We start from the raw sequence: 55,044 nt of genomic DNA on the forward strand, positions 1-55,044 counted from the left end.
CCCTCCGCAAGAGGAAGGACGCGGAACTGGACGACGAAACGGCTGCCGCGATCGAGGACACGTCCGACAATCCGGAAGTGGCCGTCGCCAAGAAGGACACGAGTAACGCGTTGCGGAACTGCCTGACCGCACTTTCGCCAGAACATCGGGAGATCGTCGATCTCGTCTACTACCACGAGAAGTCCGTGGAAGAAGTGGCCGAAATCGTGGGCATCCCGGAGAATACAGTAAAAACGCGCCTGTTTTACGCGCGGAAAAAATTAGCCGAACTGCTGAAGGCAGCCGGCGTAGAGCGAGGTTGGCCATGACTGCCGCAAGCAAGCAAACCGCCGATCGGGAGCCTACGGAGCTCGAGGCTCTGTTGCCGTTCCATGCGGCGGGCACGCTCAACCTGCGTGACGCCCGCCGCGTCGATGAGGCACTCGCCAGCGATCCCGATCTGGCGCGCCAATACGCAGCGATCCAGGACGAATATGCCGAAACGATTTTGCTGAACGAGAGCCTTGGTGCGCCGTCGTCGCGGGCGATGCAGAAGCTGTTCGCCGCCATCGACGCCGAGCCTGCGCGCAAGAGCGTGTCATTTAATCCGCTGATGCGGGCTGTCGGGTTCTTCTCCAGTTTGTCACCGCGCACGCTGGCTTATGCAGGTGTCGCTGGTGCGGTGCTGGTTCTGTTGCAGGCGGGTGTGATTGGAACCGTGCTGGTCAAGGATCGTGCGGGCGGCAATTTCCAGACGGCCGCGTTCCCGGCTCAGTCGACCGCGGGCACGTTTGGCCTGATCCGCTTCGCGCCGGACGCCAAGGCCGACGACATCGCCCAGTTGCTGAACAACTACAACGCGTCCATCGTTTCCGGTCCCAAGGCTGGCATGTTCCGCGTCCAGTTCGGCGACAAAGCGCTGTCAAAGCAGGACGCGGCGCAGCTTATGACACGGTTGCAGGCCGAAAAGATCATCAGCATGGTGGTGAGTGCTGACTAGTCCTTGATCCCGCGCCCGATGAGTATCGGGTCATCGGCTTGGCGGCAACGCCGCGATAGAGCTTGAGGGACATCACCTGCGCGCCGCGCTGGCGCTGCCATGGATTCGCGAGGACGTCAGATGATCGAGACAGGCCAGGGCAAACGATCTTTCATCCGGACGAAAAGCCGGATGCGGCCGTTGCGGTCAATTGCTCTGATCGCGGCGGTGGTGACGCTGGCAACGCCGCAGGCATTTGCGCAGTACAGCGGCATGAGCATGCGCACCGGGCCCAGCATGAATGTGGGGCCGCGCATCAACATCAATCCGACGATACGTTACTCGCCGAACATTCAATACGACGGATACAGCGATCCAGGGCCGCGTCCGCGCGTCATGCGGAATCTGGATCAGGGTGGGCCGGAGGACATTTCACCCCGTAAACGCCCCGGCAAGGCGAAGTCCACGCCTGCTGCTATCGACAATACCTACGTCGCGAAGGAAGTGCTGATCGAGATCGCGGGCAACCCGACCGATGCGCAGGCCGACGACATCGCGCGGCGCCATCGCCTGACGCGTGTTCAGTCCCAGAGTTTCGCGCTGACCGACAGCACGTTCTTTCGCTGGCGGATACCGGACGGACGCTCGGTCGATGCCGTGGTACGCGAACTGGTCGCCGGCGGCAACGTCAAGGCGGCACAGCGAAACAACATCTTCAAGCTGCAACAGAATGCAACGCCGGCAGCCGCCAGACCCGAGGGCGATCCCATGCAGTATGCACTCGCCAAGATGCGGCTGCCCGAGGCACACGCGCTCTCGGTCGGTGCGGACGTCACAATTGCCGTGATCGATTCAGGAATCGACGTCACCCATCCTGAACTGGCGGGTGTCATCACCGGCACGTTCGACGCGCTCAACAATGGCGAAGGACCGCACCCCCACGGCACCAGCATCGCGGGCGTCATCGCCGCACATGCGCGCCTGATGGGAACGGCGCCGTCCTCACATCTGCTGGCGATCCGGGCGTTCGGTGACAAGAAGAGCGGTGCTGAAAGCACCTCGTTTCTGATCCTCAAGAGCCTCGACTATGCGCTCGCGAAGAATGCGCGGATCATCAACATGAGCTTTGCCGGTCCGCACGATCCCGCCATGGAGCGCGGTCTTGCCGCTGCCGCGGCCAAGGGCATCGTTCTGGTGGCTGCTGCCGGCAACGCCGGCGCGAAGTCTCCGCCGCTCTATCCGGCAGCCGATCGCAACGTGATCGCGGTGACAGCCATCGACCAGTCCGACAAGCTCTTTGCCCAATCGAATCGTGGCAGTTATGTCGCCATCTCGGCACCCGGCGTGGATATCCTGTCGCCGGCACCCGACGGCAAATATCAGATGTCGTCCGGCACCTCGCTGTCCGCCGCTTATGTCAGCGGCGTGGCGGCATTGATGATCGCGCGCAATCCCGGGATTTCTTCTGCCGATGTCCGCGCCACATTGATATCGACCGCGCGCGACCTCGGACCCAAGGGCCGCGACGATCAGTTCGGAGCAGGGCAGGCCGATGCTTTCAGCGCAGTTTCGGCGGTCGCCCCGGCTCCGATGGCTGCGGCATCCGATAACGGCGACAAGCGCTGACGATCCCGCCGGATGTGAACCCGCCGCATCCTTCCTGCGACCAACTGCCGGCGACGAATTCCTCGTTTCCTGCAACTGAATGGCGCGGGCGCCCATCCACCCTCGGCCGCGTGCCGTCGCCGGCAGGGTCGCGGTAGTCGCTTCGGGCCGCGATCAGGCTGCCGGTGCGTTAATGCTTGCGTGTTCGTGAATTGTGCAAACGCCTGTCACGAAAGTTGCATGTATGTGTGGCACGGGTTGCGCTATCTGTTTCTCGTTGTTTCGGTGCTGCGTGAGTCGTGGCGTTGCTTGATGTTTGTTCAGAAGTGATTTTTAGAACTTTCCGGATTCGAAATGACCAATCCTGGCGACGCCCAGCAGGGGCGAAGTGTTGTGACACGCTGGCGTATGCTCGCTGAGCGAAGGCTCAATTATCTGGTCGAACTTTATGAAACCGGGCGCTGGAAGGCCTATTACAGCGAGACAGAGTTTCTGAAAGTCGTTCAGGAGGCCCGTGCGGCGCTGAAAACGTGGGAGCAGCTTGCGCCTCTCGATCCTGTTCAGGACAAGCCGGTGGAAGTGGCAATCGCGCAGGCTGTAAATTCAGCCATTCCCCCGTCGCCTTTCGCAGACATGTCGTCAGCGCACAGCGTTAACGCCAAGGACAATCTGCGCAAAGCGTGAGGCTCCGTCTGCGCCGAGATCGGTTGTGACCGCCTTTGCATGATCGAGTCCGACGATCGCGCCGCCTCTCGATCCTGAGATCAGGTTGTTGCTGACCAGCGCGGTGCTGGCTCCCGGCACCACCGAGACGCCGATGCCGACAAAGGCGTTGCGCAGCACGTTGCCGGTAATGGTCACGTCGCGGAGGTACTTGCCCCAGCCGGCCATGATTCCGAATGAGGGCGCATTCTCGATGACGTTGCCGGTCACCGCGGCGTCCGCCTCCACCACGATGCCAATCCCGGCGTCGTCATCGGGCGCGGTGCCGATCGGGCGCTTCGGCAGGATATTCCGGATGACGTTGCCGTGGACGGTCGCGATGCGGCCGCCCTCGTTGAAATTCGCGACCGACACGCCGACCGCGCAGATATCGACGGTATTGTTGGCGATCACCGCGCCTTCGAACGCGAACTCCGAATAAAGCGCGACTTCGCGGACATTGCTGACGCTGTTGCCGGTGATCTGGATGTTCGAAGCGGAGTTGCCACGCACGGCGGAATAATCGCAGTTGCGGATGCGATTGCCGCTGACAATGACATTGCCGGCACGAAAGGCGTTGACGGCGTTGCCGTGCTGGCCGGAGCCGCCGGGGCCGGCCTTGATATCATCGATGCGGTTGTTGACGACGATCGTGCCGTCATCGCCGATCGTATGGCGAAGGATTTCGATGCCGTTGTCGGACGCGTCCTGGATCGTGTTTTGTGCAACGAGCAGCCCCAGCGCATCGAACGAGGTGAACGCCGTATTCGCGGTCTTGCGGATAGTGTTGCCGCTGACTTCGCCCGCGATGCTTTCAAACCAGATGCCGTATCCGCCGCTGCCGACGATGTCGCAGTCCTGCACGCGGACATCGAGGCCGTTCTGGAAATGCACAAGTCCACGCCGGTCGGCCAGTTTGATGCCGGCGCCGTCAAGCGTGAGGCCGGTGAGGGTGATGCCGCTCGCACCCTCGCTGCCGATGAGCGATGCGCCGCCAGTAAACTTGAGAACGGTCGCGCCACGTATGCCGACGAGCTGGCCGCCATTCGGCACTCTCAAGGCGCCGGTACGATAGATGCCCGGCGGCAGCGCCAATGGCATCTGCGCATTGGCTGCTGCATCGATAGCGCGCTGAAGTGTTTTTGTTTGATCGTCGGGACTGTTTGGCCGCACGCCGTACTGAGTCGCGTCACGCCCCAGTGTGGAGATCAGCGGAGCCGCGCGCGCAGGATCAGGCGTTGCCGCCAGCGCACCTGCCGCCGCGCCGGCGGCAGTGGCGTTGATGAGACTGCGGCGATTGATGTCCATGCGATGCTCGGCCTGACAGCGTCCCAGGTTCACCTGAACGCACAGTAAGACCTAATGCAGGAATGCAGCGAACGATGCCCGCCCGCGCGAATTTGCCCGCGATTGTCGGTAGTAGGGTTAATGGAATGGAGCCGCGGGAGCGATCAGATCGGCTTGTTGTGCGGCGTAAACAGGCGGCCTTTCTCGACTACGACCACAACGAGAAGCGCGACGACCGAACTCAGTACCCCACCCACCGCGAGGGGGACCAGAGTGCCGTTATAGGTCTGCCCGATCGCCGTCCCCACCCCGATTCCGATCAGGGTTGTGATCGATCCGAACAGGGATGAGGCCGTTCCGGCGATATGTCCCTGAGGCTCCATCGCAAGTGCGGAGAAATTGGAGAACATCAATCCGAACGAGAACAGGCTGGCGGTGGACAGGACCATGAACAGAGGCAGGGACAGCCATCCGGCGAGTGCCGCAACCAGCATCACAATGGCAACGGCCAATTGGCCGACGAGGGCGCTGTGCGAGATCATGCGCATGCCGTAGCGGCCGACGATACGCGAATTGAGGAAACCGGCAACGGCGATACCGATCGCGATAGCGGCAAACGCCAGCGGAAAATAGTGACCGAGCCCGTAGATACCCGTGAAGATCTGCTGCGACGACAGAACGTAGCCGAACAGAATTCCCTGTATGCTGCCGGCAGCCAGTGCGTAGCCGAAGGTTTGCCGGTTCGTCAGGGTCTGAAGGAAATTCTTCGCCACCTCGCGGGGAGCGAGCGATTTGCGCTCGGTGAGCGGCAACGTCTCCGGCACGCGGATGACAATCCAGCTCAGCGTGAGCAGGCCGTAAATCAGCAGGACGATGAAAATGCCATGCCATTCAGCGAGCAGCATGATGGCCTGGCCGAATGACGGGGCGATCACCGGAACCGAAATGAAGATCATCATCGCAAGCGACATCACGCTCGCCATCCTGCGGCCGCTGTAGCAGTCCCGCACGATGGAGGTGGCGATCACGCGCGAGGCGGAGGTGCCGAGACCCTGCAACGCGCGCGCGAGCAGCAGCGTTTCAAATGACGGCGCGACGATCGCGAGCAGACTGGCGATGCCATAGACGATCAGACCGCCGAGCAGGATCGGTCGCCGTCCGAAACGGTCCGACAGCGGGCCCATGATGAACTGCCCGGCGCCGAAGCCGGTCAGGAACACCGACAGGACTGCCTGGGCGTGGTTGACGTTGCTGAGGTGAAATGCCGACGACACGTTCGGCAGCGCCGGGAGCATCAGGTCCAGGGCGAGCGGGTTGAGCGCCATGATCGCGGCCACGATGGCGACGAACTCGCGAAAGCCCATGGGGCGATGGGTCGATGAAACCCAGGCATTGGCGCTGGTATCGGTCATGAAGCGTGTCTCGCGAGGCTGAGACAACAGCTTACGGAGCGATATTGCGCCGCACAACTTAGCTTCCGGTATGGCTGCCAGACGGATTTGCGGTCAAAAACCCGGCTGCTTGATGTCGCGCCAGACGTGCCATTTCCATCAGCATGGCTTCGCCTGCATCGACCAGGTGCTCAAACGTCATCCGGCCCGGCGCGTGGCGCTCGGTGGAACTTCGAGGCACAAGCGGAACATGGACGAAGTTCGCGAGGCGAGGGCCGCCCTCAACATGGGTCGCCTCGATCGCCCGCCAGCTTAGATAATTGCAGAGATAATATCCTGCGCTCAGAGAGGGGCGGGCGTCCACGCCTGTCAGTTGCGCCGCGCGCTGCAGACGGTGCGTGTGCGGTCCGAAGCGCCGTGTGGAATCTGAATTCGCCACGATGGTGCGGCTTCGTACCTCCGAGTGTTCGGCATCGGGCCATATCTGAGTGACGGTGTTGTGCGCGCGGGTTTCGAGGCGGAGGAACGGCGTGCGCGTCGCAAGCCCGAACATCAGAAGCGCATCGGGGCGATGCGTTTCAATCAGTACCGGAAGCTGCCGATCCACCGCGCTGTAGGTTACCGGGAAGACATGTCCGATCCGCTCGATGCCGTCGAACATGGGGCGGCGCAGGCGAAGCAGCCGCTCGACAAGTTTTTCGGTCGGATTGTAGGGGGCGCCCGGAAAGGGGCGAAAGCCGGTGATCAGGATACGCGGCTTCGCGCCCATCATCGCTCCAGCAGCGCTGTAATTGTATCCGCAGCGACTGCGGGCGTCATGCGGCCGTTGGCCACTGCGGCTTCGGTTTGCTTGACCTTGGCGCGGATGACGGGGTCGGAGCGTAGCCGCGCGTGGAGCCGATCCTCGAGGATGGTATACATCCATTTCACCTGCTGTTGCCGCCGCCGTGTCTCGAAGTCGCCGCATGCGATCATGGCCGTCCGATGCGCGAGAATTTTCTCCCACAGCGCCTCGATCCCGTCGCCTGTCAGTGCGGAATAGGTGAGGACCGGCGGAAACCAGTGTTCCGAGCGCGGCGCGAGAATGTGAAGCGCGGCGTTGTATTCGGCAGCGGCCGCTTTCGCGCGCTTGAGATTGTCACCATCGGCCTTGTTGACGGCGATCATGTCGGCTAGCTCGACAAGGCCCTTCTTGATGCCCTGCAATTCGTCGCCAGCGCCCGGCAACATCAGCGCCAGGAAGAAATCCGTCATGTCGCAGACGGCGGTTTCCGATTGTCCGATTCCGACGGTTTCCACCAGCACCACGTCGAATCCGGCGGCTTCGCAGAGCAGCATCGCTTCGCGCGTTTTTGCGGCGACACCGCCGAGCGTGCCCGATGACGGGGAAGGGCGAATGAAGGCATTGTCTTCGGCGGAGAGCCGCGCCATCCGCGTCTTGTCGCCGAGGATCGAGCCGCCGGTGCGCGCCGATGAGGGATCGACCGCCAGCACTGCCACCTTGTGGCCCTTGGCAATCAGCGCCATTCCGAGCGCATCGATGGTGGTGGATTTGCCGACGCCCGGCGAGCCGGTGATGCCGACACGCATCGCGCTGCCTGTCAGCGGCAGCAATTCCTGAACCAGATCGCGCGCCTGCGCCTGATGGTCGGCGCGGCGGCTTTCGATCAGCGTGATCGCGCGTGCCAGTGCAGCGCGGTCACCGGAGCGAAGGCCATCGGCGAGATGGAGCGAGGCTTTCGGGGAAGCTGTCACCGGGGCCATACGCGGTGTTGTTTCAATCGCCGCTCACTCCGCCGCTTCGCTGGAATGCCCGAGCCGCACGTTGAGCTTGCGGATCAGTTCCTCGGCGGCGTCCGCGATGACCGTGCCGGGCGGGAAGATCGCCTCGGCGCCAGCCTTGTAAAGGGCATCGTAGTCCTGCGGCGGGATCACGCCGCCGACGATGATCATGATGTCTTCGCGGCCGCGCTTCTTGAGCGCTTCCTTCAACTCCGGAACGGCTGTGAGGTGGGCCGCGGCGAGCGACGACAAGCCGAGCATGTGAACGTCGTTTTCGACTGCTTGCCGCGCCGCCTCGTCGGCGGTGGCGAACAGCGGCCCGATGTCGACGTCGAAGCCGACGTCAGCGAAGGCCGACGCGATGACCTTCTGTCCGCGATCGTGACCGTCCTGACCGATTTTCGCGACCAGAATGCGCGGGCGGCGGCCTTCCGCATCCTCGAAGGCATCGATAAGAGCCTGCAATTTTTCGACCCGGTCCGACATGGTGGCGGCCTCGCGTTTGTAAACGCCGGTGATGGATTTGATTTCGGCACGGTGACGACCGAACACCTTTTCCATCGCATCGGAAATTTCGCCGACCGTGGCCTTGGCGCGCGCCGCGTCGATGGCCAGCGCGAGCAGGTTGCCGTTGCCTTCGCCCGCGCTGCGGGTCAGCGCTGCAAGCGCTGCATCGACGTCTGCTTGTTTCCGCTCGGAGCGGAGACGCGCCAGCTTGTCGATCTGCAGGCGGCGCACGGTGGAATTCTCGACCTTGAGAACGTCGATCGGTGCTTCATTTTCAGGCTTGTATTTGTTGACGCCGATCACGGCCTGCTTCCCTGCGTCGATGCGCGCCTGGGTTTTGGCCGAGGCCTCCTCGATCCGCAGTTTCGGCACACCGGCCTCAATGGCCTTCGCCATGCCGCCGAGTTCCTCGACTTCCTGAATATGCGCCCAGGCCTTGGCGGCGAGGTCGTGCGTGAGCCGCTCGACATAATAGGAGCCGCCCCACGGGTCGATGATCCGCGTGATGCCGCTTTCCTGTTGCAGGAACAATTGCGTGTTGCGGGCAATGCGTGCGGAGAAATCTGTCGGCAGCGCCAGCGCCTCGTCGAGCGCGTTGGTGTGCAGCGACTGGGTATGACCCTGCGTTGCGGCCATCGCCTCGATGTTGGTGCGAACCACGTTGTTGAACACATCCTGCGCGGTCAGCGACCAGCCGGATGTCTGGCAATGGGTGCGCAGCGACAGCGAGCGCGGATCCTTCGGATTGAACGGCTTCAGCAGCTTGGCCCACAGCAGCCGAGCCGCGCGCATCTTGGCGACTTCCATGAAGAAGTTCATGCCGATGGCCCAGAAGAACGACAGTCGGGGGGCGAAGCGATCGACATCGAGGCCGGCGGCCAATCCGGCGCGGAGATATTCGACGCCATCGGCGAGCGTGTAGGCGAGTTCGAGATCCTGCGTCGCGCCGGCTTCCTGCATGTGGTAGCCGGAAATCGAAATCGAGTTGTACTTCGGCATCTTCTGCGACGTGTATGCGAAGATATCCGAGATGATTCGCATCGAGGGAGCCGGCGGATAGATGTAGGTGTTGCGCACCATGAATTCTTTGAGAATGTCGTTCTGGATGGTGCCCGACAGTTTCTCCGGCGGCACGCCCTGTTCCTCGGCGGCAGCCACGAACAGCGCGAGGATCGGCAGCACCGCGCCGTTCATGGTCATCGACACGCTCATCTGGTCGAGCGGGATGCCTGCGAACAGCGTACGCATGTCGTAGATGGAGTCGATGGCGACGCCCGCCATGCCGACGTCGCCGGAAACGCGCGGATGGTCGGAGTCATAGCCGCGGTGGGTGGCGAGATCGAACGCGACCGAAAGGCCCTTCTGGCCGGCTGCGAGGTTGCGGCGATAGAAGGCGTTGGAATCTTCCGCCGTCGAGAAGCCTGCGTACTGGCGCACGGTCCATGGCTGATTGACATACATGGTCGGGTAGGGGCCGCGCAGGAATGGCGCGATGCCGGGCCATGTGTCGAGGAAATCGATGCCGTTGAGATCGGCTTCGCTGTAGCTCGGTTTGACGAGAAGACCCTCGGGCGTGAGCCACGGCTGCGCGTTGCTTTCGCTGCCCTTCACGGCCGCGGGCTCGAATGCAACGTCTGCGAAGTTCGGTATGCGGGTCATTCTGCTGTCTCAAGTTTTGCGCGATCAGAGCGTTGATGCGCAGCTCACGTATTATGGTCCGGATGCTGATAGCTGACAATGCTGCCCGTCTCGGCAGAACCCCATGATTCGGCTGTCGTTTTACCCGGCAGGTTGTGCAGATGGGCGACCCAGGCGAGCTTCGATTCAATGCCGATCTGATAGGTCGGAATCACGCGATCCGGGCGATCGAAAGCGCCGGTCAGAAGCTCGATCACCGAGCCGTTCAGCTTGCGATAGCTCAGCGGTGTTCCACAGGCCTTGCAAAAATCACGTTCAGCTATCGATGACGAGCGAAACGTCCCTGGCATACCGCGCGCCCACGCGAAGTCGCCATGGGGGATTTCAACGAAACAGGCGAATGGTCCGGCCACAGCCTTCTGGCACATCCGGCAATGGCAGACGCTGATCCGCCCCGGATTGCTGTACGACGCAAAGCGCACCGCGCCACATTGGCAACCGCCGGTCAGAACAGGAACTCGTTCCTTCATGGCTTCACCCAATTCGTTCGTAGGCCGCCCTGAGCGTTGCGAGGGCGTCGCCTCCCGCAAAGATGAAATCGCCGACGCCCGCAGCGCGTAGGGGGGCTTCGAGTTCGCCGGGCCGGCCTGCCAGATAGATATGCTTTGCGCCGGCGTCGTGAAGAGCTTTCGCTGCTGCCTCGGCATGCGCGGCATAGACCTTGTCGGACGAGCAGAGGCAGACGAGCGCTGCGCCCGACGACTTGAAAGCCGCAGCGAGCGCCGCCGGATCGGAGAAGCCTTCGGTATCGATGGCCTCGATGCCGCCGGTCTCGAAAAAGCTTTTCGCGAAGGTCGCCCGCGCAGTGAAATCGGCAGCGGTGCCGAGATTGGCCAGAAACACCTTCGGGCGCTTGCCGGTCTTCAACATCTGATCGGAGCGATCGCGCAGCGCCTCGAAAGGTGCTGCGAGCCGAATGGGCGCGAGCGCATCGAACCGGATCACGATGTCATCCGGCAACAGCCCCGTCACCGGTTTGGCATCGAGCACGGCCGGTGTCTTCTCGTGAAGGTTCGGAAACTCGCTGGCTCCGGTCAACACATCCTTGCGCCTGGCGATATTGACGTCGCGCGCGGCGCGAACTGCGGCCACTTTGCTTTGAATGATGTTCTTTTCGAGCGCGGCAAACGGGCCGCCGGCCTTTTCGATATCCTGAAACTGCGTCCATGCGGCTTCGCAAAGCTGCCTGGTGAGTGTTTCGATTCCGCCCGATCCTGCGGCCGGATCGGAAACCTTGTCGAGATTGGATTCTTCCAGCAGCACGAGCTGGGTGTTCCGGGCGATACGGCGTGCGAATGCATCCGGCAGTCCGAGTGCCAGCGTGTGGGGCAGAACATTGATGCTGTTCGCGCCGCCGAGTCCCGCCGAGAACGCTGCGATGGTCGCGCGCAACATGTTCACATCGGGATCGCGCTGTGTGAGCATCCGCCACGCGGTATCCGCGGCAATGAAAAGCGGCTGTGGGGTAAGTCCGCAGCTTTGCTCGACCCGCGCCCAGAGCAGACGCAGCGCACGGAATTTCGCCATGGTGAGAAACTGATCGGCGTCGGCGCTGAGGCGGGCGTAAATCATCCGCCGTGCGTCGTCCAGCGGAATGCCGGCCGCTTCCAGCGCGCGCAGATAGGTGACGCCAACCGCGAGGACGTAAGCCAGTTCCTGTGCTTCCGAACCGCCGGCGTCGTGAATGACACGGCCATCGGCCGGCGCGAAAGGACCCTGAAAGCCCAGCTTCGCAAGCTTCGCAATCTTGTCGCCAAAAACCTTCGCGATGGAGTCCCACGGACCGTGGCTGCTGCCGCGTACTCCGCCGCCGCCAATCGGATCGAGACCGAAGCGGACATTCACAGCCGCGGGGGAAATTTTTCGGGCAGCAAGCAATTCGGCCAGATGCTGCCCCATGTCCCGCGACTGCGGGCCGATCTCCAACTCAATGCCGATGCCGGCGTCGAGATACACGCCGTCGAGTGCGCGTTCCAGCGCTTCCTTGGTCGGCGGCAGTCCGTAGCCGCGCGCGCCGTTGGCTCCGGCGAAGACGAGCGTCAGACCGGTGGCGCCGTTCTCGAGATCATGCAGCGCCTGCGCGTTAGCGCTCGCTGCATCGGGATGATCCACCCGCTGCATGATCTGCCAGGGGCTGCCTGCGGGACGCGCGGGAATGGCGGTCGCATTGCGGGCACGCTCGTAGATCGGATCGATCCGCAGCCCGTCGTAGGTCTTGCCCACCAGCTTATCGAATGGAGCACCCTTGAGAACCCCGTCGGCCAGCTTCCGCCAGTCATCGCGAGTGGCAGGGGCGAAATCAGCCGCTAAGGTCAGGGCATCGGTTTTAGTGGACATTCAGAAGGTTAGCTCCCGGAACGCTATTGGTTGACCGGAAAATGCCATGTGGCGGCGCGCAAGCCAAATGGTTGTTTCAGGCGTTTATTGCAAATCAGGCAAGCGTTCGATGCCATCGGACGAGAGCCGCGCGAGAGCCTGACGCGGGGTCTGCCCCGCGATCGGGCGATCCGGTGCGATTTCGGTTAGCGGCACCAGTACGAAGGCCCGTTCGAACAGGCGAGGGTGCGGCAGCGTCAGCTCCGGCTTGTCGAGGCGGACGTCATCATATGCGATGATGTCGAGGTCGAGCGTGCGTGGCCCCCAGCGCCGCTCATTGGCCCGGTCGCGGCCGAACTTCTTCTCGATCTTGTGCAGCGTGAACAGCAGCGCATGCGGATCGAGGCTGGTTTCGATTTCGATGCAGGCATTGACGAATGGCTCCTGATGTTCGTCGCCCCACGGCGGCGTCGCATAGTCCGACGAACGCGCCACGAGGGCGGCCTGCGTCATGCCGCAAATGTTGGCGATCGCCTTGCCGAAGGTGGCGCGGACATCACCAACATTGCCGCCGAGAGCAATCAAGACGCTCGCCATGGTTTTTTAGGCCCGCGTGCGGGTAATGACGACGCCGACATCGTCGAAGATCGCGGCGATTGGTGCGTGCGGCTTATGGACCGTTACCTTGACCGCGCTGATGCGGACGAAGGCTGCAAGGATCGCTTCCGCCACTGCGCCTGCCGCGCGCTCCAGCAGATAGTAGTTGTGACCTTTGAAGGCTGCGCTCGCGGTCGCCACCACGTCCGAATAGGACACCGTGTCGGCGAGCTTGTCGGTGCGGGAAGACTCTGCGAGATCAATGGATAGTTCGAGGTCGATCACGAACCGCTGGCCGACTTCCGCCTCATGGTCCATAACGCCGTGACGGGCGTGGATCAAAAGTCCCCTGATGAAAATTACGTCGCTCATCGCTTGTCCTCAATTGCCGATGCCACGCGCAGGGCCTGTATCGTTTCCGCCACGTCGTGCGCGCGGATAATTTTGGCGCCGCGCTGCGCCGCCAGCAGATGCGCTGCAATGGATCCGCCGAGCCGCTGATCCGGTTCGGACGGGCTGACCGACGCGATGAAGCGCTTTCGTGACGCGCCGACCAGCAACGGAAGGCCGAGCTGGCTCAAATCATCGAGCCGCGCCAGCGCGATCATGCTTTGCTCCGGTGTTTTGCCGAAGCCGATGCCGGGGTCGAGCACGATGTTCTCCCGCGGGATATTTGCGTTGGCGGCGATGTCGAGCGAACGGGCGAAAAATGCCACCATGTCGGCGACAATATCGATGGCGGGATCGACGCTGTCGCGATTGTGCATGACGATCACCGGCGCACCATGATCGGCGATCACCCGCGCCATATCGGGATCGCGTTGCAGGCCCCATACGTCGTTGGCGATCACCGCGCCGTTGCCGAGCGCCCATGCAGCTACCGATGACTTCATGGTGTCGATCGAGACCGGACTCCCGAGGCGAGCGACCGCGGGCAGGACATCCCGTAACCGCTGCAATTCCTCGGCGGCGGTGACCGGTTGCGAGCCGTAGGGGCGGGTGGATTCTGCACCGATATCGAGGATATCCGCACCCTCGGCGATCATGCGTTTCGCCCGTACGAGGGCCCGGTCAGGCTCGATGAACCGGCCGCCGTCGGAGAAGGAATCCGGCGTTATGTTGAGCACGCCCATCACCGCGGGATAGCGCCGCACGAAAAGGGCCCGCAGCACCGGGTGATACTGCGAGGCGGCCGGGCTCGATCGGGACGGGGCAGCCATCATGCGGTGGCTTTGCGCGGTCCCCGCTAACGAGTCAAGCGATGGCGGAGGGGATATGGCCCAAGGTGTCGGGTTCTGCCGGATTGGCCGGAGCCGTGGGCCGGTCGTTTCAGTAAGAAATCTTCAGCGGCAGCTTGCGGGCGCGCTGGATCAGTTCCGCGACAGATTTGTCCGACGGCAGGACCTGAACGAGTTTGCGCTTGTCGTTGGCTTCTTTCATCGCCTGCGCCAGCCGCTGGGGATTACGCTGCACGAACTCGCGCACGGTGACCACGCCGGCCGCCCGCAGCAGTTCGGCCTTGGCCTTGCCCATCCCCTTGATGCGCATGCAGTCGGCGATATTCGCCCAGGCCAACAGCTGCTGCTCGCTGAGGCCGGTCTTGGCGGCGAGCGCCTTGCGGCCCTTCGGCGTGCTGGCGCTGTCGAGCAGCGCAGCCGTCGTGCGAATGCCCTGTGCCTTGAGTTTGGCCAGGGCATGCGGACCCAGGCCGTCGATTTTAGAGAGGGGATACGCTGCAAGCGGATTAGACATGAGACTCGAACTTGGAAATGAATTCTTTACGCGAACTTGGAAAGGCCTGGGGTCTCGGCAATGATCGTGCCCATTCCGTCCGCGCCAATTTTGTCGCGGCCAAACCGGAATAGTTCACGTCCGAGACTTTGAATCTCGCTCATGCCAAGACCGAAGCCCATCAGCTTGGCGCCAAGCGCCATCACACCGCCGCCCAGCATGCTCGCAAGGCCGCCCGTGGAACCGGCAGCAGCGATCGCGGATTCAGCGCCTGGAATCTTTTCGATGAGGGCACGCACTTGATCCACCGGCCCCTCCTTGCGAAGGAACCCCAGGATCGCACCGACGGCCTTTTCAGCCACAGCCCTATCGATGCCGGCTTTTGCAGCCAGAGCGTCAACCAGTTCGTCCATCAAATGCCCCGTGCCCTCCGGTTGATTGCCGGATATTTTGTTTGTGATTTTATCTTGAGCGCGTGCGTTGCGAATTACAAGCTATGCCGCTTTTGGAAACCGCAGTTTAGACGCAATCGATCGTGAAGTGTTGCAGCCATGCAAGACCGTCACTGGTTTTACGAACATTTGCGGTGCTGAAAGCAATAATCGGGGCTATCACGGCTTCGAATTACGCGGTGAGGCCATATTGGTTTCAATGCGCTGTCCGATTTGGAGCAACCTGCATTGTCAGGATGCCGAGACACGCACGCAGAGAATTGACGGCGCGTGGTAAGTATTCACTCATTCGTAGCGTCCGGACGCCATATATAATGCGGCGCGGCATCGGCTTGTGCGAAGAGGCGCATTCTGCGGGTTGACCGGCAGGTTCCGTCCTGCAAGATCACGCATGACGCGCGGCCGTCGAGGCAGGCGCACGGAATCGAAAGCCTGCGAGAGGCGAGACATGGCCAAGAAGACGTCCAAGACCGTTTCTGACAAGGCTGTTTCCAACACGAGTAGTTCCTCCTCAAAGGCCGCCCCGGCTGCAACTTCAGCCAGTGGTGGAAGCGTTGCGTCCGCGGACACCGACAAGACGATCTTCATCGGGAAGGGCGATCAGTCGGCATTTTTGACGCTCGGGCTTGCGAACCGGCATGGTCTCGTGACCGGTGCGACCGGCACCGGCAAGACGGTCACATTGCAGGTCATGGCGGAAGGCTTCGCACGCGCGGGTGTGCCGGTGTTCGCAGCCGACATCAAGGGCGACCTTTCCGGCATCGCGGAAGTGGGGGAGGCCAAGGACTTCATTCTCAGCCGTGCCAAGGATATGGGTCTGCAGTTTCAGCCGGATCAGTTCTCGACGATATTCTGGGACGTGTTCGGCGAGCAGGGCCACCCGGTCCGCGCCACCGTTACTGAAATGGGACCGTTGCTGCTGTCGCAGATGCTGCAGCTCAACGACGTGCAGGAAGGCGTTCTCAACGTCGCGTTCCGCGTCGCCGACGAGCACGGCCTCGCGCTGGTCGATATGAAGGATTTGCGCGCCTTGCTTGATGCCATCGTGCCCGGCTCGGCGAAGGACGACGACGTTGACCCTCTACAGGACATTCGCAAGGCCGCGCAGTCTTTCGGCAATGTCAGCAAAGCGACGGTCGGTACCATCCAGCGCCAGTTGCTGGTGCTGGAAAATCAGGGCGCGGACAAATTTTTCGGCGAACCCGCGCTTCAGCTCAAGGACTTTATGCGGACCGACTCCAGCGGCCGCGGCATGGTCAATATTCTTGTCGCCGACAAGCTGATGTCGAGCCCGAAATTGTATTCGACATTCCTGCTCTGGATGCTCTCGGAACTGTTTGAACAGCTGCCTGAAGTCGGCGATCCGGCAAAGCCCAAACTGGTGTTCTTCTTCGACGAAGCGCATCTGCTGTTCGACGATGCCCCAAAACCCCTGATGGACAAGATCGAGCAGGTTGTGCGCCTGATCCGCTCGAAGGGCGTCGGCGTCTATTTCGTCACGCAAAACCCGATCGACGTGCCGGACAAGATTCTCGCCCAGCTTGGCAACCGCGTACAGCATGCGCTACACGCCTTCACGCCGCGTGACCAAAAGGCGGTGCAGGCGGCAGCGCAAACCTTCCGGCCAAATCCGGCCCTCGACACGGCCCAAGTCATTATGGAACTGGGCAAGGGCGAGGCGTTGGTCTCTTTCCTGGAAGGTAACGGTACGCCCGCGATGGTCGAACGTGTGATGATCCGCCCCCCAACGGCGCGGATCGGGCCGGTCACGCCCGACGAACGCAAGGCGATCATGAATGCGAGCCCGGTCAAGGGCAAGTACGACACCGCCGTCGATGCGGAAAGCGCATTCGAGATTTTGCAAAAGCGCCTGTCGAATACCGCCGCGCCGGTCGGCACACCCAGTGCTGACGGATCGGAAGGCGGGGGCGTTCTCGGGCAGATAGGCTCGATTGTCGGGACGGTGTTCGGCACCAATACGCCGCGCGGGAAGATGTCGACCGGGCAGGTCATCGCGCGCAGCGTGACGCGTTCGGTGACCAACAAGGTCGCGGGCGATGTTGCAGCCAGCATCGGCAAATCGGTCGGTGGTTCGCTCGGCGGGTCGATTGGCCGTTCTATCGTGAGGAACGTGCTGGGTAGCCTGCTGCGGCGCTGACTACTGCTGCTTGGCAAGCAGTTCGCGAAGTGCATCGATGTATGAATGGGTCCCTGCAAAGGACTCATTCTCTTCGAGGATCAGGATTTTTGCATCGCGTAAAGAGTTCAGATCTTTTTCAGCGAGATTGGTTTGAAGCCGGCGATAGGGCTGGCCGCCGTGTCGGCTGAGGTTCAGATAAAAATATGTGCTGAGCGCCGACAAACAGTTGTCGCGTGCGAGGATTTCCGCTGGCAGGTGAGTGAAACTGCTGCCGACCACCGCGACATTCAGCTTGCTTGACGGATGGTCCGGGCAGGAGGCCGAGTGCTGAAATTTAACCTTCGGCGTGAGATAGGCTGTCGGTGGAAAAAACACATTGATTAGGTCTGCGAGTTCGCGATCGACGCCGCTGGTGACACCGGAAATGGTGTACGTAAAAGTGAACGGCGGCGCGAGGGTCTGGTTGGCCTGCCGGTTGATCTCTTCGGCAATGGCCGTCGCGGCCAAAGCACCGCCGATGTCGTTCCAGTGGGTTCCCCCCTGCGGGAACAGTTCAACCTCGTACTTTCCTCTCAAGGAATGGATCATGGTCGCGGTATCGACCACATTGATACCCGCCTCTCGCAGAAGGTTCACGTACTTCGGAACGAACTCGATCCTCGCCGCAGGCGTGCTCGGGCATGCTTGGAGATTCACAAAATAGTCCGGCAGGTGTGCGACCTTTGACGGTGTGATCAGATAAATGAAAACCGATCCACGCGAGCGGTAATAGTCCTGAACCGCCTTGAGCTTGGGAATAGTCGCACGGGCCCGCGTCTCGACCATGCCTTCGGTGCGATTGCAGTAGTCGTCCAGATAGAATTGCTCGATCAGGTGTCCGTGCGCCCCGCGCACGACGCCGGGCAGTGTTAGTTCTCCGAACAGTTCGAATTTCAGCTCGTTGTTGAAGCGCACCAGCAGCGGACGGATCGGCAGCGCCTGGGTTACACGCTCGGTGATGGCCTTCTGCAGGCTGCCGTCAATCAGGGATGACAGCGACCAGGTCAGCGGCAACTGCCGTGTGACGCCGGCCAGCTTCGGGCCGATCTTGATTTCAAGTTTCGGATGATTTGGTGCAACGGCCAGGTTCCATGCGGTCAACAGCGGCAGCAGCACGAGGAGAATGCAGAATGTGGCGCGGACAACGGGGTGTGAGAATGACAGCCGGTTCATGGCATCAGAACCTGAAATAGATAAATGGCTGGAACGGCACCGTCACCGAGCGGGCAATGGCAAAAACGTACAGCATCACGAGCGCCACCGCCGTCACAAGCCGCAGCCAGCCGTACGTTTTGTAGGCATTTCTGAGCGGCTCGAACAGCATCGTTGCCGGGAACAGCGAGATGATCACTCCGAGTGCAAGCGTGAACGGCACCTCCGCCGGAACAGAGATCGCGGTGTGGGCGGAAGATGAGCCGAACAACGCAGCGAGGAAAGGTCCAAGATGGGCGGGCGATTCCGAACGGAAGATCGCCCAGCCGATCATGATAATAAACAGGGTCACCGCAGTTGCTATGAACGCACCGCAGCGGTTGAGAAGCCTCTGCAGGAACATACGGTCGAGAGTCAGGAACAATCCGTTGTATGCACCCCACAGCACGAAGTTCCAGCTCGCTCCATGCCAGAGACCGGAGAGCAGGAAGCAGATCCACAAATTGAGATAGGTGCGGGCTTCACCCTCCCGATTTCCTCCGAGGGGTATATAGAGGTAATCGCGGATCCACGTGGTCAGCGAGATGTGCCAGCGCTGCCAGAACTCGGTGATCGAGCGGGAGGCGTAAGGCGAATTGAAATTTTCCCTGAGTGGAATGCCGAACATGCGGGCGAGGCCGATCGCCATGTCGGAATAGCCCGCGAAATCGAAGTAGATCTGGATCGTGAAACACGCCAGCCCGAGCCAGGCCATGCCTGGAGACAGTGTTGAAGGATCTGCGGCAAAAACCTGCGTGGCGAAACTGCCGAGCGGATCGGCAATGAACAATTTTCTTCCCAGCCCGCGCGCGAAGCGCAGAAACCCTTCCTGAAAATCAGTCCAGACCACTGGCGGGGGATACGCAATTGCGTCGCGCATCTCATGGTATTTGAGAATGGGCCCGGCGAGCAGCTTGGGAAAGAACAGCACGAACAGGCAGTAGTCTGAAAACCGGTCGGCCGGTTTCGAGACGCCGCGGTAAGTGTCCACGAGATAGGTGATCTTCTCGAATACGACGAACGACACGCCGATCGGCAGCGCAATGTGCAGCAACGGAATGCGGTCGGCGGAAAAGGGCGCCAGGATGAGGTTGATGTTCGTGGCAAGAAAATCGGCATACTTGTAGAAAATGAGCAGGCCCAGATTGGCGGCAATCCCGGCGGCCAATGCCAGCTTTCGCGTTCGGGCCGGATTTCCTTCGACGAGATGAAATGACAGCGCGTAGTCGATGGCAGTCGAGAGGAACAGCACCAGCACGAAAGCGGGCTCGCCCCAGATGTAGAACAGCGTGCTCGCAATCAGCAGCGTCCACTTCTTGGCCGATGCGCCGGTCAGAAGCAGATAGAACGCATAGAGCGCCGGAAAGATTGTGAGAAAAAGCGGTTCGTAGAAAAGCATATGCGATCGATGCTCGAGGGCACAAAAGCCGCGAGAAGCGTGATAAAAGATGATAGAGGGTGAAGCAGAAATTGTCGGGCGAGTCCAGTTGGCCGACAATGCCGGCGCATCCCGACCGAGAGGACCAATCGAATATGTCAGCCACACCGCACCTCGCAGCCGTTCTCGACCATATCGACAAGGATTTCGACAACAGCCTGGAGCGGCTGTTCACGCTGCTTCGGATCAAGTCGATTTCGGCCGATCCGGCATTCGCGGACGATTGCAAAAAGGCGGCTGCTCATCTCGCCGCGGACATCGCCTCCATTGGTTTTGCGACCGACGTGCGTCCAACCGCCGGGCATCCGGCGATTGTCGGCAAGAGCAACGGCCAGAGCGGCGCGCATGTCCTGTTTTACGGCCACTACGACGTGCAGCCTGTCGATCCGCTCGATCTTTGGCACCGCCCGCCGTTCGAGCCCATCGTCACCAATCATGCCGATGGCCGGAAGATCATCGTCGCGCGTGGCGCTGAAGACGACAAGGGTCAGTTGATGACTTTCGTTGAAGCCTGCCGCGCATGGAAGAATGTCACGGGCTCGCTGCCGCTCAACGTGACGATTCTGATCGAAGGCGAGGAGGAAGTCGGCTCGAAGAATTTCGGACCGTTCCTCGACAGGCACAAGAAGGACCTCGCAGCCGACTTCGTGCTGGTCTGCGACACGGGCATGTGGGACCAGAACACGCCGGCGATTACGACGTCGCTGCGCGGTCTTGTCTATGACGAGGTCAAGATCAAGGCGGCGAACCGCGATCTGCATTCCGGTATTTTCGGTGGCGGCGCGCAAAATCCGATCCGCGTGCTGACCCGCATTCTCGGCAGCATCCACGACGACAACGGCCACATCACCATTCCGGGTTTTTACGACGGTGTGAAAGATCTTCCGGCGGATATTCTCGCGCAGTGGAAGAATCTCAACCTGTCGCCGGAAACATTCCTCAAGCCGATCGGGTTGTCGGTTCCCGCCGGTGAGAAGGACCGGTTGCTGATCGAGCAGGTTTCGTCGCGTCCGACCTGCGACATCAACGGCATCTTCGGCGGCTACACCGGCGAAGGCTCCAAGACCGTCATCCCCGCGCACGCATCGGCGAAAGTCTCGTTCCGTCTGGTGGAGGGACAGGACCCGGAGAAAATCCGCAAAGCCTTCCGGGATTTCGTCACCTCGCGTCTGCCTGCGGACTGCTCGGCTGAGTTTATCGATCACGCCGGCGCGCCGGCAATCGCGCTCGACTGGGGCATGAAGCCGCTGGCGGCGGCAAAGCATGCGCTGACCGACGAATGGGGCAAGGATGCGCTGCTGATCGGGTCCGGTGCATCGATTCCGATTGTTGCGGATTTCAAGAAGACGCTTGGACTCGACACGGTGCTGATCGGGTTCGGCCTCGAGGATGACAACATCCACTCGCCGAACGAGAAGTACGACCTGAAGAGCTTCCACAAGGGTATCCGCTCGTGGGCGCGCATTCTTGCGGCGTTTGCCGACACCCCGCGCTGAGGCGGTCGATGCTGAAGCATCCGCCAAACGCAAAAACGCCGCCCGGAATTGGGCGGCGTTTTTAGTCTCTGTCAGTGTAGAGGCTGACGGATGGAATCTATATCCGAGGCCGATCCTGTCAAGTCTTGTAGCTTGGATCGAGCCGGTCGAGCTTGCGCAGCAGCGGCGGCCAGACGAGCTTGGTTGAGCGCAATTCCGAACGATCCGGGTCACTGACCAGCTTTTCGTTTTTCTCGATCACAAGCTTTTCGACCGGGTAAGCGGTCGGCCCGAGCATGCGGGTGCGGACCTGCATCGTGCAGGCGCGCTCAAGATGAAACATGCGCTCGAATGCGGAAGCGACTGAACGTCCGACTGTCAGCGTGCCGTGATTGCGCAGCAAGAGATGGTTCTTGGTGCCGAGATCCTTCTGGATGCGTGGGCGTTCGTCGTGGTCGAGCGCAATCCCTTCGTAATCGTGATAGGCGAGGTCGCCGGTGACGAGCTGGGCGGTCTGGTTCAGCGGCAGCAGCCCTTCCATGCAGCTTGCAACCGCGGTGCCGTCGGGCGTGTGAAGGTGTAGAACGCAGCCTGCGTCCTCGCGAACTTCGTGGATCGCCGAGTGAATGGTGAAGCCGGCGGGATTGATGCTGTATTCGCTCTGGGTGAGCTGGTTGCCGTCGAGGTCGACCTTCACCAGGCTCGATGCGGTGATCTCGTCGAACATCAGGCCATAGGGATTGATCAGGAAGTGATGTTCTGGACCGGGGACGCGGGCGGAGATGTGCGTATCCACCAGGTCATCCCAGCCATAATACGCAACAAGGCGATAGGCCGCGGCGAGATTGACGCGCTGTTCCCACTCACCGGGAACCATGTTGGATTGGACTTCCTTGAGACGTGCTTCAGCCGGTGACATGGCGATTTTCTCCCGCGATTTGTTTTGATCTTGCTCGGGCAGGAGCCTAGTCCCGGGATACCGCTATCGCAACATGCGACGCCCGCAGGGGCGCCATGCCGCGAACCCGAAACGGGCAGGGATCAGGGTGCCGGAATAGTGAGCAGGCTGGCGATGCTCTTGCCGCGGATGTCGTACACCCGCGCGAACACCACGTCGTCACGCTTGATTTCGACCACAACCGGCGCGTTCAGTCCCTTGCAGTAGAACTCGCCGAGCGTCATGGCGAAATCCGCGGCCTGGCTGTCCCAGCCGATGGTGAAATCGGGGCCAAGTGCGACCTGTGCCGGACGCTGCGGACCGCACACCGCGACACGCCACTTGCGGTTCCGGGGCGCAGGCTCCTGACGCTCCTCGATCTCCTGCCGCAGCCCCTCGGACGCCTGCTTGAGCGCGAGTCCCCAGTAGTCGAGCATGTAGCGGTCGTCGGCGGCGCGAACCGTTCCCGCGATATGGTTGAAGTGCGTGTACTGATAGGGATGCAGCCGGATCATCTCGTTGAGCGGCAGCATCAGCCCCAGCAAGAATACCGCTGCGAACACGGCCTGCGCGGGACGGCTGCGTTCCTTCAGCCAGCCGATGATCGTGGCAAAGGCCACGCCGGCGAGAACGGCCATCGGCGGGATGACAAAGATGAAATGGCGAATGCCGTTGTAAAGCGCCGGACGCTTCACCATCGCGATGATGAGCGGAAGCGTCGCCGCCAGCGTCAGCATCAGCATAATGCTCTTGCGCCGGGTATCGACGTTGGAGCGCATCAGCGCAACGAATGTGCCGGCGACGGCGGCGCCGAGCAGGCCGAGCAACACTTCGGGAAGCTGGAGTGCGAACAGCGTCGGCAGATACGACCACGGCATGTCCGGCACGGAGACGATCGCGCCGTTGAACAGTTCCTTCCATGGCTTCTCGAAGAAATGCGAGAAGTACGTCAGCGCGCGGAACGGATTGGCGGGGTCGATGATCGACCACGGCCACACGAGGCCCATGATCAGATAGCCCAAAAGTACGCCGGGCAGCAGAACATAAACGACATGACCGAGCCGGTGTGCGGCTTCGCGCAGGCCATGGGTCCGGATGTCGGAAATCCAGATCGGCATAAATCCGATCGCAGCGTAGATCAGCGCCAGTCCGCCGAGGATACGGCAGCCGATCGACAGACCCGCACCCAGACCGATGATCAGGATCGTATGAGGCTTGGGCGACGGATACTCCTGCGCCAGCCTCACCAGCCCGAGCATCAGGATCACCATTGCCACGGCAAAGGGCGCATCCTTCGGGTTCATGAACATGTGTCCGTAGAACGTCGGACACAGGGCGAGCAGGACGATCGCTGCGAGACCGGCCACCGGTCCGCCGACGCGCCGCGCCAGCCGCCATGTCACGCCGATGCCGATCAGGCCCACGATGGCGCCGAGAAGGCGCCGCGTCTCGAACAGTTCGAGCGGAATGACTTTGTGCAGGAGCGCGGCCGCCATGTCGAAGCCGCCGCCGTACATGTAGAGGTTGGCGAACGACAGCGCGCTGGTATCGGTGAAGCCGCTGCCGAACATCTTCAGCAGCAGATCGGCATATTCCGCGTGTGTGTAGTCATCCCAGCCCAGACCGTAGTCGCGGAATGTCAGGCCTGCGACGACCGCGAGAACTGCCAGCACGGCAAGCGCAAGATCGTCACAAGTCTGCTCGATCGAGCGCCCGGCTGGCGTGTCGAGGGCCGAAGTTGTTATCGATGACATCTCAGCTAATGAATCCAGCCGTTCCCGTGCCTGCATGTTTCCCGGGCAGGCTTTCCCGGGAACCTTGTATCCCAGATCGGTGTTCAGGTAATTGCCAAATATGGCGTATTTTCTCTAAGTGCGTTGCAACATTTGCAACCAGGGTAAAACAACCCTGCTCCGAAAGCTTTTTTGCACGCGGGGCAGGTTGGGGTTCTGAACCTGAACGGCGTGTGACCGACGAGGTATCTTTCGTCGAAAAAGCATTCAATTACCAATTGGTAATGCGCTGACTTGAAACTATTATGGAACTCCCCCTGTGAGTCCGCCGGATCCAAACGGACACCGGCAAACCTATCATTCTAGGGGATCCTTTGGTTCTGACATGCGTAAAAGTGCCTAGGAGAGATTCGATCCGAATGTCAGAACCGGATCACTAGCGCGGGTTTGGAGCTTGTAATGATTGCGCTATTGATCGGCGGAACGGTCATCCTCTGCATCGGCCTTCTGACGGTCGTGTTCGGAATTCCGATCAAGGAATTCAGTTTCGGCAACACGATGATCCTGGCCGGGGCCGTGGTGTCCTGCACCGGGCTGGTCCTGATCGGCCTGTATTTCGTTGGCCGGGAATTCCGGAACCTGGCGCGCCGTCTGGAAACCGGTCTGCCGGCGCCAGCCGTGTTGCCGCGCGAGCCGGCCGCTGAGATCGAGCCTTCTGTTCCGCCTATTCGCCCGGCGCGAACCCTGCCTGAACCGCCGCTGACGCCGCGTCCGATGCCCCCAAGGCCCGCCCGCGAAGACACGTTGTTTACCCGCGATCAGCCGCGCGATGGAGCGCAGGACCGGGATGATTTCGGCGACGACAGCCGCGACGATCACGGCCGTGCGCCGCTCGGCGCGCATGAGCCGGCGCCATGGCCGGAGCATCCGGTCACCCGCGCGCGCAATCCTGCGCCTGCCACGGAATCATTCGAGCCTCCGGCGGAAACGCCTGCGCGCCAGCGCCGCAACATCATGTTCTCGTCGCACCGGCGCGATAAGGCGCGCGAGTTGCCCCCGCGCGATCTCTCACCGCAGGACGACAGCGCCGACAGGCCGGCGGAGGATTTCGAGCGTCACGAGCCGGAACCGGAGGCGCGAGGCGCATTCGACAGCGCCTGGCCCAGTTCGCGGCTTGAATCCGATAAGGGGCGGCAGGATTCACCCTTGCCTCGAAATGAACGGAGCGCGCCGCCGCCGGCCTCCGATCATGACGCCCCGGAGCCTGTCCGCGAGCGGTTTCAGCCGCCGCGGCGAGCGGACGCCTCGTCGGTCACTATCGTGAAGTCGGGAGTCGTAGATTCGATGGCGTATTCGCTGTATTCCGACGGATCGATCGAGGCGCAGATGCCCGAAGGCATGGTGCGGTTTGCGTCGATCGACGAACTGCGCGCGCATCTGGATCAGCGCGGCTGATCCCGGCAAACAGACGGCCGTTCCGAGTGTAAATAAATACACGCCGGTATTCTTGTTGTGCTTGTCAGTCCGGCAGCAAATCTCTCATACTTGCAAGTATAGATGACGTCGAAACTGTCGACAGGCGGCCCTTTGCTTGTGCGCCAGAGCTTTTCGACTGTCATCTGATTTGCGGATTTGAAAGACATCACGATGAGCGAAACCACCCCCAAGGGCTTTGTCGACCTGACCGCTTCGATCGTCTCCGCCTATGTCAGCAACAACGCGACCACCGCGGCTGAAATCCCGGCCCTTATCAGTCAGATTCACGCAGCACTTGTGCGGGTTTCAAACTCCGGCACGGAAGCCCAGGCGGAGCCGGCCAAACCGGCGGTTTCCATCAAGAAGTCGATGACGTCGGAGTACCTCGTGTGTCTGGAAGATGGAAAACGCTTCAAGTCCCTGAAGCGACATCTGCGCTCGCAGTACAACATGAGCCCCGAGCAGTACCGCGAGAAATGGGGCCTTCCGGCCGACTATCCGATGGTGGCCCCGAACTATGCGGTGGCCCGGTCCCAGCTTGCCAAGAAGATGGGCCTTGGCCAGCAGCGGCGCCGCCGGAAATAGGGCCTGAAAACACCAGGCTTGCCACAGCTTAGGAATAATTCCACATTTGAGATTCCCGGAGTCAAGTCCGGACGGCTGTTATATTTTTTCGGGGATCGCTATCCCCGCTGTTGGCATCGTCGCTAGGATATAGGTATAAAATCCTAGTGAGGTTTCGATGCTCGATTTCCAGCCGCCTGCTCTCCCTTTTTCTCCGCCGCAATCCGGCACCGGTGAACCGCATCCGAACGAGATCTGCCGTTTGGTTGCGGCCTGTGTCGCACTGGATTTCGGTCTCGACGCTGCCGCTCTCGAAACCGGTCTGCGCGGTTCTCAGCGCATGGCCTTCGCGCGGCAGATCGCGATGTACCTCGCCCATATCGGCTTTGGGCTCAGTTTCGAGATCATCGGACACGCCTTCGGACGCGACCGGACAACCGTCGCCCATGCGTGCCGCGTCGTGGAAGATGGCCGCGACGACATCTGGTTCGATTGCCGTGTCGCGACACTCGAACTGATCTGCCGCGCGGCGGCCGGTGGAGATGTCCGATGAAGCGGCAGGACAGCAAGACCCGGCAATCAGCCACGCAGGTTCCCGGTGACGCGGTTGACGTGTTCCGAGCACAGCATCTCGATCTCGCAACGCGCGATCTTATGACGGAGACCGGCGTGACCCAGGTCCTTGTGAATGACAGCGAAAGCCCGCTGGCGTGGCTGGCGCGCCGCAAAGGACGTGATGGGCGCGCCATGATCGGACCGGATCAGTTCATCGCGGGTGAACGCCTGCGCGCGGATTTCACCCGCGGACACATGACGCCGCGCGTGACGTCGAGCTGGACCGGTATCGGCCGGACGAAAGGATCGGGCGGCGGCAGCGACATGACGGATCTGATCGTTGCGTCGCGCCAGCGCGTGCGTCGGGCGCTGGAAGCCTGCGGACCGGAATTCTCCGGGCTTCTGCTCGATGTCTGCTGCTTTTTGCGAGGACTCGAGGATGTCGAGCGTGAGCGCGGCTGGCCGTCACGTTCGGCCAAGGTTGTGCTGCAGCTGGCGCTCGACCGGCTGGCGCGTCATTACGGATTGCGCAGCGATGCGCACGGCACCGGCGGTTCGATCAGGACCTGGCTTGCGGATGACGCGGCTTTCACGCCGTAGTTATCTTAAGAGGCAGAAGCGAGCGTTTCGCGGGCGTCGTTCTTGATCCGCTCCACCATGGCGCGCAGCCCATTGGAGCGCTGCGGCGTCAGGTGTTCGCGAAATCCGAACTCGTCGAAGATCGAGATCGGATCGGTGTCCAGGATGTCGCGCGCCGTCTTGCCGGACTGGATTGTCAGCAGGATCGCGATCAGTCCGCGCACGATATGCGCATCGCTGTCGCCCTTGAAATTCAGCACCGGCTCGTCGCCGCTGCGGTCGATGTCACGCGACAGCCAGACTTGGCTGGCGCAGCCCTGAACCTTGTTCTGCGGGGAATGCTCGGCATCGGACATCGGGGCCAGCGTGCGGCCAAGCTCGATGACATAGCGGTAGCGGTCGTCCCACTCATCGAGCAGTTCGAAATTGTCCCTGATTTCGTCGATGGTCATGGCGGTCCGCGTGCTCATATCAAAAGGTCTCGTCCGAGCCTTATATGAGATCGCGAGACATCGATAGCTATAAGTTCCGGGCCTTTTTCGGCCCGGAATCGCCTGTCGGGGTCTTATGGACCCGCCGGTCCCCCGGCTGGCGGCTGCCAGTCGATCGCAAGGTCGTCCTGCGTCAACGTCTGATGCACGACCGCCGCGATCTCCGGTCCGCCGACCTCGCTGTCATCCGGCGTGCCAATGGAGCCGGTGTGATCAGGTGCTTTTTTGCCGGCCTTGTCGAGGGGATCAGGCGCCTTCTTTTCGTTCTTCTCGGCCTTGTCGGTGATGAACTGATAAACCTTCTTGGCGCCGGACTGCGCGCGTTCGCCGATCACCGTCGCCGCCTGTCCGCCCACGGTACATGCCGCCGGCTGACGGTTGCAGAACTGGCTCATGTCGGACACGGCCGCGGTGGCTGCCGAAATAGCTTCCGACGCGCCGATCTGCGGACCCTTGTCCGAATCGGGCGTCTTGTCGGTCGGGAGCAGCACAAGCACCAGCCCCAGCCAGAACGCCATGCGAAGGAGGAAAAACATCTCACACCCCGTTAGTCGCTTTCACCGGAGTGGCTTCACACAATGAAGCACTCCGCCCCGTTGCGATTGATCTCGCAATCATCCCGTGTCGTATCAGACGCGGATAAATCTCCGGTTCTTGCGCTGTCTAAAATTTGAATGGTTTGATTTGGCGTAAATTTTCGATTGATAAGAGCAATATTTCGCTTCGAATGACGCGGCTGTGGCCGCGACCCATGCACGATTTCGAAACCATAACGCGCCGCATGGAAACTTCGCGTTCACCATTCGGCTGGATGAAATCGCCGATTGTCCGCGAAAACAGCGCATTCGAGCGGCGTAACTTGCTATCGGCAGCGCGCCTTAGCGTTCGCTTAAGTTCACTCTGACACCATCGGCCAAACGAAAAACGGGGGCGTTCCGGCAGTCGACACGACGACCGGCCGAACAGTGAGAACAACGTGAGATTGTCCGCCATCATACGTGATCATCTGGACTCGCTGCTGCATCCATCGGCGCGGTGGGATTTGATGACGAGAGCCCGCCATCGCGCTTTCATCGGGCCGCGGCTGCTCGGCGGCCTTGCGGCGCTTGCATCGCTTCCGCTCTATCTCGCGGTTCGCGGCGCTCCGCAGGAAGTCGAGGTCATGGTGTTCGCGTGGCTGATCGCGCCCATCCTCGTCTCCTATTATCTGTCGCGCACAGGTCATTATGAGCGCGCGCACATTCTGTCATCGACCGCGCTGGCGGCGGTGGTCATGGCGGTCTGCATCAATACCGGCGGAATTTCGTCGTTCGCGGCGATTTGGCTTGTGGCCGTTCCGCTCGATGCGGCGCTGTCCGCCTCGCGGCGTGCCGTTGTCATTGCCGTCGTGCTGGCGCTCGGTTGCGCGCTGGGTCTGGTCATGATCGACGCTTTCGGCGCGCTTCCGGCTTCCAAAGTGCCTGCTTCATACAGTTCGCTGTTCGATGCGCTCGGTATTGCCTCGGCAACGATCTATGCGTCGGCTCTGGCTTTCAGCGCGGAATCGCTGGCGCAGATGAGCAGAAAATTGCTGATGGTCGAAGAGGAGCGCTATCGGCTGCTCGCGCACAACATCAGCGACGTGATTTCCCGGCATAGCCGCAATGGCGCGATCCGTTTTATTTCGCCGGCAGCGGAAGCGCTGCTTGGCACACCTGCGGCATTGCTTCAGGAGCATGGTCTGTTCGACCGTGTTCATGTGGCCGACCGGCCGGCCTATCTGACCGCTCTCTCGGAGGCCGCGCGCAGCGGCGACGAGCGCAGCGTCGAGTTTCGCGTCAAGCGGGATGCTATACGCAGCTTTGATCATGAGCGGACACCGGCCCCCGAATTCATCTGGATCGAAATGCGCTGCCGCCCGATCGATGCGACGTCGCGATCGCTGACCGATCCGGGTGTCGAAGTGGTTGCGGTAATGCGCGATGTGACCGAGCGCAAGCTCCAGGAGCAGGCGCTGGAGAATGCTCACATGGAGGCTGAGCGGGCAGGCGCGTCCAAATCGCGCTTCCTCGCCACGATGAGCCATGAACTGCGCACCCCGCTGAACGCCATCATCGGATTCTCGGAGATGATCGTCCGCGAAGACGAGATGATGATCGACGCGGCACGGCGGCAGGAGTACGCCAAGCTGATCAACGAATCCGGTCTGCACCTGCTGTCGGTGGTTAACGGCATTCTCGACATGTCGAAGATGGAAAGCGGCAACTTCGAGATTCTTCCCGAACTGTTCTCGCCGCGCGAGTCCCTGGTCAGTTGCTGCAACCTGATGGTTTTGAAAGCACGCGAAAACGGCATCGATGTCGTGACGCGCGCGCCGGCGGACTTGCCGCAGATCACCGGCGACCCGCGCGCCTTCAAGCAGATGGTTTTGAATCTGCTTTCCAATGCGATCAAGTTCTCGGAGCGCGGCGGCACGGTCACCGTCACCGCCGGGATCGAAGGGGCGCGCCTGCTGGTTCGCGTGATCGACAGCGGTGTTGGAATCGGCGCCGAGGATCTGAAGCGGATCGGCGATCCGTTCTTTCAGGCGGGAAAAACCTATCAGCGCCGCCACGAAGGCACCGGACTTGGCCTCTCGATCGTCAAGAGCCTCGTTGCCATGCACGGCGGTGAGATGACGGTGCAAAGCCAGATCGACGAAGGCACGACGGTCACGGTGGCGTTGCCGATCACGTTCACGCCGCCGGCCGAGAAGCCCAGTAATATCGCGACCCTGGCGCCCCAGCGCGCCGAACATCAAGACTATCAGGTGAAGAAAAGTGCCTAGACAGATCGCAGAAGACGACGAGAAACCACGCCGCCGCCGTCGCGCCTCCGCAGTTGCGGCGGTCGAGGCCGAGTCCGAGCGTGGCCTGATCATGCGCGTTCTGTTGCACAGCCCGAAGGACACCCTGGCGGCAACGGCGGCGCTCGCGGCGGTCATCGCCATCGTCACCAATGCGATGTTCCTGCAGGCCGGGCGTCATCCATCGCCGATGTTCAGCACCGCTTCGGTGTCGTCACTGCCGGCGGTTGCTCCGGCTCCCGCGCCATTGCCGCGCGTTCGTCCGCCAGAGGCGGAAGCACGTGTTGTCGAGAAGCCTTTGGAATCGCCTGCGCTAGCGAAGCAGGCTGCAACGTCTGCCGCGCCGCGGCCTCCGGCCGTCGTTCACGCGGCCAAGAGCGATCCGGTTGGCGATCTGATCGTGTCGACGCGGCGTATCGCGGCCGTTCAGCGTGCCTTGACCGAGTACGGCTATGGCCAGCTAAAACCTACCGGCGTTGTCGGCACCGACACGCAGGCCGCGATCCAGAAGTTCGAGCGGGATCGCAAGATGCCAGTCACCGGCCAGTTGTCCGACCGCCTGATTCGCGATCTGACCGTTCTGACGGGACGGCCGATCGATTAGGCTGCCCCTCTTAAATGGATAGACAGGCCGCGCTCCGACTGTGGTAGCACCTCTCTGTCTTCCATTCGCCCGGTCGGTCCAGCCTCATGTCTCGTCTGAAAACATCCATCTGGGTCGCGGGTTATCTGCGGCGATGCCAGGGAGTCGGCATGTTCGGCGCAGTCCGGCGTCGCGGCGCGGAGGAGGCCGGCGCGGTATTTGTGAAGATCGCCTTGATGAATGGCACGGCGATGTTGTTCGTTCCGGCGCCGCAAACCGCCTACGACGACAGCCACCCCATGGAACGGGCCTTCATTCAGTCGCCGCCGCAAGCTGTCGACGAGCAGGTCATCGAAGCGCGTCTTGCGAAGGAGATCGGTTTCGATCCGGATGTCTGGATTGTGGAAGTCGAGGACAAGGAAGGCCGTCACTTCCTCGATATAGCGAAGACGTAAACCTAGCCGCGAGACGTGTTGCGGGTAGTGACGCGCGTCCCCGGCTGGGCTGCGGGCCGCGATTGCAGGGATGTTGAGCGGGCGCGCTGGCGCTCGTCGTCATAAAGTGCAGGGCGATATTTTGCCCGCGTGGTGGCAAGTGCCGAGCCGCGCCATGCGGCAAGCATGATCAGTGCGGTGCGCAGTTCGATGACCTCGTAGAGGCGCGCCAGCCGGTAGACCTCCATGACCGACGCGCCGAGCGACGGATTCAGGAACAGCAGCACGCGCTGATACGATTCGCCCGGCATGCCGAGCGCCTTGAGCGCGCAGGCGAGGGGCTCGCCGCCTGGTTCGTTGACGATCTGGGTGGCGACTCGCGACGTCAGGATCAGCGCGTCGGCGAGTTCGGCGGCGAAGCCAGCGGAATCGGCCGCCAGCGCGGCCTGCTCAAGCGCTGTGACCGCGCGCGCGGCGCGGCGCGGATCGACCGGCGTCGACGGTTTCAGCGGCGTATCGGTCAGGCCATACAGCATTTGAGCACGGTGGCCTTTGTCGGCGGCCAGAAACATCTCGATCAGCTTTGCTGCATCGTCCGGCTGCATCGACAGGGTCGGCGCGGGCAAGATGGGGGCGGCGGGCGCTTCGGAGTCGGAGACGATCTCGAAGTCTGCCGCGGGGTCGATCTCAAGCGTGTCGTCAAGGATGTGCTCGTCGTCCCGCACAACGACCCGGCTGTCTGTCGTGTGTTTCAGTTGCAGCTTCCAGGCGATTTCACGCGGCGTGTTCGGGTAGATCGCCAGGCGGGCGCGCACTGCGGCGCGAGTGGCATCGTCGACCTCATCGATCAGACGCGTGGCCAGTTCGGCGAACTGCCGCTCCTCGTCGAGGGTGTGGTCGCTGGTCTGGACGTAAAGGTCGGTCAGCACGCGAAGCAGCGTCGGGCGAATGTCGACGCCCTCGCGCCGGGACAGCGTCATCAGGCCATCGAAGCCGTGAAACATCGGAGGTGTCGTCATGCCGGATACACGGGTTTAAGTCTGGGCCTGACATTATCGATCGCCTGTTAACAACCCATTAACCATGACCACTCTTAATGGCCGGGTGCCGCCGGCGCAGGAAGCAGGCGGTCAGGAGAGATCGATATGGGCATCATTGTTGAATTTCCGGCTGATGCAGCGGCGCGGCGCGCCGGGCCGGACATGAACATGGTCCCGCGCGAGGGAACGGCAACGATCCTGATTCTCCCAGCCATCCGGATCGAGCGCTACGCTGACGAAACCAGCGATGGAGTCGGACCGGGGGAGGGAACGGCTCCGGGACGCCGCCGCAAGCGCAGGGCGCGTTCCTGAACAGGTTTTCCCGGCGAAAGGCTCGCCGGATCGGCAACGCTTTCAGACCGGACCGCGATGTGTAATCCGCTCTATCTTTTGCCATTCGTTGCGAGCCTCGCCTGCCCGAGCGATGATTTCGGCCGCACCCGCTCGACGTTCTATCATGAAGACATGCACAGATGGGTCGGCGCCGAGGCGACCAAGAGTCTGGGCGGCTATCCATCGCAATTCCAGTTGACGGATCTGGAGCGGTCGCTGCGCGATCTTGCCTATTACTTCATCGAGCCGCCGCACTCACACCCGGCATGGAAAGCGGTGTTCGGCGATTACGAAAAAATACCAGCGCCCTGGCGGCAGAACGTTGTCTTCGATCGGACGCTCTATGGACGGCGGATGATCGACGAGCCGCACCGGTCACAGGCTGCGGCTTACGGAGGATTGATCGAGGATGTGCGCAACGATGGCGTGATGCTGGATCAGTTCATTCCTGTCGCCCTGAAAGTCAACGATCTCGATATCAAGCGCAACAAGGCGCTCGGCATCGTTGCCGATCTCTCACCGCGCGAATACGATGACGCGCAGGCGCGAATGCGCGAGAACGTTCTGGTCGTGCAGTGGGCGCAGCAGTGTCTGCAGCAGCGCGTGGCGTCGTATCGGTGGGCGCTGGACCGGCTGGTGATTCAGGCGCCTGATCCGATGGCGGCGGATGCCGATCGTCTGATCGTTCAATTGTCCCAGCGCGCATCGGAACTGTGGATCAAGGCGACGCCTGTTGTCGGCCGCGCGCTGCGCGTCGGCGGATAAATCAAAATCCAGAATCTCTGCGACGTTCCGACACGCGGCGGAACGCCGCGTTGAGTCCGCCTGCAATCAGTTGTTTGTTTTTTTCAAGACATCGAACCAACTGATTTGCCCTGAGAAGATGGGGGATGGAATGACAGGTTCCCCGGTCGAAAGATTGTTTCTTCTCGGAAGATCTTTTGGAACTCTGATTGCGCTGAGTTTCGCCGTTGCTGTGCCTGCGTTGTTCATTTTCTACACGCTTGAACCGCATCTGGTCCTACCTGCGCTCAGTGTGCTGTTTTTCGCGGCAGCAGCTCTCGCCGCGATCACGGCGCTGTCGGTCAAGACCAAGAAAAACACGGAGAATTTGAATCTCTGGGATGTCGCCGGCGGCCTCGTTATCACCGGTTGCGCAGCATCCGTGCTGGGAGAACCGGAGCAGGTCGCACAACTGTTCGAGCATCTGTTCGAACGCAGAACTGACTCCAAGTAACGGGAGACGTTTTAGAAGCTAGACGACCAGGCCGGGCCCCTCTGGCAGCGTGAAGCTGCGATGTCGGACTGGAATTCAATTGGAGTGGCCCTTTAAACTATACGGCTGTTGTCCGGCAGCGTGATGCACTGACTGAAAAGTCGATGCGTGATGCTTGTTGTGCTGCATCGTGTTCGCCTGTGACAGGGGCCGCTCTTCCACAAAATAGGGAAGCCCGGCTTATGTTTGAATTTATCACACCCGAAGCCCTGACCGCACTTGTTCAGGTCATTCTCATCGACCTTGTTCTTGCGGGCGACAACGCCATCGTCATCGGCCTTGCTGCTGCAGGTCTGCCAAAAGAGCAGCGCAACAAGGCGATCTTGATCGGCGTTGGCGCCGCGACATTGCTGCGAATTGTCTTCGCAGCTCTTACGACCCAGCTCCTGGCCATTGTCGGTCTGCTGCTCGCGGGCGGCATCCTGCTGCTGTGGGTCTGCTGGAAGATGTGGCGTGAGCTGAGCGCCGGGCATGAACAGCACGTTATGACGCCTGATGGTGAGACCTCAGCAGTCCCGACCAAGACCCTGGCCCAGGCCACATGGCAGATCATTGTCGCCGACGTCTCGATGTCGCTCGACAACGTGCTCGCGGTCGCCGGCGCGGCGCGCGAGCATCCCATGGTGCTGGTCTTTGGATTGGCTCTGTCGATAGCGTTGATGGGTCTTGCCGCGTCGTTCATCGCGAAGCTGCTGCAGAAGCATCGCTGGATCGCTTATGTCGGCCTCGCGGTTATTCTCTATGTCGCCGGCGAGATGATCTATCGCGGCGCTCTGGAGATCTGGCCACACCTGAAGTGAACGACATCGGCAGTACCGCCCGCAATCTTGTTGTTGCGGGCGGCGTTACCTTGTGTCGCTGATCTGGAAATTACCGCTTGGCTTGCGGTGCTTCGGTTTGCAGGCCGCATTTTGCTGCCGCCAGCGAGGCCTGCGCTTGTGGCATCAGGCCGGGCTCTGCCGCAAGCGCCTTGAGTACGATGAGACCGGTCGTGGTCGGCGAGTCGATAATCAGGCGGTCGGCCGCGGTGACTTCTTCGTCTTCCGGCAGTTCGGCGTGCTGTGCTTCCGTCATCAGGTCGAGCTCGATCACGCGCCGCCCTGCGGAGCGATCGTTGATCGCGTAGTAGGCGACATCGTTGCGCGTGTAGAACGACACCGAGGTATAGGCCTGGCTCACCGGAACGGTGAGCTTGAGCGGACCGCTGGAAAGATCGTAGCGGCAGGCGGCGCTGGCGAAGGCGGGGTCCATGAACGGCATCGGAGCGCTGCCCGGCGCAGCAGCCGGCAATGCCGTCACAGCATTCAGTTTGGTGATCGGAGCGAGACGCGAATAGGCGTCGAGCGTCGCGACCCGCGGAAGCACCAGCACGCTCACGAGGTGAACCACGCCGCCGAGCAGCACGCCGCCGAGAATTGCGAACAGCCAGCGGATCATGGGCAGCTCACGGTGCTGATCGATGGCATCGGCGCATCCTTCTGCGTGCGCGTTCCGACGCCGACCGGCGTATCGTAGAGCCGCAACACCAGCATGTACCGGTCAAGGCCGCCGGTCGGCAGCCAGTTGCCGGCGCGCGCGCGCGACGTGATCCGCACCTCGAAGCTGCCGTCCGAGCCGCGAACGATTTCCTGGCTGGTGAATCCGTAACGCTGGAGCGAATTGGCGACGAGCTGGCCCTTGGTATCGTAAATCGTCATGGTCCAGAAACGCGCAGCAGGCGTCACGCCTTTCACGACCACATCGCATCGTCCGTCGAGCGCGCGGCCTGCATCGTCCCTGTTTGCGGTGAACAACACGCCGTCACCGGTGCCGACCGGAAGCTCGCCACTGCGGGCGACGGAGGCGCGAGAGTAGGGGTCGATGCTGCTGGTCCCGGTCCGGGGCCGGGCGGTCCACGCGCCGATCTTGATGGTGCCGACATCGACGCCACGCGTCGCCGTCATCCATGTGGCACCGAGGCCGACGATGGTTGCTATGATCAGTGTAACAAGGGTGATGAGGATCAGCCGCACGATCGAAGCGCACTCATGACGCGGTTAGTTCTTGCGCGGCGGCTGGGCCGCCGCAGGCTGATCGGTTGCCGATGCGAAACTGTCCGGGAAAGCCACGCTGGAGGCCGGCGCCGGCTTGCCGTTGTCGTTCGAGGACGTCTTGCCCGGAACGGCGACAGTCTTCGCAGCGTCATCGAACAGCTTCTCGACGCGCACCAGGATATTCGCACCGCGCCGGGTCAGCACCGGAGGAGGACCGGGATTGACCTCGGAGGCCTTCGCGTTCGCGTTGGCCGAAGCAACAGCGTCAGGCCGCTTCTTGCCGGCGCCGATGCCGGGGATGTCCTTGATTTCAACGCCCTGGTGCGCGACGACCATGACGTCGTGCCATGTCTGCGCCGGCAGCGAGCCGCCGGTCATGCGGTTGGTCGATGAGTAATCGTCGTTGCCGTACCACACGGCGGCGGTGAAGTTGCCGGTGTAGCCGACGAACCATGCGTCGCGGAACGCGTTCGTCGTACCGGTCTTGCCGGCGGCGGGAATGCCGTCGAGCTGGGCGCGCCGCGCGGTGCCTTCGTCGACCACGTGGCTCATCATTTCCGCCATGTCGGCAGCCACCGATGCCGGGATGGCTTGCGTCGGCTTCCTGCCGTCGCGGTCCCAGCGCCAGACCGGATCACCTGCGCCAGTCCGGACTTCGAGCACGGCATGCGGCTTCACCGCGCGTCCCTTGTTCGGGAACGTGGCGTAAGCGACCGCATGCTCGACGACGCTCACTTCGGTCGAGCCGATCGGCAGCGACGGGGTATCGACCAGAGGAGCGGTGATGCCCATCTTGCGCGCCGTCTCGACGATCTTCGCGCGGCCGGCGCGCGGGCCACCTTTTCCGCCCATCGCGATCGACAGCTTGACGGGCACGACGTTGATGGAGCGCGTGATCGCCTGCGTCAGCGTCACCGAACCGGAATACGAACGTCCGTAGTTCTGCGGGCACCAGTTGCCGATACAAACCGGGCCGTCTACCACGATGGATTTTGGCGTGAAGCCGTTCATCAGCGCAGTGGCGTACACGTAAGGCTTGAACGAGGAGCCGGGCTGGCGCATCGCATCGACGGCGCGGTTGAACTGGCTGGCGCCGTAGTCGCGGCCGCCCACCATGGCGCGCACGCCGCCATCGAGATCGGCAAGAACCACGGCAGCCTGGGTCGCGTGATAGTCGCGACCGAACTGGCGCAACTGGTTTTCGACGGCGGATTCCGCGGCGTGCTGCACATTCATGTCGATGGCGGTGCGGACCACGAAGACACGTTCGATATAGGACTTCGGGAATGTCAGGACGAGCTTGCGCATCTCGTCGAAGGCGTAGTCGAGATAATAGTTGGGCGAGTTCTCGTCACGCCGGTCGACGGCGTTGGCGGGATTGCGGCGTGCGCCGAACACCTGGCCCTCGGTCATGAAACCGGCGTCGACCAGATTGTCGAGCACGACGTTGGCGCGGGCGCGGGCTGCGGGCAGGTTGATGTGCGGCGCGTATTTGGTCGGCGCCTTGAACAGGCCGGCGAGCATCGCGGCTTCAGCAAGGTTCACGTCGCGCGCGGACTTGTTGAAATAGAAGTGCGCCGCGCCGTCGACGCCGAAGGTGCCGCCGCCCATATAGGCGCGGTCGAGATAGAGCTTCAGGATTTCGTTCTTGGTCAGCCGCGTTTCCAGCCAGATCGCAAGGAACGCCTCCTTCACCTTGCGCTCGATGGTGCGCTCGTTGTTGAGGAACAGGTTTTTCGCGAGCTGCTGCGTGATCGATGAGCCGCCTTGCCGGACGCCGCCCGCCTGCGCGTTGGTCATCAGAGCGCGCGCCGTGCCGGCGACGTCGATGCCGAAGTGATCGTAGAAGCGGCGATCCTCGGTGGCGAGAGTGGCCTTGATCAGGTTGTCGGGGAAATCTTCAAGCGGAATCGAATCGTTGTGCTTGATGCCGCGGCTGCCGATCGGATTGCCGTAGCGATCGAGGAATGTCACGGCGAGATCGGATTTCTTCAGCCAGTCGTCATCGGAAGTTTCGCGAAATGCCGGGATGGCCAGCGCGAGCATCAGAACAAGGCCGGCGAGACCGATAGTTGCGCCTTCGGAGAGCGGCTCGATGAAAACCCAGCGCTTCCAGCGGCCGACATAGAAGCGATCCATGAAGGTCGAATAGCGCTCCCAGAGCTCGCGCAGGCCGACAGCCGAATTAAACAGCGAGGAATCAATTCGCGCGTCGAGGTCCAGCAGGAAGTGCCGGAACCATTTCTTCCACTCGCTGGGTACGATCTGGCGCACCGGAACCCTTGATAATGACGCGGCGAAACGGGATCACGAGTCGCCGGATGAAAAGCGCTGGTTAAACGATGCTGATCAATTTGCGGCATCCCCAAGGCGACCGGAGGCCCGATTTTGCCAGCGGGAATCCGCCATCTTCTAGCCGACCATGAACCATAAACCAATGGCCGCGTTGGTTTTTTAATGATGACGGTGAATGCTGCCCACGTTTTTCAGCGCCGGCAACACCGACCGGCACCTTGCCGCTTGCGCAACAGCCGCCAAGGCTCATAAAGCACCATATCAGCGTAAGGACGCTTCAGGATCCCAGCAGGTTCAAAGCCATGACAGCCCGGCCTCGGCCGCCCTCGACCCAAAGCGAATCTTTCTGGAAAACCAAGACGTTGGAGGAGATGTCCGACAGCGAGTGGGAAAGCCTGTGCGATGGCTGCGCGCGCTGCTGCCTGGAAAAGCTGGAAGACGAGGATACGGGCAAGATCTATTTCACCCACATCTCCTGCAGGCTGCTCGATGCCGGGCTGTGTGCCTGCAAGGACTATCCCAACCGCTCGGCCAAGGTGTCCGACTGCGTGCGGCTGACGCCGGAGAACGTCCGGACGTTGAACTGGCTGCCGCCGAGTTGCGGCTACAAGCTCGTGGCCGAGGGCCGCGATCTGTACTGGTGGCACCCACTGATTTCCGGCGACCCCAACACCGTCCATGAAGCCGGCGTTTCGGTGCAGGGCAGGGTCTGGGGCAGCGAGGACGAGATCGAGGAAGCCGATCTCGAGGACCACATCGTGCAGTGGCCCGGCGTGATTCCGAAGCGGGCGCGGCTGAAGCAGCGGCCGCCGTCCAAGTAACCTATCCACGGTATATCAGGCGTCGGATAACGCCCACGTGATGGTCCTTCCGCGCGGTGCACCCATGCGCCTGCGCCGCTTATGAAGCCGCGCGAAACAGGATAAAACTGGTGTCATCCCGTACATTTCGAGTTCAAGTCATTTGCGGCTTGATCCTTCTTCAGAAACATTTTCCGGACCTCGTCCAGCCTCATGACCGAGACACATCGACAGCGCGGCGATATGGCCGATGAGGCGCAGGCGCTGGATACACCGGACGACGTTGCCAACATCGCCACCGAAGTGATCGATCTGTCGGAAGCGCCGCCGATCGTGCCGGCGCCGCCGCTCTCGAAGAGCGAAGTGCGGACCATCCTGCTGAGCCTGATGCTCACGATGTTCCTCACCGCCCTCGACCAGACCATTGTCGCGACCGCGCTGCCGACCATCGGCCGGCAGTTTCACGACGTCAGCAATCTGTCGTGGGTCATCACCGCTTATCTGCTTTCATCAACGGCGGTCGCGCCGGTCTACGGCACGCTGAGCGACATCTACGGCCGCCGCGCGATGATCATCGTCTCGCTGGCGCTGTTCCTGCTGGGCTCCGTGCTGTGCGCCATCGCGCCGAACATTCTGACGCTGATTCTCGCGCGCGCCCTTCAGGGCATCGGCGGCGGCGGCATCCTGCCGCTGGTGCAGACGGTGATCTCCGACGTGGTGACACCACGCGAACGCGGCCAGTACCAGGCCTATTTCTCGTCGGTGTGGGTCGCGGCCGGCATCGGCGGCCCGGTGCTCGGCGGATTGTTCGCCGAACATCTGCACTGGTCGGTGATCTTCTGGATCAACCTGCCGCTCGGCGCGCTGTCGCTGGCGCTGCTGCTGCCGAAGATGAAAAAGATTCCCGTGTTCCACCGCAGGCGCAAGGTCGACTGGCTTGGCGGCGTGCTGCTGATGGCATCCGCCGTGATCGTGATGCTGGTGCTGACATGGGGCGGCAACCGCTTCGCATGGGCATCGCCCGCGATTATCGCGATGATCGGATCGGCGCTTTTTCTCGGCGTCGCATTTGTCTGGCATGCGAAGCGCACCAGTGAACCGTTCCTGCCGATTCCGTTGCTGTCGGGATCGGTGGTGCCGTACGCGATGGCGGCGGGCGGCTGCGCCATCGGCACGATGATCGGCCTTACAGTGCACATGCCGCTCTACTACGAGGTGGTGTACGGATTGTCCGCGAGTGAAGCGGGCCTCGCCTTGATTCCGCTGGTCGCGGTGTCGGTGCTCGGCGCATGGGCCGCGGGCCGCGCGATGATGTTCACCAAACACTACAAGCGCGCGGCCATCGGCGGTGTGACCGTCGCAGCGTGTGCGGCGACTGCGCTCGCAGTAGCGACGCCGCTGCCGCTGTGGCAACTGCTCGCGGCCTTGTCGTTCATGGCGGTGGGTCTCGGCACGGTGTTCCCGGTCAGCGTTGTGTCGATCCAGAACGCAGTGCCGCGCATGCAGGTCGGCACGGCGACCGGCGCGATGAATTTCTTCCGCTCGCTGATGGCGTCGTTCACCGTTGCGGTGTTCACCGCGATCCTGCTGATGGTGCTCGGCGGCAACCTCACCATCGGCGCCGAGCATCAGATCGGCTCGAAGCATGCGATCGCCGCGAGCGACATGATCGTCGCGTTCCGCTACGTGTTCGCCGCCGCCGCTGTTCTGCTGACGACCGCCGCGACGCTGGTGATCCTGATGGAAGAGCGCCCGCTGGCGGGGCCGCAACAGGCCCCCGCCGAGATGGCGGAGTAGGGATTGATCCCGCTGTTTGCGCGATAAGGCGAAACGGTGACAAACTTCGGCGTATAAGGCGGGAATGGCAACAAGGTGTCCGGCTGCGTTGCACGCGATCCCCTGTCGTGCTGCACTCCGCGAACGGAGCAGTGGCGTGCTGAACTCGGCCTGGCTGATCGTGCATCTGATCGCAAGTGCAACCTCATTCCCGGGGGCGGCGGCTGCCTCCCGGCCTTCGGGTGTGAGCTGCACCTATCAGGCGTGCATGGCGAAATGCACCAGACTGAACGGGCCCGTCTGCAACAGCTATTGCGAGAGGCGTATTCCGCAGCGGATTGCGAGGGGAGTCTGCATCCCGGCCCGCGCGGCTACTTCTTGAAGAGGAAGTCACTGAGTGATGCGACCGACGCCGGATGGGCCGCGCGGTTGTCCATAGAATAGGAAATAAATCCTTGACAGCGTGACGCTGCCGGGTTACGGTCCCGGCATGCTCCAGAAGTGTCATTCCGGCGGCCCCACAGCGGCCGGATGAGCCGTTGACGCCCGCAGGCAAGGTTCCTATCTTATGCAAGATTGCAGAGGATAGGCAAATGCCTGCAAAACCGCAGACAGTATCGGAACTTGTTCCTGCCGACCGTCACGGCCTCGCGCTGGAAGGTTTCTTCCGCATCATGGCCCGCTGGGGCGTCGGCAACAGCGACGCGCGGCGCATCCTCGGCAACCCCCCGGAGCGCACGTTCTTTCAATGGAAGAGCGGCAAGGCCGCGCGCCTGCCGGACGATACGCTGCGCCGGATCGGCTATGTCGCCGGCATCTGGAAGGCGTTGCAGATCATTTATTCCGATGCCGCGCTGGCCGACGGCTGGGTGCTGCGTCCGAACCGTTCTTTCGCCGGACAGACTCCGCTGGCCAGAATGACCGCCGGTGACGTGACGGATCTCGCGGCGGTGCGCGCGTATGTCGATGCCGCGCGCGCGCCGTGGTCGTGACGGCAAAAGCACCTGACACCACGCGTGTGCGCTGGCGGGAAGCATGGCGCATCATCGCCTCGCGCTATCCGCCGATCGCGCTGTTTGAGCGCGTCTCGGATGATCCTGCGGTATGTGATGTGCTAACCGATCTTGAACAAGCCACCAATCCACGGCTGCGCGACGAGGCGGGCGAGATCGCGCTGGTGCCGCCGGAGCGGCGCGTGAGCGGGCCGAACGCATCGTGGGTGATGGCGCCGTTCACCCATGTGAACCGCAACGGCTCGCGTTTTTCGGACGGCAGCTACGGCGTCTATTACGCCGCGCGGTCGCTGCAAACCGCGGTGAAGGAAACCGGCTATCACTTCGCGCGCTTCGCGGCGGATTCCAGCGACCCGCCGCGCCGGGAAGACATGCGCGTGCTGCTCGGTCACGTCGATGCGAAACTTCACGACGTGACGAAGCTCGACGACAAGACAAGGCGGCTGATCCTGGACAGCGAGAGCTACGCGCACAGCCGGCCGTTTGCGTTGAAGCTGCGCGACGACGGCAGCGACGGCATCGTCTATCCGAGCGTGCGGGACGAGGGCGGCTCATGCATCGCCGCGTTCTGGCCGGATGTCGCCGGCGTTCCCATGCAGGAGCGGCATCTGCAATACGAATGGAACGGCAGGCGCTTCAGCCGCTGGTTCGACTACAAGGAGGAGAGGTGGGTGAGCGCGTCCTAGCGCCACCAGTCGTGTTGCGAGCCACCACGATCCAGATTGCTCATCGCTATCCCATACGATGTGACCGCAGGAGCGGCGCGCGATACGAATGGCGGCCGCGTCAACCGCTGGTTCGACGACGAGGAGAGGTGAATATCTGCTTGGACGTATCCGCCGACGCCATTGCCGCGTGAACGGCTTCCAGGTTCAGAGTGTTGACGGCGTTGGTCAGCCTGTCGTCAGCGAAGATCGCGTAAAGCTTGGTAAGCGTCTGGGCACAGTCGCGCGGGCCTGGTTCGATATAGTCGGCCAGAACGCCCTGTGCCCGTAGAACCGCGTCGAGAACATGCTCTTGAGCTGTCATGATCGGGTCTCCACACTGTGAGGTGGAAACGGCTTTCGAGGATTCCGGTTCCTCCCGCGGAGTTCCATTCGGCGATGAAAACCCGCCTCGGTCAGGCGGGTATGCAGTTTTGCGGTAGCTTCTGTCGAATGAGAACTAAATATGCGGCTCGGTTTCCCGCAGCCGCGCATTGCCGAATTTGGTGAGCTGAGACGCGCGCTTCTCGAGAAGTTTCGCAACGAAATCGGAAACCTCATCGCGAACGCGGCGCTCCTGTTCGGGCGTCATCGCCTTATGCTTTTGTACGAACGCCTTCATCACGCGATCGACGGTTTGCTTCACGATGTACCTCGATGGTGTAGCTCGTATCGCGAAGGAAAACGTGACATTGCTGATTTGGTTCCTCGGCATCAGGCGAACTTCTCCTGCCTTCGTGCATTGCCTTTCTTCATGGAAAGGGGAGATCCCATGGGACACGCCCTGAAACAGACTGTGCTGGTCGTCGAAGACGATCAGCTGCAGCGGGAGCTCGTCAGCCTGATTTTCGAAGAGAGCGATCTCAACGTCATTCAGTGCAGGAGCGCCGAGGCGGCCGCCGCCGTGCTTGAACAAACCGGCGGGGACCTGATGCTGATGTTCACCAACGCGGATCTTCACGGCGAGATGTCGGGAATCGAACTGGCGTGGATCGCGATGGAGCGGTTTCCGCATATCGATGTCATCGTGACATCGGAGCAGGCCATCGAGGATGTCCCCGACAACGCCATGTTCATGCAGAAGCCGTGGCTGCCGCTTGAAATTTTGCGGCAGGCCGAGATTTCGCGCCAGCGGCACACGGTGCACTGACGGACCGGATTTGAGCAGCAGGCAAATCTCCCGAGTTTAAGTCACCGCTGAGATGATCGAGGCGGGAGCTCCCCTTTTATATTCGTTTCATCATGAGGTTGGAGACGATCGCGAGAACGTTGCCGTTATCTATCGGGCAATGTGCGATCATCTACCCCAGGGGCGTCCTTCAAAGCGCCCACAAGAATCTTGAGAGAAATCTTTTTGCTGATTGCTTCTACGCAAGCCTTGGTCCTTTCAAGATATAGCATTTGATTGTCGCCGTTCTTTTTCCAGCCCTTAAGCCGCTGGCATTCTTTCGCGACTTCCTCAGATTTGAAATTGCGGAATACAGTAGTATGGGCAAAGCGGTTTCTAATTTCCTTTATGGCGCGCAATTCGTCATAAACGTCCTCATCAATAAGCTCAAAGATGTACGCAATTTCGATCTTTTGGGAAAATTGACTGAGCGGGCCGTAGCCATCGTAAATTTTTGTGGCCAGTGTGTTCGACAATGATCGCGTGGAATGCATGAGCAGCTTTTGAAGCCAGTCCTCAACTAGACCGGCCAAGACCAAAGCGTTCCCCGCTTCGGATTGCTCCGATAGCATCTTTAAGTAATCATGCGTTGTAAGAGGTCTAGCGTCTCCAATGCGGATTTTTGGTTCTTCGGTCATGGCAAAAGACTCCGAGAAATTTTCAGACAAAGAAACAAGGCAACGTTTCTGGCGCGCTTACGTCGCCGCCAAAGCCGTTGAAAGATATTCCGAAGTCAGCAACGCAAAAAAGTAAATCATTGAAGTCGTCTGCTAAATCTAAATAACGCGACTCCACAAAGTCATTTTGTGGGCTATCCTGTTGTTGGGGGGGGCGTGACAGAATGTTGAACCAAGTTTGATCCGGTGATGGAAGCGTAAGTCATACCCGGCAAGGTAAAGATCAAGGTACTTCTCACCACATGCTGTTAGGAAAATAGTCCTTGACAGCGTAACGCTCCCGCAGTAGGGTTCTGACATGCTCCAGAGTTGTGCCTGAGAGACATGCACGCGGCGGCATCGGTTCGATCAGGAACCTCATCTGCCATCGGGCGTTGCCCTTCATATGCTGCGCGGGCCGTTTCGCGCATTCCAGTGAATGAGGACGCAATGGCAAAAGTCGAACACGCAGAAGGCCATCGGCGGGTTGTCGAAACGCCGACAGAGGCGCGGCAGGCGGAGCCGGGACCGTCCGTCCTGGCGCTGCTGACCGTCAGCACCATCGCCGCGATCTTCGTGCTGGCAATTATCTGGTTCGTCTTCTTCAGGACGTAGGTACGCTGAACGGCATCGCGTGATGCTCTGAGTGTCATGCGCCGGAAAGCCCTTAAGAAAATGGATTGCCGGGTCGAGCCCGGCAATGACAGCAATAACCAGTTGATCGCCGCGCCTTGAGCGCGGCGTTTTCGTTTCAGTGAGAGCTTTCACAATGCCGAAAAAGCCTGTTTCAGCTCCGGTCAAGAGGCCGGGGGCGAAGAAGGCTGCACGCAAGACGGTCGTGAAGAAGACGGCCAGGAAAACTGCCAGGAAAACTGCCAAGAAAACCGTCAGGAAAACTGCGGTCAAGAAGGCGCCTGTCAAAAAGACCAGCGCCGGAAAGATTGCTCCGAAGACTGCAAGGAAGCCCCTCGCGGCGAAGCCTGAAAAGGAAAAGCGTCCGCGTGCGAAAGTCACTCACGAACATCCCGGCAATCTTGTCGCCGATCCGCACGATCATTCCGCGAACGAGGCGATCGCGGCGCGCAGCGCGCGGCGGACCACGCGTCTCAAGCCCAGAAAGCAGACGGCCACCGACATCGCGGCCGATCCGCCGCCGGGCGATACGCCGGCGACGTCGATGGTTGCGCGGGTCAGCGACGCGATCGAGCGCGAACTGTCGAAGATCGAGCGCATCGTGGGTAATCCGTCGCGGCTGTATCCGGCGCAGCGCATCGAGACCGAAAGCCGCGCCCGCGTGCTGGCCTCACTCGCGCGCACACTGAAAGAAGTGATGCGGCTGCGTGAGCAGGAGCGTGGGACTGACGACAACGCGAAGGCCGATGACGATGCCATCCCCCGAGACCTCGACGAATTCCGCCGCGAGCTTTCGCGACGCCTGGAAGGGCTGGTCGAAAGCGCAGCGCCGGTTTCTGATCGAGGGGATGAGCCGGGCTGAACTCGAGCTGCTGTTCGGCCGGTGGGATGTGTTCGCGCACGACCATCAGGTGCCGCCACTCTTGGCCCCGAATGGCCAGCCCTGGCTGACATGGCTGCTGATCGGCGGGCGCGGCGCCGGCAAGACACGCGCCGGCGCGGAATGGGTGAGGGCGCAGGCGCTCGGGCTTGCGCCTCTGGCCGATGCGCCGGTGACCAACATCGCGCTGGTCGGCGAGACAGAACACGATGTGCGGGAGGTCGTCATCGAGGGGGTCTCGGGCCTGCTCGCCGTTCATCGCCGCGACGAACGGCCGGTGTGGATCTCGTCGCGGCGGCGGCTGGAATGGAGCAACGGCGCTGTGGCCTATGCCTTCTCCGCGGAAGATCCCGAAAGTCTGCGCGGGCCGCAATTCGGCTGCGCCTGGTCCGACGAGATGGCGAAGTGGCGCTATGCGCAGGCGACCTTCGACATGCTGCAATTCGGTTTGCGTCTCGGCCATCAGCCGCGGCAGCTGATCACGACCACGCCGCGGCCGACCGCGCTGATCAAGCGGCTGATGCTGGAGCCGACCAGTGTCGTGACGCGCGCAGGCACACAGGCCAACGCCTATCATCTTGCGCCGACATTCCTGAAGGGCGTGCTCGCGCGCTACAAGGATACGCGGCTCGGGCAGCAGGAACTGGACGGCGAGATCATCGAGGATCGCCCCGACGCGCTGTGGTCGCGCACGCTGATCGAGAATTGCCGTGTGAGCGACGCGCCGCCGCTTTCGCGGATCGTGGTCGCGGTCGATCCGCCGGCCTCGTCTGGCAAGCGCGCGGACGCCTGCGGCATTGTCGCGGCGGGCATCACGGGCGAGGGCGCGATCTATGTGATCGCCGACGAGACGGTGTCGCAGGCGACGCCTGCGGTGTGGGCAGCGAAGGCCATCGCACTGTGGCGAAAGCTGGAAGCCGATGCACTTGTGGCGGAGGTCAACCAGGGCGGAGAAATGGTGCGTTCGGTCATCGGCGAGGTCGACGCCGGCGTCCCGGTGGTGTCCGTGCGCGCGCATCGCGGCAAGTATCTGCGCGCCGAGCCCGTCGCGACACTCTACGAGCAGGGCCGCGTCAGGCATGCGGGAAGTTTTCCAGCGCTGGAAGACGAGATGTGCGACTTCGGTCCGGGCGGACTGACGTCGGGCCGCTCACCGGACCGGCTCGATGCGCTGGTGTGGGCGATTGCGTCGCTGACGTTCACCACGCGGGCACAGCCGCGGGTGCGGGGGTTGTGAGGAGAAGAATTGATTGAATCATGCGATGCCGTGTCCCGGGCGCGATGCAGCGCCTGGCGCTGCTTCGCAGAACCGGGACCGCAAGGGGCTCTGTTCTCGTAACGGCCCCGGCTTAGCGGAGCGTCACTTCGTGCCGCACCGCATCCGGGGCACGAGAGCTAGGATGACATGTCATCCGACAGATCGCGCCACTCCGGATTGTCTTTCTCGATCAGTTCGAACTTCCATGTTCGTCGCCAGCGCTTGAGCGAGTGTTCGCGCGCTCTGGCTTCGAGAATCGAGTTGTAAGTTTCGATATGCACCAGGCATGTCACGCCGTAACGGGTCGTGAAGGCTGGAACGAGTTTCGCGCGGTGTTCTGCAAGCCTGCGTGACAGGTCGTTTGTGACGCCTACGTAGAGCACGCCACGCGCTCTGTTCGCGAGAATATAGACGACGAATGTCTGATCCATCGATGTCGTGTCCCGGACGCGATGCAGCGTGTAACGCTGCTTCGCAGAGCCGGGACCGTCAAGAGTGCAATGTTTGGGACGGCTCTGGATTGGCGGATCGGAATAAGGATGATGCCGCACCGCGTCGGGGGCACACAAGCTGGAATTCAACCATGCTCAACTTCAAAAATCTCTTCCGCGCCCCCGAAGCGAAAGCCTCGCGCACCGCGCAGGTCCTCGCATTCGAGTCCGGCGGACGGGCACGATGGACGCCGCGCGATTATGCGGCGCTGGCGCGCGAGGGCTACCTTACAAACGCCATCGTGCACCGCGCGGTGCGGCTGATTGCCGAGAACGCCGCGTCGTGCGGTTTCCTTCTTTACGAAGGCGCGCAGGAGCGCGAGGCGCATCCGCTGCTGCAGCTTCTGACGCGGCCCAATGCGCGGCAGGACGGCGCGAGTTTCTTCGAGGCGCTGTACGCGCACATGCTGCTTGCGGGGAATGCCTATGTCGAGGCCGTCGCGCTCGGTGACGAGGTGCGCGAGCTTTACGCGCTGCGGCCTGACCGCATGAAGGTGGTGCCCGGTCACGATGGCTGGGCGGAGGCGTATGAGTACAGCGTCGCGGGGCGCAGCGTGCGGTTCGATCAGCTCACCTCAAGCGTGCCGCCGATCCTGCACCTGACCTTCTTTCATCCGCTCGACGATCATTACGGCCTCGCGCCGATTGAAGCTGCAGCCGTCGCGGTCGACGCCGTGGTGCAGATCGGCGTTCTCGATGCCGACCGCACCGCGCCGCCCACCACGCCGGCGGAAGGCGATCGTCATATCATCGCGACCGGCGCGACCGGCGCATGGGCCGGACACGCTGACGCGCTTGCCGCCTATCAAGACGGCGCATGGCGCTTTCTGATCCCGAAGCCCGGCTGGTGTGCGTGGTGCGACGCCGATGGCGCGTTGCTGGTCTATGACGGAACGGCATGGACCGATGTCGCGGGCGGCGCTGGCGCGATGCCAGGCAGCGTCGCACAACTCGGCGTCAACGATACGGCGAGCGCTCCCAATCTGCTGACCGTGAAATCGAATGCGGCGCTGTTCAACGCGGTTTCCGTCGCTGGCGGCGGCACCGGTCACATGCGCGTGCAGATTTCCAAGGAAGCCAGTGCGAAGACCGCGTCGGTCGTATTCTCCGATGCGTTTTCCGGCCGCGCCGAATTCGGCCTGATCGGCTCCGATGACTTCAAGCTGAAAGTCTCCAGCGATGGCTCGACATTCGTCGAGGCGCTCGCGATCGACCAGAGTTCTGGCAATGCCGCGTTTCCGCGCGGTCTGTCGCTGACGGGCGTGATCTCGCCGTCGCAGATCACGGCGAACCAGAATGATTACAATCCGTCCGGCCTCGGCGCGGTGTCGGTTCTCAACCTGTCGTCCGACACGCTGCGGAGTGTGTCGGGACTGGCGGGCGGGGCGGAGGGCCGCGTGATTGCTCTCATCAACACCGGCAGCCAGATCATTTCGCTGCTCAACGAGAGCGCGTCATCGACGGCCGCCAACCGCTTCGCGCTTGGCACCGATCTGACGATTGCCGGAAAGCAGGCTGCGCTGCTGCGTTACGACGGCACCGCCGCACGCTGGCGTGCGATGTCGCGTCCTGGCGGCCGCGAGACGCTGGCTGCCAGCCGCACATATTATGTGAGAACCGACGGAAGCGACAGCAACGACGGATTGTCGAACGTCTCGGGCGGCGCTTTTCTGACGATTCAGAAAGCGATCAGTGCCGTTGCAGGTCTCGATCTGAACGGGAAGGCAGTCACGATCCAGGTCGGCAACGGCACTTACACGGCCGGTGTGAGCGTAACGAGCCCGTTCGTCGGCGGCGTGCCGGTGCTTCAAGGCGATACCACCACGCCGGGCAATGTCGTCATCAGCGTCACCGGGGATGCCGTCAGCGTCTCGAATGGCGCCGAACTGGGGATCGGCGGCTTCAAGCTGGTGACCGCGACGGCGGGCAGCGGCCTGAACGCGACGAAGGCAGGGCGTATCAACGTCACCGGCAAGATGGAGTTCGGCACCTGCGCGACTGCGCACATGCATAGCAGTTACGCCGGGCAGATCGCGGTGTCGGCGGACTACACCATTTCCGGCGGTTCGCTCTATCACTGGTGGAGCGAAACCGCGGGCGGTTCGATCGCCGTAATCGGCCGCACGGTCACGCTGACCGGCACGCCGGCCTTCACGGCTTTTGCCAACGCAACCATCGTCGCCCAGATCGTCGCGGTCTCAAACACGTATTCCGGCTCCGCAACGGGATCGCGCTACTCGGTGACGCTGAATGGCGTGATCCTGTCATCAGGCGCGACATTGCCCGGTTCGACCGCGGGAACGACAGCGACCGGCGGGCAGTACAACTGATGGCCGCGGAATCTTACAACGCGGCGCTGACGCGGCTGCTGAAGGACGAAGGTGGTTACACCGATCATCCCTCCGATCCGGGCGGGCCGACCAATTTCGGCATCACGCTCGCCGACGCGCGGCGTTACTGGAAGGGCAACGCCACGGCGGACGATGTGCGGACGATGCCGCAAAGCGCCGCGCGGAAAATCTATCGCGAGCGTTACTGGAATGCGATGCGCTGCGACGAGCTTCCCGCCGGCGTCGACTATGCGGTGTTCGACTACGGCGTGAACTCCGGCATCGGCCGTGCCGGCAAGGTCCTGCGCCGCGTGCTCGAGATGCCGGACTCGACCAGCGCGGTCACGAACGACGTCATCGCCGCAACATCAAAGCGTAACGCTGGGGATCTCGTTGCCGCGATCTGCGCAGAACGGCTCGCGTTCCTGCAAGGGCTGAAAATCTTTCCGGTGTTCGGACGCGGCTGGACGGCGCGCGTCAATGGCGTGCGCGTTGCGGCGCTGGCGATGGCGCAAGGACGCACGCCGGCTACGGCAACGTCTGCCGAAACCTCTGCGGGCAAGGCCGTTGTGCCTGTGAAAAATCCAGCCGGTCCCGCGTCGGCCGGCGCGGTGATTGCGGCGGGCGCGGCCGCGGCTGCCGCCACGTCGCGCTTTGAAGTCGCCGCACTGGTTGTCGCAGCAGCGCTTGCAGCTTCAGTCGCCGTGTTTCTGATCTGGCGCTGGCGTCATCGCGCCGCTCAGGAAGCGGCGGTCACAGCATTCACAGAAAGGACGTCCAATGGATTGGGCTAGTCTCGCCAAACAGGTGATCGGGCTCGGTGCGCCGATACTGGGAACCGCGCTTGGCGGCCCGCTCGGCGGCGCGGCCGGGCGCATCCTGGCCGAGGTGGTCGGCGCACCGGAGCCCACGCCGGAGGCGGTCGGCAAGGCGTTGCCGTCTTGCGGCGCAGACAGGATCGCGCTGGCCGAGAACGCTTGGACGGAGGCCGTTCGCGCCGAGGCGGAGGCGGTGCGCGGCTCGGTTGCCGAGACGCAGGCGACGATCCGCGTGGAACTTGGCAGCGAGGATGTCGTTCAAAGGCTGTGGCGTCCGTTTTACGCTCTGGAGTTAACCCTGGAATGCGCAGCCTTGTGGGCCGTTCTGGTCCATGAGTTCTGGACCGGCGACATGACGGCGATCAATGCCCTGATCGGCGCGACCGGCCTCTTGGTGAGCTATTGGGGGTTCCGATTCGGCGTGTTAGGCGTCTATGTCAGCGGCCGGACCCGCGAGAAACTCAGCCTCGCAACCGGCCAGGAGACCCCCGGCGTGCTCGACAAACTGGTCAAGGCGGTCGTGAAGAAGAAGTGAGTATGGAGAAAAAGTAACCTCCGGCCCGGCTTCCGTTCATGGTGCATTCACCGCCGCGGCGTTCATGTTAGGTTATCGCAAGCTTGCCACCTGGAGACGACGTTGCGCCTTCTCGTTGTTGAAGACGATCCCGATCTCAACCGCCAGCTCACGACAGCCTTGTCGGACGCAGGCTATGTCGTAGACCGCGCGTTCGATGGCGAGGAGGGGCACTTCCTCGGCGACAGCGAGCCCTACGACGCCGTGGTGCTCGACATCGGGCTCCCCAAAATGGACGGCATCTCGGTGCTGGAGGCCTGGCGGCGCAACAAGCGCACCATGCCGGTGCTGATCCTGACCGCACGCGACCGCTGGAGCGACAAGGTGCAGGGCTTCGATGCCGGCGCCGACGACTATGTCGCCAAGCCGTTTCACCTCGAAGAAGTTCTCGCCCGAATTCGCGCGCTGCTGCGCCGGAGCGCGGGCCATGCCCAGTCCGAACTGACCTGCGGTCCGGTGATGCTCGACACGCGCACCAACCGCGTCAGCGTCAACGGCAACCCGATCAAGATGACGTCGCACGAGTACCGGCTGCTGGCGTATCTGATGCATCATTCCGGCCGCGTGGTGTCGCGCACCGAACTGGTCGAGCATCTATACGATCAGGACTTCGACCGCGACTCCAATACGATCGAAGTGTTCGTCGGACGCATCCGCAAGAAGCTCGACGTCGACATCATCCAGACCGTGCGGGGCCTCGGCTATCTGCTGACGCCGCCGGTGGCGGATACAAAGGCTTCCGCAACCGACGCGCGGTAAAGTGTGATAGGCTCAGGTGGAGCGGAATCGTCCACCGTCATTGCAAGCGAAGCAATCCGGGGCAGTGCAAAGAACTGGATTGCTTCGTCGCAAGTGCTCCCTCGCAATGACGCGGTTAAACACGCCACTGGGCATGCGCCATACTTGGGATGAGTTTTTTTGAATCGTCACGCGAAATCCCTCGCAACACGACTGTTCCTGTCGGCGACGGCGTGGGTGGTGCTGATCCTTGTCATCACCGGGATCGTGCTGTCGACGGTCTACAAGCGTTCGACCGAGCGCGCCTTCGACCGCCGGCTCAATTTCTATCTCCGCACCCTGATCGCCGAAGCCGCGCAGCCTGACGATTCGAGCGACAAGTCCGAACGGTCCGTGCAGTCGCTGGGCGAGCCGCTGTTCGAACTGCCGCTGTCGGGCTGGTACTGGCGCATGGCGCGGACCGATGGCGACAAGCCGGAGGTGCGCGCGTCGCGTTCGCTGTGGGATGCGTCGCTGCCCAAGCTCGAAGACAAAGGTATCGATCTGGATCAGTCCGGCGTGCGGGTCGGCTATGTCATCGGACCGGAAAACCAGCATCTGCGCATGGTGGAGCGGCCGGTCGATCTCGGCACCGAGGGAAAATTCCTCGCGACGGTGGCGGGCGACGCCACCGAGATCGAGGATGAAACCTGGGCGTTCAACACCTATCTGACGGTGACCTTCGCGGCGCTGACTGTCGGGCTGCTGCTGACCACGATCTTTCAGGTGCGTTACGGCCTCGCGCCGCTCAAGCGCATTTCCAATTCGCTGGCGGCCATTCGCTCGGGTCAGGCCGACCGGCTGGAGGGCGAGTTTCCCGAGGAGATCGCGCCGCTCGCGCGCGAAACCAACGCGCTGCTCGACGCCAACCGCGCCATCGTCGAGCGCTCGCGCACCCATGTCGGTAATCTTGCCCATGCGATCAAGACGCCGCTGTCGGTGATCGTCAATGAAGCGGGCGCCAACCGGGATGATCCGCTGGCGATCAAGGTTCTGGAGCAGGCCGAGATCATGCGCGATCAGGTCGCACATCATCTGGAGCGCGCGCGCATCGCCGCCCGCGTCACCACCATCGGCACGGTGACCGATGTTGCGCCGGTGATCGAGGCGCTGGCGCGGACGATGGAAAAAATCCACCGCGACCGGGACATTCTGATCGATGCCGAGGTCAACGCGGGAGCGAAATTCCGCGGCGAAAGGCAGGATCTCGAGGAGATGGTCGGCAACCTCGTCGACAATGCCTGCAAGTGGGCGACACAGAAGGTCTTCATTGAGGTACTTCTGGAGCTGACGCCCGGCGGGGCGCTCGATCCGACCCTGCGCATCATCGTCGATGACGACGGCCCGGGATTGTCACCGGCCGAGCGGACCCAAGTGGCGCGCCGCGGCCAGCGGCTGGATGAGACCAAGCCGGGCTCCGGCCTCGGCCTGTCCATCGTGACCGATCTCGCCGCACTCTACGGTGGCAGCCTCACGCTCGGCGCGGCCCCGATCGGCGGCCTGCGGTCGGAACTGGTGCTGCCGGGGGTGTGAAAATCCGCTCAAATCAACGTGTTATAGCGATATGCTCTGTTTTCGCGCGTGAAAGAGGCTAACTTAGGCTTAACGCGTTGTCCTTCATGCTGCAGGGTGCGCTTGTCACGACAGGATCGGGCTGCTTTGATGGCTGGTATTCCTCCTGAGGGCGCCACAAAAATGGGACATCTCATCGTCGTTCGAGCGACTTGGGATAGCGATGCTGAGGTCTGGACCGCAGAGAGCACCGATCTGCCCGGCCTTGTCACCGAAGCTTCCAGTCTCGATGAGCTTGATGCAAAGTTGCCCGACCTCATCCGCGATCTTTTGGACGTCAATGAAGCCGGAGACGGGTTCGACGTTCCCGTCGAAGTGATTGCCACCTTCTCCCGGCGAGTCAGGGTCGGTGCCAAGGCTGCATGAAAAGCTTCACGCCAGAGCTGAAGAAACTCCTGGCTGAAGCGAACTGTTCTTTTGTCCGAAAGGGCCGCGGCGATCACGAAATCTGGGAAAGCCCGATTTCAGGCATTCGATTTACTGTCGATAACAACATCAAGTCGCGGCACACTGCCAATGCGGTTTTGAAGCAGGCCGGACTTCCGAAACATTTCTGAACGTTAGAACAGCAATCGCACATCGCTGTTTAAAGCAGCCCGCCGCTCTCTCGCCCCATTCGTCCGTTCCAAAGCGCCGCCGGACGATCCATGTCCGCAGTGAATTTTGGGGATGACACTATGCATCATCGGACAGCCGCCATTCTGCTCGCGGCCACACTGACCCTCGGCGGCTGTGCCGCCGACAGCGGACCGAAGGAGAATTCCGGGACAGTGATCGGCGCGCTGAGCGGTGCGCTGATCGGCTCGGCCATCGGCGGCGGGACGGGCGAGCGGGTCGGCGCGGCGATGGCCGGTGCGGCAATCGGTGGTCTGATCGGCAACCGGGTCGGCGCGTCGATGGACGAGCAGGATCGGCAGTACGCCTATGAGGCCGAAATGAACGCCCTCGACCGGGGTGCGCCGGGCGCGCCCGTGGACTGGCGCAATCCGGACACCGGCCGCTACGGCAACATCGTGCCGGGTCCGGCCTATACCAGGCGCGGGACCCGCTGCCGCGCCTTTACCCACACCGTCTATATCAACGGCCAGCCGACCGCCGAGCGCGGAACGGCCTGCCGCAACCCGGACGGCAC

The 55,044-nt window shown here is 62.0% G+C and carries 58 protein-coding genes and 1 pseudogene (2 of these 59 cut by a window edge); 34 read left to right on the forward strand and 25 right to left on the reverse strand.

From position 1 onward, the window contains the following. The 4 genes from HMPREF9695_RS05350 to HMPREF9695_RS05365 form a co-directional block, all read left to right on the forward strand. On the forward strand, positions 1-308 hold the 3' portion of the coding sequence (locus HMPREF9695_RS05350) for a sigma-70 family RNA polymerase sigma factor (RefSeq protein WP_041711347.1). Its footprint begins 262 nt before the window's first position; only the last 308 of its 570 coding nucleotides appear in the window; its start codon lies off the left edge, out of view; its stop codon occupies positions 306-308. Beyond that, positions 305-979: a hypothetical protein gene (locus HMPREF9695_RS05355; RefSeq protein WP_006019795.1), complete on the forward strand. Its 675-nt coding sequence runs from the start codon at positions 305-307 to the stop codon at positions 977-979. Before HMPREF9695_RS05350 ends, HMPREF9695_RS05355 begins: the two co-directional genes overlap by 4 nt. Positions 980-1,150: 171 nt before the next feature. After that, positions 1,151-2,584, forward strand: a complete 1,434-nt coding sequence (locus tag HMPREF9695_RS05360) for a S8 family serine peptidase (protein WP_245258759.1) — start codon at positions 1,151-1,153, stop codon at positions 2,582-2,584. 333 nt (positions 2,585-2,917) lie between these two features. Then, on the forward strand, positions 2,918-3,247 hold the full coding sequence (locus HMPREF9695_RS05365) for a TIGR03809 family protein (RefSeq protein ID WP_006019797.1): 330 nt from the start codon (positions 2,918-2,920) through the stop codon (positions 3,245-3,247). Here the strand turns inward: HMPREF9695_RS05365 and HMPREF9695_RS05370 are convergent. The 12 genes from HMPREF9695_RS05370 to HMPREF9695_RS05425 all read right to left on the reverse strand — a co-directional run bounded on the left by HMPREF9695_RS05370 (position 3,203) and on the right by HMPREF9695_RS05425 (position 14,987). Then, a complete protein-coding gene (locus HMPREF9695_RS05370) occupies positions 3,203-4,573 on the reverse strand; it encodes a TIGR03808 family TAT-translocated repetitive protein (RefSeq protein ID WP_006019798.1) in 1,371 nt (456 codons plus the stop codon). The two genes, HMPREF9695_RS05365 and HMPREF9695_RS05370, sit on opposite strands and share 45 nt — an antisense overlap. Positions 4,574-4,716: 143 nt before the next feature. After that, positions 4,717-5,964: a multidrug effflux MFS transporter gene (locus HMPREF9695_RS05375; RefSeq protein ID WP_006019799.1), complete on the reverse strand. Its 1,248-nt coding sequence runs from the start codon at positions 5,962-5,964 to the stop codon at positions 4,717-4,719. Between the two features lie 58 nt (positions 5,965-6,022). After that, on the reverse strand, positions 6,023-6,712 hold the full coding sequence (locus HMPREF9695_RS05380) for a pyroglutamyl-peptidase I (protein ID WP_006019800.1): 690 nt from the start codon (positions 6,710-6,712) through the stop codon (positions 6,023-6,025). Then, the gene (gene meaB / locus HMPREF9695_RS05385) at positions 6,712-7,707 is read right to left on the reverse strand and encodes a methylmalonyl Co-A mutase-associated GTPase MeaB (RefSeq protein ID WP_006019801.1); all 996 of its coding nucleotides are present in this window, start codon (positions 7,705-7,707) and stop codon (positions 6,712-6,714) included. Before meaB ends, HMPREF9695_RS05380 begins: the two co-directional genes overlap by 1 nt. A 24-nt stretch (positions 7,708-7,731) precedes the next feature. Further along, complete coding sequence (gene scpA, locus HMPREF9695_RS05390) at positions 7,732-9,891, reverse strand: methylmalonyl-CoA mutase (RefSeq protein ID WP_006019802.1); 2,160 nt, start codon at positions 9,889-9,891, stop codon at positions 7,732-7,734. Between the two features lie 44 nt (positions 9,892-9,935). Continuing rightward, a complete protein-coding gene (locus HMPREF9695_RS05395) occupies positions 9,936-10,400 on the reverse strand; it encodes a GFA family protein (protein ID WP_006019803.1) in 465 nt (154 codons plus the stop codon). A 4-nt stretch (positions 10,401-10,404) separates the two neighbouring features. Further along, the gene (locus HMPREF9695_RS05400) at positions 10,405-12,267 is read right to left on the reverse strand and encodes a methylmalonyl-CoA mutase family protein (RefSeq protein ID WP_006019804.1); all 1,863 of its coding nucleotides are present in this window, start codon (positions 12,265-12,267) and stop codon (positions 10,405-10,407) included. Between the two features lie 84 nt (positions 12,268-12,351). Beyond that, positions 12,352-12,843 (reverse strand): 2-amino-4-hydroxy-6-hydroxymethyldihydropteridine diphosphokinase, encoded by a 492-nt coding sequence (gene folK, locus HMPREF9695_RS05405; protein WP_006019805.1) that lies wholly within the window; start codon positions 12,841-12,843, stop codon positions 12,352-12,354. A gap of 6 nt (positions 12,844-12,849) precedes the next feature. Further along, a complete protein-coding gene (gene folB, locus HMPREF9695_RS05410; protein WP_006019806.1) occupies positions 12,850-13,215 on the reverse strand; it encodes a dihydroneopterin aldolase in 366 nt (121 codons plus the stop codon). After that, complete coding sequence (folP, locus tag HMPREF9695_RS05415; RefSeq protein WP_006019807.1) at positions 13,212-14,066, reverse strand: dihydropteroate synthase; 855 nt, start codon at positions 14,064-14,066, stop codon at positions 13,212-13,214. Before folP ends, folB begins: the two co-directional genes overlap by 4 nt. A gap of 106 nt (positions 14,067-14,172) precedes the next feature. Continuing rightward, positions 14,173-14,595 carry a DUF4332 domain-containing protein gene (locus tag HMPREF9695_RS05420; protein WP_006019808.1) on the reverse strand — a complete coding sequence of 141 codons (423 nt, stop codon included), beginning with the start codon at positions 14,593-14,595 and terminating at the stop codon, positions 14,173-14,175. A gap of 26 nt (positions 14,596-14,621) precedes the next feature. Continuing rightward, positions 14,622-14,987, reverse strand: a complete 366-nt coding sequence (locus HMPREF9695_RS05425; protein ID WP_006019809.1) for a hypothetical protein — start codon at positions 14,985-14,987, stop codon at positions 14,622-14,624. Positions 14,988-15,474: 487 nt separating this feature from the next. Between HMPREF9695_RS05425 and HMPREF9695_RS05430 the strand changes: the two genes are divergently transcribed. Continuing rightward, positions 15,475-17,184 (forward strand): helicase HerA-like domain-containing protein, encoded by a 1,710-nt coding sequence (locus HMPREF9695_RS05430; RefSeq protein ID WP_006019810.1) that lies wholly within the window; start codon positions 15,475-15,477, stop codon positions 17,182-17,184. Here the strand turns inward: HMPREF9695_RS05430 and HMPREF9695_RS05435 are convergent, their stop codons facing one another. After that, entirely contained in the window at positions 17,185-18,378 is a 1,194-nt protein-coding gene (locus HMPREF9695_RS05435; RefSeq protein WP_006019811.1) for an alginate O-acetyltransferase AlgX-related protein, read from the reverse strand. A 4-nt stretch (positions 18,379-18,382) separates the two neighbouring features. Next, positions 18,383-19,795, reverse strand: coding sequence for an MBOAT family O-acyltransferase (locus HMPREF9695_RS05440; protein ID WP_006019812.1), 1,413 nt, complete (start codon positions 19,793-19,795; stop codon positions 18,383-18,385). 134 nt (positions 19,796-19,929) lie between these two features. On the opposite strand from HMPREF9695_RS05440, the gene HMPREF9695_RS05445 reads away from it, so the two are divergent. Further along, a complete protein-coding gene (locus HMPREF9695_RS05445; protein WP_006019813.1) occupies positions 19,930-21,330 on the forward strand; it encodes a M20/M25/M40 family metallo-hydrolase in 1,401 nt (466 codons plus the stop codon). 118 nt (positions 21,331-21,448) lie between these two features. On the opposite strand, the gene HMPREF9695_RS05450 is transcribed toward HMPREF9695_RS05445, so the two are convergent. Continuing rightward, entirely contained in the window at positions 21,449-22,228 is a 780-nt protein-coding gene (locus HMPREF9695_RS05450; RefSeq protein WP_006019814.1) for a class II aldolase/adducin family protein, read from the reverse strand. Positions 22,229-22,350: 122 nt separating this feature from the next. Then, positions 22,351-24,000: an ArnT family glycosyltransferase gene (locus HMPREF9695_RS05455; protein WP_024921686.1), complete on the reverse strand. Its 1,650-nt coding sequence runs from the start codon at positions 23,998-24,000 to the stop codon at positions 22,351-22,353. Between the two features lie 438 nt (positions 24,001-24,438). Here HMPREF9695_RS05455 and HMPREF9695_RS05460 point away from each other — a divergent pair, with 438 nt between their 5' ends. The 4 genes from HMPREF9695_RS05460 (at position 24,439) to HMPREF9695_RS05475 (ending at position 27,174) form a co-directional block, all read left to right on the forward strand. Then, the gene (locus tag HMPREF9695_RS05460; protein WP_006019816.1) at positions 24,439-25,434 is read left to right on the forward strand and encodes a hypothetical protein; all 996 of its coding nucleotides are present in this window, start codon (positions 24,439-24,441) and stop codon (positions 25,432-25,434) included. A gap of 192 nt (positions 25,435-25,626) precedes the next feature. Then, complete coding sequence (locus tag HMPREF9695_RS05465) at positions 25,627-26,040, forward strand: Ros/MucR family transcriptional regulator (RefSeq protein ID WP_006019817.1); 414 nt, start codon at positions 25,627-25,629, stop codon at positions 26,038-26,040. Between the two features lie 157 nt (positions 26,041-26,197). Next, on the forward strand, positions 26,198-26,572 hold the full coding sequence (locus HMPREF9695_RS05470) for a helix-turn-helix domain-containing protein (RefSeq protein ID WP_006019818.1): 375 nt from the start codon (positions 26,198-26,200) through the stop codon (positions 26,570-26,572). Then, complete coding sequence (locus HMPREF9695_RS05475) at positions 26,569-27,174, forward strand: DUF6456 domain-containing protein (protein ID WP_006019819.1); 606 nt, start codon at positions 26,569-26,571, stop codon at positions 27,172-27,174. The genes HMPREF9695_RS05470 and HMPREF9695_RS05475 overlap by 4 nt, the downstream gene beginning before the upstream one ends. Positions 27,175-27,179: 5 nt before the next feature. Here HMPREF9695_RS05475 and HMPREF9695_RS05480 read toward each other — a convergent pair whose 3' ends face one another. Together HMPREF9695_RS05480 and HMPREF9695_RS05485 are read right to left on the reverse strand one after the other, a co-directional pair. Next, on the reverse strand, positions 27,180-27,605 hold the full coding sequence (locus HMPREF9695_RS05480) for a SufE family protein (RefSeq protein WP_041711911.1): 426 nt from the start codon (positions 27,603-27,605) through the stop codon (positions 27,180-27,182). 113 nt (positions 27,606-27,718) lie between these two features. Beyond that, positions 27,719-28,180, reverse strand: a complete 462-nt coding sequence (locus HMPREF9695_RS05485; protein WP_006019821.1) for a DUF5330 domain-containing protein — start codon at positions 28,178-28,180, stop codon at positions 27,719-27,721. 509 nt (positions 28,181-28,689) lie between these two features. Here HMPREF9695_RS05485 and HMPREF9695_RS05490 point away from each other — a divergent pair. The 3 genes from HMPREF9695_RS05490 (at position 28,690) to HMPREF9695_RS05500 (ending at position 31,506) form a co-directional block, all read left to right on the forward strand. Then, positions 28,690-30,450: a PAS domain-containing sensor histidine kinase gene (locus HMPREF9695_RS05490; protein ID WP_006019822.1), complete on the forward strand. Its 1,761-nt coding sequence runs from the start codon at positions 28,690-28,692 to the stop codon at positions 30,448-30,450. Further along, positions 30,443-31,072, forward strand: a complete 630-nt coding sequence (locus tag HMPREF9695_RS05495; RefSeq protein WP_006019823.1) for a peptidoglycan-binding domain-containing protein — start codon at positions 30,443-30,445, stop codon at positions 31,070-31,072. Before HMPREF9695_RS05490 ends, HMPREF9695_RS05495 begins: the two co-directional genes overlap by 8 nt. Positions 31,073-31,158: 86 nt before the next feature. Continuing rightward, a complete protein-coding gene (locus tag HMPREF9695_RS05500) occupies positions 31,159-31,506 on the forward strand; it encodes a DUF1491 family protein (protein ID WP_024921679.1) in 348 nt (115 codons plus the stop codon). 2 nt (positions 31,507-31,508) lie between these two features. On the opposite strand, the gene HMPREF9695_RS05505 is transcribed toward HMPREF9695_RS05500, so the two are convergent. Then, complete coding sequence (locus tag HMPREF9695_RS05505) at positions 31,509-32,504, reverse strand: DUF2336 domain-containing protein (protein ID WP_006019825.1); 996 nt, start codon at positions 32,502-32,504, stop codon at positions 31,509-31,511. A 126-nt stretch (positions 32,505-32,630) separates the two neighbouring features. Between HMPREF9695_RS05505 and HMPREF9695_RS05510 the strand changes: the two genes are divergently transcribed. The 4 genes from HMPREF9695_RS05510 (at position 32,631) to HMPREF9695_RS05525 (ending at position 34,934) form a co-directional block, all read left to right on the forward strand. Further along, positions 32,631-32,837: a hypothetical protein gene (locus HMPREF9695_RS05510; protein WP_006019826.1), complete on the forward strand. Its 207-nt coding sequence runs from the start codon at positions 32,631-32,633 to the stop codon at positions 32,835-32,837. Between the two features lie 57 nt (positions 32,838-32,894). Continuing rightward, positions 32,895-33,623 (forward strand): hypothetical protein, encoded by a 729-nt coding sequence (locus HMPREF9695_RS05515; RefSeq protein WP_006019827.1) that lies wholly within the window; start codon positions 32,895-32,897, stop codon positions 33,621-33,623. Beyond that, positions 33,592-34,095, forward strand: a complete 504-nt coding sequence (locus tag HMPREF9695_RS26865; protein ID WP_245258716.1) for a hypothetical protein — start codon at positions 33,592-33,594, stop codon at positions 34,093-34,095. Before HMPREF9695_RS05515 ends, HMPREF9695_RS26865 begins: the two co-directional genes overlap by 32 nt. Before the next feature lie 221 nt (positions 34,096-34,316). Next, complete coding sequence (locus HMPREF9695_RS05525) at positions 34,317-34,934, forward strand: TerC family protein (protein WP_006019829.1); 618 nt, start codon at positions 34,317-34,319, stop codon at positions 34,932-34,934. Between the two features lie 70 nt (positions 34,935-35,004). Here the strand turns inward: HMPREF9695_RS05525 and HMPREF9695_RS05530 are convergent, their stop codons facing one another. From HMPREF9695_RS05530 to HMPREF9695_RS05540, 3 genes are read right to left on the reverse strand one after another with little or no spacing between them, the layout of a single operon-like run. After that, positions 35,005-35,571, reverse strand: coding sequence for a DUF1254 domain-containing protein (locus HMPREF9695_RS05530; RefSeq protein WP_006019830.1), 567 nt, complete (start codon positions 35,569-35,571; stop codon positions 35,005-35,007). Further along, entirely contained in the window at positions 35,568-36,146 is a 579-nt protein-coding gene (locus tag HMPREF9695_RS05535) for a DUF1214 domain-containing protein (RefSeq protein WP_006019831.1), read from the reverse strand. The genes HMPREF9695_RS05530 and HMPREF9695_RS05535 overlap by 4 nt, the downstream gene beginning before the upstream one ends. 24 nt (positions 36,147-36,170) lie before the next feature. After that, on the reverse strand, positions 36,171-38,441 hold the full coding sequence (locus HMPREF9695_RS05540) for a transglycosylase domain-containing protein (RefSeq protein WP_006019832.1): 2,271 nt from the start codon (positions 38,439-38,441) through the stop codon (positions 36,171-36,173). Between the two features lie 323 nt (positions 38,442-38,764). On the opposite strand from HMPREF9695_RS05540, the gene HMPREF9695_RS05545 reads away from it, so the two are divergent. The 4 genes from HMPREF9695_RS05545 to HMPREF9695_RS05560 all read left to right on the forward strand — a co-directional run bounded on the left by HMPREF9695_RS05545 (position 38,765) and on the right by HMPREF9695_RS05560 (position 42,737). Further along, complete coding sequence (locus HMPREF9695_RS05545) at positions 38,765-39,283, forward strand: YcgN family cysteine cluster protein (protein ID WP_006019833.1); 519 nt, start codon at positions 38,765-38,767, stop codon at positions 39,281-39,283. 192 nt (positions 39,284-39,475) lie between these two features. Further along, on the forward strand, positions 39,476-41,059 hold the full coding sequence (locus HMPREF9695_RS05550) for an MDR family MFS transporter (protein WP_006019834.1): 1,584 nt from the start codon (positions 39,476-39,478) through the stop codon (positions 41,057-41,059). Positions 41,060-41,631: 572 nt separating this feature from the next. After that, positions 41,632-42,030, forward strand: coding sequence for an MbcA/ParS/Xre antitoxin family protein (locus tag HMPREF9695_RS05555; RefSeq protein ID WP_006019835.1), 399 nt, complete (start codon positions 41,632-41,634; stop codon positions 42,028-42,030). Further along, positions 42,027-42,737: an RES family NAD+ phosphorylase gene (locus HMPREF9695_RS05560; RefSeq protein ID WP_006019836.1), complete on the forward strand. Its 711-nt coding sequence runs from the start codon at positions 42,027-42,029 to the stop codon at positions 42,735-42,737. Before HMPREF9695_RS05555 ends, HMPREF9695_RS05560 begins: the two co-directional genes overlap by 4 nt. A 100-nt stretch (positions 42,738-42,837) precedes the next feature. Here the strand turns inward: HMPREF9695_RS05560 and HMPREF9695_RS05565 are convergent, their stop codons facing one another. Continuing rightward, positions 42,838-43,080 carry a hypothetical protein gene (locus tag HMPREF9695_RS05565; RefSeq protein ID WP_006019837.1) on the reverse strand — a complete coding sequence of 81 codons (243 nt, stop codon included), beginning with the start codon at positions 43,078-43,080 and terminating at the stop codon, positions 42,838-42,840. A 141-nt stretch (positions 43,081-43,221) separates the two neighbouring features. Between HMPREF9695_RS05565 and HMPREF9695_RS27130 the strand changes: the two genes are divergently transcribed. Further along, positions 43,222-43,905 (forward strand): response regulator, encoded by a 684-nt coding sequence (locus HMPREF9695_RS27130; protein ID WP_347335798.1) that lies wholly within the window; start codon positions 43,222-43,224, stop codon positions 43,903-43,905. Positions 43,906-44,030: 125 nt separating this feature from the next. Here the strand turns inward: HMPREF9695_RS27130 and HMPREF9695_RS05580 are convergent, their stop codons facing one another. Further along, positions 44,031-44,561: a hypothetical protein gene (locus HMPREF9695_RS05580; protein ID WP_006019840.1), complete on the reverse strand. Its 531-nt coding sequence runs from the start codon at positions 44,559-44,561 to the stop codon at positions 44,031-44,033. A 468-nt stretch (positions 44,562-45,029) separates the two neighbouring features. Here HMPREF9695_RS05580 and HMPREF9695_RS26580 point away from each other — a divergent pair, with 468 nt between their 5' ends. The 3 genes from HMPREF9695_RS26580 to HMPREF9695_RS05590 all read left to right on the forward strand — a co-directional run bounded on the left by HMPREF9695_RS26580 (position 45,030) and on the right by HMPREF9695_RS05590 (position 47,329). Then, complete coding sequence (locus HMPREF9695_RS26580; protein WP_006019841.1) at positions 45,030-45,194, forward strand: hypothetical protein; 165 nt, start codon at positions 45,030-45,032, stop codon at positions 45,192-45,194. A gap of 154 nt (positions 45,195-45,348) precedes the next feature. Then, a complete protein-coding gene (locus tag HMPREF9695_RS05585; RefSeq protein ID WP_006019842.1) occupies positions 45,349-46,074 on the forward strand; it encodes a hypothetical protein in 726 nt (241 codons plus the stop codon). After that, positions 46,061-47,329, forward strand: coding sequence for a DNA-packaging protein (locus HMPREF9695_RS05590; RefSeq protein ID WP_006019843.1), 1,269 nt, complete (start codon positions 46,061-46,063; stop codon positions 47,327-47,329). The genes HMPREF9695_RS05585 and HMPREF9695_RS05590 overlap by 14 nt, the downstream gene beginning before the upstream one ends. A gap of 158 nt (positions 47,330-47,487) precedes the next feature. On the opposite strand, the gene HMPREF9695_RS05595 is transcribed toward HMPREF9695_RS05590, so the two are convergent. Beyond that, positions 47,488-47,781 carry a GIY-YIG nuclease family protein gene (locus tag HMPREF9695_RS05595; RefSeq protein WP_006019844.1) on the reverse strand — a complete coding sequence of 98 codons (294 nt, stop codon included), beginning with the start codon at positions 47,779-47,781 and terminating at the stop codon, positions 47,488-47,490. Positions 47,782-47,933: 152 nt separating this feature from the next. Between HMPREF9695_RS05595 and HMPREF9695_RS27190 the strand changes: the two are divergent. The 9 genes and pseudogenes from HMPREF9695_RS27190 to HMPREF9695_RS05635 form a co-directional block, all read left to right on the forward strand. Next, positions 47,934-48,512 (forward strand): annotated as a pseudogene (locus HMPREF9695_RS27190) (phage portal protein); the annotation flags it as partial. 6 nt (positions 48,513-48,518) lie between these two features. Next, complete coding sequence (locus HMPREF9695_RS25590; protein ID WP_430648566.1) at positions 48,519-50,171, forward strand: DUF2793 domain-containing protein; 1,653 nt, start codon at positions 48,519-48,521, stop codon at positions 50,169-50,171. Then, complete coding sequence (locus HMPREF9695_RS25210; RefSeq protein WP_006019846.1) at positions 50,171-50,965, forward strand: glycoside hydrolase family 108 protein; 795 nt, start codon at positions 50,171-50,173, stop codon at positions 50,963-50,965. The genes HMPREF9695_RS25590 and HMPREF9695_RS25210 overlap by 1 nt, the downstream gene beginning before the upstream one ends. Then, the gene (locus HMPREF9695_RS05610) at positions 50,952-51,524 is read left to right on the forward strand and encodes a 3TM-type holin (protein WP_006019847.1); all 573 of its coding nucleotides are present in this window, start codon (positions 50,952-50,954) and stop codon (positions 51,522-51,524) included. The genes HMPREF9695_RS25210 and HMPREF9695_RS05610 overlap by 14 nt, the downstream gene beginning before the upstream one ends. A 102-nt stretch (positions 51,525-51,626) precedes the next feature. Beyond that, entirely contained in the window at positions 51,627-52,322 is a 696-nt protein-coding gene (locus HMPREF9695_RS05615) for a response regulator transcription factor (RefSeq protein ID WP_006019848.1), read from the forward strand. A gap of 159 nt (positions 52,323-52,481) precedes the next feature. Next, a complete protein-coding gene (locus HMPREF9695_RS05620) occupies positions 52,482-53,873 on the forward strand; it encodes a sensor histidine kinase (protein WP_006019849.1) in 1,392 nt (463 codons plus the stop codon). Positions 53,874-54,002: 129 nt separating this feature from the next. Continuing rightward, positions 54,003-54,278, forward strand: a complete 276-nt coding sequence (locus HMPREF9695_RS05625) for a DUF1902 domain-containing protein (RefSeq protein ID WP_051054958.1) — start codon at positions 54,003-54,005, stop codon at positions 54,276-54,278. Then, positions 54,275-54,469: a type II toxin-antitoxin system HicA family toxin gene (locus HMPREF9695_RS05630; protein ID WP_006019851.1), complete on the forward strand. Its 195-nt coding sequence runs from the start codon at positions 54,275-54,277 to the stop codon at positions 54,467-54,469. Before HMPREF9695_RS05625 ends, HMPREF9695_RS05630 begins: the two co-directional genes overlap by 4 nt. A 120-nt stretch (positions 54,470-54,589) precedes the next feature. Then, positions 54,590-55,044 carry the 5' portion of an RT0821/Lpp0805 family surface protein gene (locus HMPREF9695_RS05635; RefSeq protein WP_041711362.1) on the forward strand. It continues 19 nt past the right edge of the window, so only the first 455 of its 474 coding nucleotides appear in the window; the start codon lies at positions 54,590-54,592; the stop codon falls past the right edge of the window.

Origin of the sequence: Afipia broomeae ATCC 49717 (assembly GCF_000314675.2) — a bacterium.
Classification (GTDB): domain Bacteria; phylum Pseudomonadota; class Alphaproteobacteria; order Rhizobiales; family Xanthobacteraceae; genus Afipia; species Afipia broomeae.

Bases quoted from the DNA above. Each gene is read 5' to 3' on its own strand.
- HMPREF9695_RS05355 (WP_006019795.1), top strand. From the start codon at position 305: ATGACTGCCGCAAGCAAGCAAACCGCCGATCGGGAGCCTACGGAGCTC.
- HMPREF9695_RS05360 (WP_245258759.1), top strand. From the start codon at position 1,151: ATGCGGCCGTTGCGGTCAATTGCTCTGATCGCGGCGGTGGTGACGCTG.
- HMPREF9695_RS05365 (WP_006019797.1), top strand. From the start codon at position 2,918: ATGACCAATCCTGGCGACGCCCAGCAGGGGCGAAGTGTTGTGACACGC.
- HMPREF9695_RS05370 (WP_006019798.1), bottom strand. From the start codon at position 4,573: ATGGACATCAATCGCCGCAGTCTCATCAACGCCACTGCCGCCGGCGCG.
- HMPREF9695_RS05375 (WP_006019799.1), bottom strand. From the start codon at position 5,964: ATGACCGATACCAGCGCCAATGCCTGGGTTTCATCGACCCATCGCCCC.
- HMPREF9695_RS05380 (WP_006019800.1), bottom strand. From the start codon at position 6,712: ATGGGCGCGAAGCCGCGTATCCTGATCACCGGCTTTCGCCCCTTTCCG.
- meaB (WP_006019801.1), bottom strand. From the start codon at position 7,707: ATGGCCCCGGTGACAGCTTCCCCGAAAGCCTCGCTCCATCTCGCCGAT.
- scpA (WP_006019802.1), bottom strand. From the start codon at position 9,891: ATGACCCGCATACCGAACTTCGCAGACGTTGCATTCGAGCCCGCGGCC.
- HMPREF9695_RS05395 (WP_006019803.1), bottom strand. From the start codon at position 10,400: ATGAAGGAACGAGTTCCTGTTCTGACCGGCGGTTGCCAATGTGGCGCG.
- HMPREF9695_RS05400 (WP_006019804.1), bottom strand. From the start codon at position 12,267: ATGTCCACTAAAACCGATGCCCTGACCTTAGCGGCTGATTTCGCCCCT.
- folK (WP_006019805.1), bottom strand. From the start codon at position 12,843: ATGGCGAGCGTCTTGATTGCTCTCGGCGGCAATGTTGGTGATGTCCGC.
- folB (WP_006019806.1), bottom strand. From the start codon at position 13,215: ATGAGCGACGTAATTTTCATCAGGGGACTTTTGATCCACGCCCGTCAC.
- folP (WP_006019807.1), bottom strand. From the start codon at position 14,066: ATGATGGCTGCCCCGTCCCGATCGAGCCCGGCCGCCTCGCAGTATCAC.
- HMPREF9695_RS05420 (WP_006019808.1), bottom strand. From the start codon at position 14,595: ATGTCTAATCCGCTTGCAGCGTATCCCCTCTCTAAAATCGACGGCCTG.
- HMPREF9695_RS05425 (WP_006019809.1), bottom strand. From the start codon at position 14,987: ATGGACGAACTGGTTGACGCTCTGGCTGCAAAAGCCGGCATCGATAGG.
- HMPREF9695_RS05430 (WP_006019810.1), top strand. From the start codon at position 15,475: ATGGCCAAGAAGACGTCCAAGACCGTTTCTGACAAGGCTGTTTCCAAC.
- HMPREF9695_RS05435 (WP_006019811.1), bottom strand. From the start codon at position 18,378: ATGAACCGGCTGTCATTCTCACACCCCGTTGTCCGCGCCACATTCTGC.
- HMPREF9695_RS05440 (WP_006019812.1), bottom strand. From the start codon at position 19,795: ATGCTTTTCTACGAACCGCTTTTTCTCACAATCTTTCCGGCGCTCTAT.
- HMPREF9695_RS05445 (WP_006019813.1), top strand. From the start codon at position 19,930: ATGTCAGCCACACCGCACCTCGCAGCCGTTCTCGACCATATCGACAAG.
- HMPREF9695_RS05450 (WP_006019814.1), bottom strand. From the start codon at position 22,228: ATGTCACCGGCTGAAGCACGTCTCAAGGAAGTCCAATCCAACATGGTT.
- HMPREF9695_RS05455 (WP_024921686.1), bottom strand. From the start codon at position 24,000: ATGTCATCGATAACAACTTCGGCCCTCGACACGCCAGCCGGGCGCTCG.
- HMPREF9695_RS05460 (WP_006019816.1), top strand. From the start codon at position 24,439: ATGATTGCGCTATTGATCGGCGGAACGGTCATCCTCTGCATCGGCCTT.
- HMPREF9695_RS05465 (WP_006019817.1), top strand. From the start codon at position 25,627: ATGAGCGAAACCACCCCCAAGGGCTTTGTCGACCTGACCGCTTCGATC.
- HMPREF9695_RS05470 (WP_006019818.1), top strand. From the start codon at position 26,198: ATGCTCGATTTCCAGCCGCCTGCTCTCCCTTTTTCTCCGCCGCAATCC.
- HMPREF9695_RS05475 (WP_006019819.1), top strand. From the start codon at position 26,569: ATGAAGCGGCAGGACAGCAAGACCCGGCAATCAGCCACGCAGGTTCCC.
- HMPREF9695_RS05480 (WP_041711911.1), bottom strand. From the start codon at position 27,605: ATGACCATCGACGAAATCAGGGACAATTTCGAACTGCTCGATGAGTGG.
- HMPREF9695_RS05485 (WP_006019821.1), bottom strand. From the start codon at position 28,180: ATGTTTTTCCTCCTTCGCATGGCGTTCTGGCTGGGGCTGGTGCTTGTG.
- HMPREF9695_RS05490 (WP_006019822.1), top strand. From the start codon at position 28,690: ATGACGAGAGCCCGCCATCGCGCTTTCATCGGGCCGCGGCTGCTCGGC.
- HMPREF9695_RS05500 (WP_024921679.1), top strand. From the start codon at position 31,159: ATGTCTCGTCTGAAAACATCCATCTGGGTCGCGGGTTATCTGCGGCGA.
- HMPREF9695_RS05505 (WP_006019825.1), bottom strand. From the start codon at position 32,504: ATGACGACACCTCCGATGTTTCACGGCTTCGATGGCCTGATGACGCTG.
- HMPREF9695_RS05510 (WP_006019826.1), top strand. From the start codon at position 32,631: ATGGGCATCATTGTTGAATTTCCGGCTGATGCAGCGGCGCGGCGCGCC.
- HMPREF9695_RS05515 (WP_006019827.1), top strand. From the start codon at position 32,895: ATGTGTAATCCGCTCTATCTTTTGCCATTCGTTGCGAGCCTCGCCTGC.
- HMPREF9695_RS05525 (WP_006019829.1), top strand. From the start codon at position 34,317: ATGTTTGAATTTATCACACCCGAAGCCCTGACCGCACTTGTTCAGGTC.
- HMPREF9695_RS05530 (WP_006019830.1), bottom strand. From the start codon at position 35,571: ATGATCCGCTGGCTGTTCGCAATTCTCGGCGGCGTGCTGCTCGGCGGC.
- HMPREF9695_RS05545 (WP_006019833.1), top strand. From the start codon at position 38,765: ATGACAGCCCGGCCTCGGCCGCCCTCGACCCAAAGCGAATCTTTCTGG.
- HMPREF9695_RS05550 (WP_006019834.1), top strand. From the start codon at position 39,476: ATGACCGAGACACATCGACAGCGCGGCGATATGGCCGATGAGGCGCAG.
- HMPREF9695_RS05555 (WP_006019835.1), top strand. From the start codon at position 41,632: ATGCCTGCAAAACCGCAGACAGTATCGGAACTTGTTCCTGCCGACCGT.
- HMPREF9695_RS05565 (WP_006019837.1), bottom strand. From the start codon at position 43,080: ATGACAGCTCAAGAGCATGTTCTCGACGCGGTTCTACGGGCACAGGGC.
- HMPREF9695_RS27130 (WP_347335798.1), top strand. From the start codon at position 43,222: ATGCGGCTCGGTTTCCCGCAGCCGCGCATTGCCGAATTTGGTGAGCTG.
- HMPREF9695_RS05580 (WP_006019840.1), bottom strand. From the start codon at position 44,561: ATGACCGAAGAACCAAAAATCCGCATTGGAGACGCTAGACCTCTTACA.
- HMPREF9695_RS26580 (WP_006019841.1), top strand. From the start codon at position 45,030: ATGGCAAAAGTCGAACACGCAGAAGGCCATCGGCGGGTTGTCGAAACG.
- HMPREF9695_RS05585 (WP_006019842.1), top strand. From the start codon at position 45,349: ATGCCGAAAAAGCCTGTTTCAGCTCCGGTCAAGAGGCCGGGGGCGAAG.
- HMPREF9695_RS05590 (WP_006019843.1), top strand. From the start codon at position 46,061: ATGAGCCGGGCTGAACTCGAGCTGCTGTTCGGCCGGTGGGATGTGTTC.
- HMPREF9695_RS05595 (WP_006019844.1), bottom strand. From the start codon at position 47,781: ATGGATCAGACATTCGTCGTCTATATTCTCGCGAACAGAGCGCGTGGC.
- HMPREF9695_RS25210 (WP_006019846.1), top strand. From the start codon at position 50,171: ATGGCCGCGGAATCTTACAACGCGGCGCTGACGCGGCTGCTGAAGGAC.
- HMPREF9695_RS05610 (WP_006019847.1), top strand. From the start codon at position 50,952: ATGGATTGGGCTAGTCTCGCCAAACAGGTGATCGGGCTCGGTGCGCCG.
- HMPREF9695_RS05625 (WP_051054958.1), top strand. From the start codon at position 54,003: ATGGCTGGTATTCCTCCTGAGGGCGCCACAAAAATGGGACATCTCATC.
- HMPREF9695_RS05630 (WP_006019851.1), top strand. From the start codon at position 54,275: ATGAAAAGCTTCACGCCAGAGCTGAAGAAACTCCTGGCTGAAGCGAAC.